This window comes from Corynebacterium sp. c8Ua_99, assembly GCF_039907185.1.
GTDB lineage: Bacteria > Actinomycetota > Actinomycetes > Mycobacteriales > Mycobacteriaceae > Corynebacterium > Corynebacterium jeikeium_D.
The window spans coordinates 1-43,679 of sequence record NZ_JASBOG010000020.1 but is presented as its reverse complement, the minus strand read 5'-3'; the positions used below and the strand labels follow the sequence as shown (position 1 = coordinate 43,679).

Below are 43,679 nucleotides of genomic sequence, written 5' to 3'. Positions count from 1 at the left end.
GGCTTGAAAGTGTCATAAACTCAGACAGTTTCACATTTGCAGCCCCTGAGTTTTCGGGTCGACAGTTTTGCCACGTAACCCCGGGCTGTGGTGCTGCCGCAGTTGGGGCCTGACTAGTCGCTACCTTGAGAACTGGACGCACTCTTTGGCTATCAACCCTGAACCGCGGCAAAAAGTAGGGTTCAGTAGCCAATGACAAAACCCTCCCTCACTTGGATAATTCCAGGTGAGAGAGGGTTTCTACTTGGTCGGGGTAGCGGGATTTGAACCCACGGCCTCTTCGTCCCGAACGAAGCGCGCTACCAAGCTGCGCCATACCCCGAGGCCACAGACACAAACTGGGAACATACGTCTCAGTGCTGTGCTTGCGAGGACTTACTTTAGCCCGACGCCGAGTCAGAATGCAAAACGCCTGCTTAACGGGCTGTGGGAACAAGCCGCGGTCTCCGCCGCACCCTTACAAACTACGAACTGCACCCCGACGGACTACGAACTACGAATCCCGCTCCACAACCTCAATCAAGGTCGCGGATGGGCGGCAGAACAAGCGCACCGGGGCGTAAGGGGAAGTGCCGAGGCCATTAGAAACGTGCAGCCACGTCTTCTCGGTCCAGCGCGACAACCCCGAGGCCCGCGAGCGGTCGATACCGCAGTTGGTCACAATGGCCTTCCCGCCGGGCAGGCACACCTGGCCACCGTGTGTGTGGCCAGAAAGCACCAGGTCGTAGCCGTCTTCCGCAAAAGAATCCAACACGTGTGGCTCCGGCGAGTGCGACAGGCCGATAGCGATGTCGGCATCCGCATTCGGGGCACCGGCAATCTGCGAATAGTCCTCCAACTCGTGATGAGGGTCATCCACACCGGACAGCGCCACCTTCACGCCACCCGCCACAAACTCCAGCCGGGCATGGGTGGCATCCTGCCAACCGTGTTCGATAAACGCAGCGCGCATGCCGCGCCACGGCAGTTCGACGCGTGAGGGCTTGCGCTTCTTGCCCGTCAGGTACTTCAGCGGATTGACAGGCCGTGGCGCGAAGTAGTCATTCGTACCGAACACGAAGGCGCCCGGACGGTTCAGTAGGGGGCCGAGCGCTGCGAGGACACTGGGAACGGCCTTGTCACTGCCCAGGTTGTCGCCGGTATTAATCACCAGGTCAGGGTTCAGAGCATCGAGGCTGGCAACCCACTTCTGCTTCAGCTTCTGGTCGGGGAGCATGTGGAAGTCGGAGACATGCAGAATCCGGAAAGGCTCACCCTCGCGCTTTCCCGCCCGGGCGAGCGTGCCGGGTGCCAGCACGGGAACTTGCACACGGTGGAGTTTAAATGCGCGCAATTCGACTTGGTTCGCGTAGATGAACGTCGTCAAGCCAAGCGTGGCGAGAGCTGCGGCAGACCGCAGAATTCGGTTGGGAAAAGCGCGCGATGTCATGACAGAGACACTATCAACTACAGCGGTAGTCTAGGGCGTATGAGTGAACTGAAGAACACAATTGTCTCCGATATGACCGCCGCAATGAAGGCCCGCGACAAGGAAACCGTTGCGGCGCTGCGCATGCTGAAGGCCGCCATCCAGACCGAGGAGGTCTCCGGCTCCAAGCACGAGCTCACCGATGACGAGGTGCTGCGTGTGATTGAGCGGGAAGTCAAGAAGCGTCGCGAGTCCGCTGAGATGTACGCCGAGAACGGCCGCCAGGAACTTGCCGACGCCGAACTCGCCGAAGCAGAGGTTTTCGCCCGCTACCAGCCGGAACAGCTTGACGACGACGCCGTGAAGAACCTCGTCGCGGAATCCGTGGCCGAGGTTGCTGGTGATGACGCGCCGAGCATGAAGATCATGGGCCAGGTTATGAAGGTGGCTAAGGAAAAGGCCGCTGGCCAGGTCGATGGCAAGCGGCTTTCCGAGGCCGTTAAGGCTGCCCTGCAGGGCTAGCGCGGCCTTTCGGCGTTTTTCCTTTTCGGTGATAAGCGTTGGAGCTGCCTTCTAGGGTGAACTAGAACGGCAGCAGTGGAATCAGATCCCGCAAGCTCGGCGCTGGCGGAGTGTTGGGACGAGGGAACTGCGGTAGCGGATCCGGCCGGGTCGTCGTCGAGTCCGGTCGCGGCGACGGCGCCGGTGGTGGGGTCGGACGGCGCGTGCCATCGGCCACGCGGATTGTGACGGTGCCACCCTTGAGAAGCAGCGGCGGCTGATCCAACCCGACCACGATTCCGCGCGACTCACCCGTGTGGGACACTGTACGTTCCTCTACCTTGTAGCCAGCCTTCTTAAGGGTCTCCCGAGCCTCGGCCTTCTGCATGCCCACCACATTCGGCATTTGGGTGATAGAGGTGCCCAGGCCGTAGTCCGAATCCAATGGGGGGAGGTTCTTTCCGCCGTAGTCCTCGATAATTGGGCCGACTGCGCCGAACCATGTCCGCGCGGGCTCGCGACCACCAAAGAGGTTGCCGCTTGGGCACTGGCGCAGCGGCGACGTGCACAGCTCCGTGACCGTCGGGGTGTCGTTGTAGGCGTACACCGATCCGGCCAGACCGCCGGTGAAGCCCAGGAATGCCGCGGACTGGTTCGACTCGGTGGTACCGGTCTTAGCCGCGACTGGGCCTTCCCAATTCAGCTCTTTCGCGGCATCCTTCGCGGTGCCATCGGTGGCGTCATTGCTGAGCGCATTAGCGATCGCGTGCGCGACACCCGGCTCCACTGCCTGCTCGCACGGTGGCACATTCAGCTTGACCGCATTGCCCTTGGAATCCGTGATCGACTCAATCGGAGAGGGTTCGCACCAGCGGCCATTGCTGGCCAGGGTGGCAGCGACATTGGACAGCTCAAGGTTATTCACCGCCGTCGGACCCAGCACGAATGAGCCGAGCTTATGCTCCGAGACATAGTCCGCCACCGAGGACTCACCATCAAAACTGCCCGGCTCCGTGTATGAGCGCATGCCCAGGCGTACCGCCATGTCCATCACGCCATCGACGCCGACCAGCTCCGAAATCTGAATAAAAGGAGTATTCGGCGACCGTGCGAGCGTCTCACGCAGCGACATCGACGGCGGGAAACTACCTACGTTCTCCACGCAGTACAGGCCCGGCGGGCAGCCCTCTGCGCCACCGGTGCCCAGCCCGGAGGCCTCATAACGACGCGGCACCGGGAAGTTGGTATCAATACCCAGCCCCTTTTCCACCGCCGACGTCGCCGCGAAAATCTTAAAAATCGAGCCCGCGCCATTGCCCACCGGCGTAAATGGCTGAGGCTGCACGGTCTGCATTTGTTCCGCATCGAGGCCGTATACGCGTGACGACGCCATCGCGAGCAACTTCCTGGAGTCATCCCCAGGCTCAAGCAAACTCATAACCTCGGCTGCGCCATCCGCAGTCGGTGACGCCTGCTGACGCAGAGACTCCTGCACGCTGTCCTGCACACGCGGGTCCAGCGTGGTCTTCACATGGAAGCCACCGCGCTTGAGCTTATCGGTCTCAATACCGTGGTTCTCCAAGTAGGAGACCACATAATCACAGAAGAAACCGCGATCGCCCGCCGCGATACAGCCCTGCGGCAGGCGCTGAGGCTCTGGGAGAATACCGAGATCAGCTGCCTTGGCGTCCTGAGCCTCCTGCGGGCCAATTGCTCCCGTGGATTCCATAGCCGCAAGCACGTCGTTACGCCGTGCATGCGCACCTTCCGGATTTGTATACGGATCGAGCCCGGAGGACTGCTGAACCATGCCCGCGAGCAGAGCGGCCTGCGGGACATTCAGATCGGACGCGGGAATGCCGAAGTAGGTCTGAGCTGCAGCTTCCACGCCGAAAGCGCCATTGCCGAAGGGGACCAAGTTCAGGTACTTAGTCAGAATCTCGTCTTTCGTCAGCTCATCTTCCAGGTCCAACGCGATGCGAATCTCGCGGATCTTGCGACCATAATCCGTGGCAGTAGCAGCGCGGCGCTCCGACTCCGACTCTGCGTCCACCAGCAGCGTGTGGTTCTTAATCAACTGCTGCTCGATTGTGGAGGCACCTTCCTGCACCGACTGAGACATGAAGTTCTTTACCGCCGCACGAGCAGTGCCCTTCCAGTCCACACCAGAGTGCTCATAAAAGCGCCTATCCTCCACGCTGACCAGCGCATCCTTCATAGCTGGCGAGATGCGTTCCGATGGCACATTAAACCGCCGCTGGTCATAGAGCCACGCAATTGGCTGATCATTCCGATCCGTAATAGTGGTGACCCCCGGTGCGTCCTTAGAAATCACCGACCGCGACGCCGACGCGAATTCATCAGCCGTGTGCGCGACGAGGTAGGCCGAGCCGCCCACAAGAGGAAAGAGGGCGCTGGCCACAATCAACGCTGCCAACACAGTGGCAACGGAGAGCTTGAACAGCGTCGAACCTTTATTCACAGCAATCACACTACAAGGTAGGGCGGATTGAGCCGAAGTGAGTTTTCGAAAATCCGCCTAGAGACATGCCCGGCGAGCCCAGAAAAACGCCTGGCGAGCGGGGGAGGATCGCTACGAGCGCCCTTACAATACCGGGCAACTCGTCGTGTGGTGGTTTCTGGAAAAAGATTTTCATAGTGACGCAAATCACCCCCGTGCTTTTGTTGGAAAAAGTTGCCCCACCTGCATTGTTGTATTTAGGGCTGCGCCACGTCCACCCTCCCAGTGTGACCCAATCGACATTATTTGGGTGGTGTGAATAGACTTACAACAAAATTTCAGCACTATTTAGTTGAAACTATTTCGAAATAACGAAAATCGCAGGCACGAGGAGGCTACAATGACCGCCACGATTCCCGATCGCAACCGCACTGCTACTACGCCAGACTACGAGCTCGGTGTAGAGAGCTTCCGCGATCGTCAGGAGTGGGTCCCGCGCGCTAAGTGCCGCGATATTGACCCGGATAAGTTGTTCGTTCGCGGCGCCGCACAGCGCGAAGCCGCAGTTATCTGCCGCCATTGCCCAGTGGTTCTGCAGTGCCGTGCCGACGCTCTGGATAACCGCGTCGAGTTCGGCGTCTGGGGTGGCCTGACCGAGCGTCAGCGCCGCGCAATGCTGCGCGAGCACCCGGAAATTACTTCGTGGGCCGACTTCTACGCTCAGCAGTACGCAGCTCAGCGCAAGGCAAAGCTGGCTAAGTAAAAACCGAACTTAAACCGAAGTAAAACTGAACCCCCAGCGCGCGAGGCTGGGGGACAGATAAAGTAGCTTCCATGACTACTAAATGGGAATACTTCACCGCACCGCTGCTCATTCACAACACCAAGGCCATCCTGGACAACTTTGGTGAGGACGGCTGGGAACTTGTCACTGTTCTCCCCGGCCCGACCGGCGAAAACCACGTCGGTTACTTCAAGCGCCCGAAGGCTGACTAATTACCTCGGTGTCTGGCACCTAACTAACAACGGCGGTTGTGCTTTCGATTGGCAGCTGACTAACAGTTGGCTGCCATCTTTCTTTGGCCGGCTTTATTCGCCCGGCCCCCAGTCGCCGTGGAAAGGCTTAACTTAAATGAGCAACTCTGAATCTCGCACTCCTTCCCAGACCCTCGAGGACCTGGGGCTTACCCTGCCTGCCGTTGCCGCGCCAGTTGCGGCCTACGTACCCGCAACGCGCACGGGCAACCTCGTTTTCACCTCCGGTCAGCTCCCATTCGTTAACGGCGAGCTCACCCACGTCGGCCACGTCGGCGCAGAAGTCACTGCTGAGGAGGCCAAGGAGGCAGCCCGCACCTGCGCCCTCAACGCTTTGGCCGCAGTCGATGCCGAGGTCGGTCTCGACAATGTCACCCGCATCGTGAAGGTCGTCGGCTTCGTCAACTCCGCCGCCGGATTCACTGGTCAGCCGGGCGTTATCAATGGAGCCTCGGAACTCTTCGGCGAGGTCTTTGGCGAACGCGGCCAGCACGCTCGCTCGGCAGTGGGTGTGAATCAGCTTCCGCTGGACGCTCCCGTGGAAGTCGAAATCATCGTTGAAGTAGCCCAGTAGCTGCTGTATTTGCTGCCGCGACCAGCGGGAATGTTGCGTTCTCCGGGTCGTCGTAAAGCGTGCTTACACCCAAATGAGCCGAATTGGACGACGTGGCGCGCTCCCCGGATTGCGCAACCACGTAGGATAGAGGACATGGAGCATCCTGCGTATAGCCAACTGCGTCAGATTTCTCAGTCTGTGGGCGTCGTTCTGTGCCCGAACCCCAGCTACTCTTCGCTGGAGGGTACGAACTCCTACGTTATTAAGGCTGAGGGGGATAGCCGCAGCATTGTCATCGATCCGGGTCCGGAGGACGAGGGACACCTGAACGTCCTGCAGCGTTATGCCGGCGACGTTGCGTTGATTCTGCTGACGCACCGTCATGGCGACCATGCTGATGGCGCCGCACGTTTCCGCCAGCTCACCGGTGCGCCGATTCGTGAGCTGGAGTCTCAGTACTGCGCGGGAGGTCAGGATCCGCTTGTCGACGGCGAACGTATCGTCCTCGACGGAGTGACTCCGCAGATTGAGGTCGTGGCAACCCCTGGTCATACCGCTGATTCCGTCTGCTTCTTCATCCACACTGGTGATGGAGAGGACGATGTTGAAGGCATCGTTACCGGTGACACAATCGCTGGCCGCCACACCACTATGATCTCGGAGACCGACGGCGACTTGGGTAAGTACATGGAAACCCTGAAAATGCTGGATTCGCGCGGCAAGGGTGTTCGTCTGCTGCCTGGTCATGGTGCTGACCTGCCGGACATCACTGTGATGACGCAGAAGTACATTGAGCGTCGTAAGCTGCGCCTTCAGCAGGTGAAAGATGCCGTTGCCAAGCTGGGCGACGAAGCTACGGTCGACCAGATTGTGGATGAGATTTACACCGATGTCGATCCGGTGCTGCGTCATGCTGCTGAGCAGTCGACTCGTGTGACCCTGCGCTACCTGCGCGATCACGGGGAGTAGTTGCTGGGCTTCGGCTTCGGCTTGGGCTTCGGCCGGTTGCTGGGCTGGTCTGGGCTGGGCGAAATTGAGGCTTGGCTGAAGCTGAGCTTGAGTGAAGCTGAGCTCGACTCACCGTATGAAAAGAGCGTGTGACCTGCAGTTTTGCGGGTTGCGCGCTTTTTGTTTGGGCTAGTGCCGGTTGGGGTGGGCTAGTGCCGGTTGGGTGGGTTGGCCTCGTCGGGGCCAGCCCAATCACTTATCGATGAGGTATCCACTTGTCGATGAGCTATAGCGCGCGCATAAGTGAACAGCGCATCGATAAGTGATTGATGCAAGGAGAAATCGGTGAATGGTGCATCGATAGGTGCCGGGAAAGCATCGATAAGTGGCAGAAAAGCATCGATAAGTGCGCCAAACTTGGCCGGCATGCCAGGTCAGCATGGCAGGCCGGCATACCAGGTCAGCATGCCAGGCCAGCGGGGGAAGACAACAAAAATCCCGCGAGCCTCATGCGTTTCATGTGCTCCTACGGGAACCGAGGATCCAAAAGCAGAGGCTGCGGGATGTGAGTCGTTTGGGCAGCGCCGCAAGCGCCACAAGCTAACGTGCGCCACAAGCTAACGTGCGCAACAAGCTAACGTGCGCGGCGGGCCAAACGCTCCGTATCGGAGATGAGCACGGACTTGCCCTCAAGGCGAATCCAGCCGCGGTGGGCGAACTCTGCCAGAGCCTTGTTAACGGTCTCTCGGGAGGCGCCGACGAGCTGTGCGATTTCCTCCTGAGTCAGGTCGTGGTTCACGCGGAGAGCAGAACCTTCTTGAACACCGAAGCGATTGGCCAGCTGAAGCAGGGACTTAGCAACGCGACCTGGGACGTCGGTGAAAATGAGGTCAGCCAGTGAATTGTTGGTGCGGCGCAGACGGCGGGCCAGCATGCGCAGCAGCTGAGCTGGAACATCAGGGTGTGAACCAACCCATTCCTGCAGCTGATCGGCACTCATGGACGCGGCGGAAACTTCGGTGACGCAGACCGCCGAAGAGGTGCGCGGGCCCGGGTCGAAGATGGAGAGCTCGCCGAACATGTCGGATGGGCCCATGATGGTCAACAGGTTTTCACGACCGTCGGCTGAGCGGCGAGCCAGCTTCACCTTGCCATCAATAATGATGTAGAGCCGATCGCCCGGCTCTCCCTCATTGAAGATGGTGGTTCCACGCGGGAAGCGAACCGTCTCGAGCTCGCCGAGCAAGGCCTGCACAGCCTCCTGGTCGACTCCCTGAAATACACCGGCCCGGGAGAGAATCTCCTTGACGTCATCCACGGTAAAATTCTCCTGTCTTGGGCCACTAACCACCGTAAATACAGGCCAGCAGCCGCCAAATTAGCACTCGACTACAGATTGCAGTGGCCAAACAGGAAGAGAAACTGCCCCGTCCCACTAGTCCCACTACTTTCGGTCTTTCCCGGTAACGCCGCTGCCAGCTTTCAAGGCAGGTTCATCCCTGGGCGAATTTCACGACAAAACGCCTCTACAGATGCATCCCAAAACTACGCCGTCACCAAGATGTGATAAACACCACTGTAGCAAAAGAGCCACTGCGCCTGTGGGGAATTCTGGTGAAAAGCCGCTGAACTGTGTATTTATAACTAATAATTCGCTAACGGTGTTCCAAGATGTGGTGGGGCATGACTTCTTTGGTTTTTGACCGAATATGCCCGAGCTGCTACCGGTCTTATCCGCATTCCGGACGAATCGAAGGATTCGGCCCGCGAAAGGTGCGCACGCGAATTGCAATCCGGGGTAGCCGATACACTACGACCATGGATACGACTGGCAAGGCATCGTCGTTAAGCACGCACCAGATAAGCAAACCCCAGCCCACGCACCCGCAGGGATCCCTGACGTCGAAGAAGCGTCGGGCGGTGGGGGCGCATCCGGCGGCGCGGGGGAAGGAGACGCACCTGGGTATGGTGCGGCGCGCGCGGCGGATTAACCGCACGCTGGCGGTGGCGTACCCGAATGCGCACTGTGAGCTGGACTTTCGTAATCCGTATGAGCTTGCGGTGGCGACGATTCTGTCGGCGCAGTGTACGGACGTGCGGGTGAATATGACCACGCCGGCGCTGTTCGCTAGGTACCCCAGCCCTGCCGATTTGGCGGTTGCGAATCAGGAGGAGGTCGAGGAGCTCGTTCGGCCGACGGGTTTCTATAGGAATAAGGCCGCGAACATCATCGGTTTTGCGCAGGGGGTGATGGAGCAGCACGGCGGCGAGGTCCCGGGCACGTTGGAGGAGCTGGTGAAGCTGCCGGGCGTGGGGCGAAAGACGGCAAACGTGGTGCTGGGGAATGCTTTTGGGGTGCCGGGTTTGACGGTCGATACGCATTTTGGGCGTCTGGTGCGGCGCATGGGTCTCACAGAGCAGGAAGATCCGGTGCGCGTTGAGCACGAGATGATGGAGGTGCTACCGCGCGCGGAGTGGACGTGGTTTTCGCATCGCCTGATTTTCCACGGTCGCCGGGTGTGCCATTCGCGCCGGGCGGCGTGCGGGGCGTGCTTCTTGGCGGCGGATTGCCCGTCGTATGGTGTCGCGGGTCCGGCGGAGCCGGAGACGGCGGAGAAGTTGATTAAGTCAGACGACAGGGAATGGCTTCTCTACCTGGCCGGTCTTAATGACGGCTACAGTGGGGAGGAACTTTCCGCGCTTGACGACGGGGATAGCGCGCGCAACACCACAGCGACACAGGACTAGTCGAGGAGCACTTTTCGTGAATGAGCAGGGCGGTCATAGTCACAATGGTGGCCACTATGAGGGTCGGCAGGTGGACGTTAACCGTTCGGCATCGCTGATTACGCTGCTCATCGCGGGAATTAGCATTGTGGGTCTGGTGATTTTCGCGATTGTGAATACCACTGGTGGCAATGACGAGGCCGACGGTGGTGGGACTGGATCTGGTGTGAGTGTCGGTGCGGATGGCGCTGGCAATGGTGATGGCCGTGATGGTGACGTGGATGGTGCACCGGCAGCGCCAGCGATGTCGAAGGATGAAATCGCGGCGGTAGCGGGTAGTGGCTCGCTGAGCGGTGTGCGCTTGCCGCTGTTGGCGGAGTCGGGAGACTCGGCAGGCCAGGACAACGAGGTTGGGCAAGCGGAGCTGGTGGACATGGGGCAGGTCGTCGAGGGCAAGCCGACAGTGCTTAATGTCTGGGCGTGGAACTGTGCGCCGTGTCGCCAAGAGCTACCGCTTATTGAGCAATGGGCCAAGGACAATCCGGACGTGCAGGTGGCGACGGTGCATGCGGCTCGCGAGGCGGGGCGTGGCCAGGCCTTCCTGCAGGAAATCGGAGTGAAGCTACCGACCTACTCGGACACGGTCGACGTGGTCGGACCAGCGTTGAATCTACCGCGAGTTGTGCCCATCACCGTGGTGTTTAAGGCAGATGGCACGGTGGCGACCATTCATCCTGGTGAATTCACCGATGCGCAGCAGATTACTGATCTCGTGCGAGGTGCATTGAAGTGACTCAGGGACAGTCGTGGAATCGTGACGCAAGCTCGGGGCTGTATCTGCCGAAGTGGTTGACCAATAGTTTGCCGCCGCACCTGGTCAGCGCTGATCACGACGCGGCAGGTCACGCCAGCAGCGCCAGCCACGCCACAACAGGCCACTCGGAGCAGCAGGTGGCCGGCCGCTCCGCTTCGTCGTCAAGCGTGAAGCGCGCGTTTGCGAAGTTGCGGCGAGACTCCTCGACGCAGGAGAAACCGTTGCGGAATCCGGCGCGGTCGGCGGTGTTGGTGCTGATCAGCGGTGATGCGGAGGCGCACCAGCGGCCGGAGGATGCCAGCGTGGTACTTACGCACAGAGCGACAACCCTGCGTAAGCATGCAGGCCAGATGGCTTTTCCGGGCGGTCGTGTCGATCCCGAGGATGTGGATGAAATCGATACCGCGCTGCGTGAAGCCGAGGAAGAAACCGGCCTGAACCGAGAGACGGTGACGCCGGTGCGGGTGCTGGACTCGATTGACATTTCGCGGACTGGCTTCGCGGTGAATCCGGTGTTGGCGTATTGGCATGCACCGCATCCGCTGCGTGTGGTCGACCCTGCAGAGACGGAATCGGTGCTCAATGTGCCAATTAGCCACCTGACGAATCCGGACAACCGCATGATGCTGGGCTATCACGGCTGGACAGGACCGGCATTTAAGGTTGGTGACTTCGTCGTTTGGGGCTTTACCGGCGGCGTGCTGTCCTACTTGCTAGACGTGGCCGGCTGGTCGGAACCGTGGGACGACACCAACGTGCAGAAACTTTTGCCGGTGCTCGCGCGTTCCGCTAATGGTGAAAAACTGTCCGTACTGAAGGGAGGCCGACGATGATGTCTGCAATCGCTGTGTTTGACGTTGCGCTGCTGGCGGTCTTCATTTTCGCGCTTATCGTCGGCTGGCAGCAGGGCGCCGTCTCGTCGATTATGGCCATTTTGGGCGTTGTCCTGGGCTTGGTCATTGGTGTGCCCTTGGCGCCGCTAGCTATGGCGCAGGTCGAGAACCAGTCGGGAAAGGTGCTTTTGGGCCTCGGCACGGTGATTCTGTTGGCGTTGATTGGTCATGCGGTGGGAACAGTGGCAGGGCAGTCGCTGCGGAATACCATTCGCTCGCCGCTGGCAGTCGGCCTGGATTCTAGCCTCGGTGCCATCGTGCAGTCCGTGACGGCGCTGGTAGTGACATGGATGATCGCCGTACCCCTGGCCACCGCCGTGCCTGGGCAGTTTGCCGACTGGGTGCGTGAGTCCAAGGGCATGAACCTCATTGACCAGGTCGCGCCCGACGAATGGAGCGACGGCTTCAGTGGCATCCTCCGTCAGCTCCGCGATGATGGAATGCCCGCCATCGCTCCGCCATTCGGCTACAAGCAGAACGTCCCCGATGAACCCGCCGACCCCAATGTGATTTCGCAAGGTGTCGTCGACAGTATTCGACCGTCCATCGTCCGCGTCTTGGGCGAGGCCCCGCAGTGCGAACGCTTGCTGCAGGGCACGGGTTTTGTCATCGCGCCGGATCTGATTCTGACCAACGCGCACGTGGTCGCTGGCGCCACCACTGTTCGGCTGGAAACCGTGGTCGGCATGGCTGACGCGAACGTCGTGCACTACGATCCGCTTGACGACGTCGCCCTGCTCAGAACCACCGACCTACCCCTGGAGCCCATGCAGTGGGCGAATCAGGAAGCTCGTCCGGGCGATGACGCGGTAGTGCTGGGCTTTCCCGAGTCCGGGCCCTTTAAGGCCACACCTGCGCGCGTGACGGAGAACATCATTATTCGAGGCCCGGATATTTATTCGTCGACCAGGCACGAGCGTCAGTCCTATGTTCTGAAGGCAGATGTGCGCCACGGCAACTCGGGCGGCCCACTGATTACGCCGCAGGGTCAGATTCTGGGCTTGGTCTTCGGTGCCGGTGTGAATAATGACCAGACTGGTTACGCGCTGACGCACGCCGAGGTTCAGCCACACATTGATGAGGCGATGAATAACTACGGGGCGATCAGCACGCAAGAGTGCGTGGCGGGGTAGGAGCCAGGGAGCCTATGTTTTTTCAAGCTTGAATCGGAATTTCTAAGTGAAACTCTTGGTGGCTAGTTCATTCACATCAGGGGGCGTTTTAATTGCTCTCAGGGGCCTGTCTAGGGGTGTTTCGCAGTTGTTCCTGTTGGGTTGCCTCTGGTTGTTGGGGTTTTCTTATGACTGAGGTGTCCTGGGGCTTTAGATGCAGGTTTCTGGTACCGGTATTCCGAAGAATCGGTACTTCCACCTTCCGCGTAGTTGGTACCGGCACAGGGGCCGGGCCGACTGCGGCAACCCGGCTGGATGCAATAACAGTTCGGAGTTAACGGGCGCTGGCCGCGCGCATGTTGAGGTCACCAATGTGGGTTCGGTTGTTCGGTGTCCGCTGTGTTGCAACCAGCTGTTCGACAGTAGTGTTGGCAATGGATCGGTAACGGTTTGGTTGGCCTCTTGGCAACTTAGGACGTGCGGGGCTCTCGGACTGCGCAACGAGATGTTGTCGGCCTGGTATCGCGACAGTGTTGTATCTCGTGGGCAGGGCTCCAGATGGATCGCTCGAAGCAGGAGCTGACGCAGACACAGACAGCATCAGACGACGGTACTTCCAACATCAACTATGAGAGAAAATCGTTTGCAGTTCCGGCTACACAGAAAAACAGGTACCAAATGCGCAGAATCGCGGTACCAACTATCCCGAATCGACATCCTGAGTTTAGTTCCGCATATTTTACGACCCTATGTTGATGGGCTGGGTGTGATAGTAATCGGTTTTTATTTCCTGTGGGGTGGCGTAGCCCAGTGCTTCTTGAAGCCGATTGGTGTCCCCCCAGTACACCCACCGCAAGGTGGCAAGCTCAGCTTCCCCGACCGTCGCCCACAATGCTAAGCGCGTGACATGGCAAAATTACGGCACCTATAGTGACTTCATAAAAACACAGCAGCCTATGCACTTGGCCCCATTTTCAATGATGACCGCTCAAGACGGTGGAAAAATACGACTCAAAGTGACAGCGAGTGCTTTTGAGGGGGCACAATGCATGGAATCACGATATCGTCATGGTTCAATTCAAAGAGGCGCTGCCTGAGCACATTCGAGGTGTCAATTACTCGCCCGTTTTCGTGTGCCGACTGACCCATTGCAAAATGCTTTTAAAGCTCGATGGTGCGATCCAGCGAAAGGTTCGAACAGAAGTATTCATCGTGGCTGACGACGAGTAACGCTCCGCGGTAGGCAGAGAGAACGTCGACAAGCCAGTCCACGGTGGGGATATCCAAGTTGTTAGTCGGCTCGTCAACCAGCAGGAACTGCGGTGCGGGGGACGCAAGCAGCACGCGCGCGCACTCGACGCGGAACCGCTCGCCTCCGGAAAGTTGCCTCACCGGTGCGTGGACACTGTCATTCTGGAACAACAGTTGCGCCAGCTTGTCGCGGATAAGCTGCAGGTCAGCCTGCGGATTGCTTTCCGCGACCAGCTCCCACACACTCTTTTCCGCCGGCAATGTGATGCGTTGGCGTAGGTAGCCGCAGGGCAGCGCATAGTCGACTTCGCCGCTGGCAATCCGATTGAGAAACGTAGTTTTTCCCGACCCATTGGCACCGGCGAGTCGAACACGTTCGGGGCCGACGATTGTCAACATCTCGCTGTCCAGAACGCGCGTGGCATTGGGAAGGCTGGTATCGGGAAGCTCGATGTGAACGTGAGTGTCCTCCCGCAACCTAAGCTGCGCCAAGTCATAACTTGCCCGAGCTTGTGACACCGAGGCTGCGGCATCACTGGCACGCTTGGCTGACGAGACCTGAGATCGGTTCTTATCGTTTCCCATGGCCATGCCGGGCTTGCGTTTGGAGGTAGCGAACTTTCTCCCACGGCGGGCGTCACGGGCGAGCCGTGTCTGCATCTCGGCACGTTGTCGAACTTCCTTGTGATAGGAGGCTCTGGCCTCACTTACTTCCGCCCGCACGGCTTCCTGTTCGTGGTCGATGGTTTGACGGTAGTGCTCAAAGTTTCCGCTAAACATACGTAATGAGCCGTGATAGAGCTCAGCGATCTCGTCAGCGTGGTTGAGCAGCTCCCGATCGTGCGAGATGACCACCATGGGCACCTGGGAAGCGTCAATCATATGTAGGAGGCGCTCCTTGGCGGCGGCGTCGAGATTGTTCGTGGGCTCATCAAGAACAATCATCTCTGGTTGGGAGAAAAACAACGCCGTCAGCGCCACAGCGACTGCCTCTCCTCCCGACAGGCTGCCGACGCTGCGAGTAAGAGAAAAATTCAATTCCGACGCGCTAAGGGCGGCCTGAATCCGTTCCTTTAGATCCCAGTTGTCAGCAACGATGTCCGCGAGTTCCTCGGAGTAGTTGCCCGCTTCGATCTCCGCTATGGCATCTAAGATCTCGCGGGCTTTAAATACATCTGCGATGGTGTCGGTCACTTTGAGCCCTAAATCTTGGTCAAGGTAACCGATTTTAGGGGCCTCCACCGTGCCAGAAGTGGGTTGATAGATGCCGGCCAATACCTTAGCGAGGGTCGATTTTCCTGAGCCATTAGCGCCCACAAGACCGGTGAAAGGCGCAGTGAATGTAGCGCTTAAGTCTGAAAAACAAGGAGTGCCGTCTGGCCAGGCAAAAGAGAGGTGGGAAAAAGAAATAGGCATGCCAAGTTCCGCCTTCGAGTCAACGATGAATAAGAGCGCGTCGAATTAGGAACGAATCTTCATAGGCCGAAACTGTACTTCAAACCAATCTGAGCGTCAAAGCTCACCAACTGTAAGAGCGCGCATGATGGTCTACTGGGGGTGGCCCTATGTTTTTGTCAAGCCCCAATCGGAGTTCTTAGGTGAAACTCTTGGGGATGGGTTCTAGGCACGGTTTATTGAGCCCATCAATTGGTGTTGGTGGGACTGATTGCTGCTCGACTTAAACTGCTACTGATTGTTTGGTAGGTGCGTTTCGGTAGAATTCCTTGTTTTGAGCATGGCGTAGATGACGTTACATCTACGTCTGGATAGGCACATGAGTGGGGCGCATTGTGGCGTTTGCCTTTTGCTCTTTTGCGCCCGTAGTAGGTTCGGGACGTTTCGTGGCTTCGCATGGCAGCAAACGCTTCAGTAGAACAGAGCATTTTTCAGTCGCTTGTTTCCTGTATTGGATGGGAACTCACCTCGCATTGATGAGCCTGATCTTCGTGTCACAGGCGCAATTCCTGCATAGGCGGTCAGATGACCAGAGAATGCGAAGTGGGATCCATCACCGATGGAAAGCGGCATCTGCGCTGCGGTCTTGATGCCGATTCCCGGCATGCTGGATCCAAGACCTCGGAGGCAGGAAAATCCTCCAGCATGTCCCCGACCTGGCTGGTGATAGTTTCGCGTTGGGCTTTTAGTGCTTTAATGTTGGCTGTCAGCGAGAACACGCTCCAGGCTGGGGTAGATTTGGGTGAGCACGCTGCGTAGCCGGTTGACGGTTCTGGTGCAGTCACGAGGTATGTCATCGTCAAAGCCGGATAGCATCTTGAGGGCTGAGAGTACTTCGCTGTTTCGACCAACCGACCGCAGGGTGTGCGGCATTGTTCGTGCAGTATCGGCGATGATGAAGGCGTCGCGATTGTCGGTTTTCGCCTGTACAGGGTAGGGATTCGTGGCTTTTCGCATGGCCAAGCCTGGTGAGTAGCCGACCTGGCAACCGCGTTGGCGGGCAACCGCAATGGGTAGCGCTCCGATGGTGTTGGGATTTGCCTACATCTAGGCCAAGGAAAATGTCGATGGGAGTATCCTGCGACATGGATGGTTCCTAGGGGGAAACGTGGTGGATTTGCCAGTCGCTGGTGTCATGGCATTCGTGGAGCACACCCACGTCTACATTGAGACCTGGAGATTCCGGCTGCGTCCCTATTAGCTGTCATCGAATGTCCTGGTGCCGGGTGGCACTACTCCCGGATTATTGAAACTACAGGGCGATTAAGTCATGCCCAGCCCAGCGACTATCCCCATTATCGGGGATGACTTCAAGGTAACGGGGCAGGTAGAGGGCTAAAAGGCCCGATCCTTAAGATCCCTCCGGCAACCAGTGCAGGTGATCCCTGATTGCCTGCACCACAGCCTGAGGTTTCTCTGCCGGCAGGAAGTGCCCACAATCCGGCACAACGCGCACGTGATTCGAGCTGAGCTCCACTAGCGCACGTGGGGTACGAGTGTCCTGCTCGCCGACGAGCAGCACCGTGTGCTCATCGCTTTTCGACGAGCCCTCCACCGCACTCAACCACTTGCGGAAAGCGGCCGGAGCCGGTCGCGTCCACCAATTCATGTGAGCCAGTGCAGGGCGGAGTGCACCACTGGCCAGGCTGTCAGCCATGAGTTCCGCGGTCTGTTTTCCCTCGGAGGTCTCGGCGAACCCCTGCCCGGTGGTGGACATGGACTCGCGCACGATGCGGTCAATAAGCCGCTGCTGGCGAGCCTCAGCCGCCTGCGTGCTGAACTTATTGCGACGCAACTGCGGTACCCGTGGCCGCGAGTCCCACCACGAACGGCGCAGCAGAGGAGCCAGGCTACTGCGGAAGTCCTCCGACCACGGGCTCTTCAACTGGTTCAGCCACACTTTCGGATGTGCAGCACCACAACCAATAATTCCGGAGACAAGATTGGGCTGCCGCGAAGCCAACGTCCACGCCACCCAGGTGCCGAACCCCTGACAGACCAGCAGCGCGGTCGAATGCCCCAACGAGCGAATCGATGAGGCGATGTCCTGGGCCGCCTCAAACGGATCGTAGCCTTGCGGTGTTCGGTCGGACTGACCGTAGCCACGCATAGAAATAGCCACAGCGTGCACGGGGAGGGGGTCTCCCGAGTCGTCGTTAAGCAGTGGCAAAACCTCGCGCCATTCAAACCAACCGCCAGTCGAGCCGTGAATAAACAACACGAGCGGATCGGAGGGGCGGCCGCACTCCGCGATGTGTAGGCGCTGGCCGCGGACGTGAATGAGACGATGACGCCAGGGGCCAGTGAGAGAATCGCGGAGGGAGGTCATGAGGGGAAAATACCTTATCCGAAGGGCTTAAACCGGGACTGAATAAGACAAAAGGGCGAGACCAACAAAGTCCCGCCCAATTTCTTTCAAGCCTTTAGGTGTACATACCGTTCGACTGCGAAGACTTCTTCGCCGACCCCGACGGCACGACCCCCTTCAGCTCCTGCATCGACTCGATGGTCTTCTCCGGCTTGCGGATCGACTTGACCTTCTTCAGACCCAGCAGTGCTGCCACACCAGCGATGACCAGCATCAGAACGAAAACGATGAGGAAGGCAGCCCAGGTTGGCAGCCAAACATCCAGCAGCCAGCCGAGGAAGAAGAAAAAGAAGAACGAGGAGTACAGCGCGACGACGCCGGCAACCGCGAAGAAGCCACCGCCAACTGCGCCCTTCTTAGCCTCGCCAGCAATTTCGGCCTTGGCCAGCTCAATTTCAGAGCGAACCAGAGCGGAAATCTGCGAAGAAGCATTAGACACGAGCTGGCCGACGCTAGCATCACCCGATGCGTTGCTATCCACATCACTCAGCGGGATAGCGGTAACACGCGGTTCGGTGCCGTCGGTAAAGAGACCCTTCGTATCGTCGTTGCTCACGTGTACTTCCTCCTACGCAGATGGTTGGAAAAGATGGTTTGAAACTTTAAAACTGCAGTTACAAACTGCCATACTACCTCTGATTGTGGGTAGGGCGCGCCATAAGGGCGAAAAAGCCAAGAACTCGTTGAAGTTTTTCTCATCTTTGACCATTTCTATATAAGTTTGTCACTTACTTAGCGGTGAAGAATTAGGGTGTGGGATATGAACAATCAGCCTGAGAACGTGCGTGGAGCCGATGGAGTTGGTGCCGGTGCTGGCAATGGTGACGGCAATGGCGCCGGTGTCGGAAAGGGTGGCCTAGCTGGCATGAGCCTGGGTGTGTCCTCCGTGTCGGCGAAGAAGCGCGCAGAGCGTGAGGCAGCGCAGGCGAAGGCATCTGAATCGGGTGCCGGTGGCGCTGACAGTGCTCCCGCCGCTGCTATTCCGCAGCTTGACCCCAAGGACCCCCTCGCGCCCCTGTGGCAACTCGACGGCGTTGCGCACGCGGCTGATGTTGCGGCCAAGGCCATCCAGTCCGTCCATAGGCACAAGGCCAACCTGCGCAAGCACAACGTCACCGGCTCCGAGTCGGTCCTGCGTGGCGCTCGGGCATCGGCGTGGCTAGAAGGCGGCGAGCCATCGCTTCCCGACGACGGCAATATCACCGACCCCGTGCTCGCAGCAGCCCTGCGGGTTGCCGACACCATTTCCCCGGAGTCAATTGGTGAGACCACTCGCGTGTGGCAGCGCGCTCCGCAGCAGGTGCTGGCCAAGTTTGCGCTGAACGCATCGCCCGCAGGTGAAACTGAAGACGGTTCCGAGCCGCGGATGAAGGCCGGCCGTCCGGTCGGTGACGACAAGCTCTCATCCGCGATGAAGGAGCAGCGTCTGCACGTGCTCGGTGACTTCATCACTGGCCGCAGCCAGATCCATGCTGGTGTGCTCTCGGCGATTGTGCACGGTGAGCTGCTGACTCTGCGCCCCTTCGAGTACCACAACGGCATCATCGCCCGCGCCGCCTCGCGACTGACGACTGTCGCAACCGGCCTGGATCCGCGTGGCTTGGCCGTGCCCGAGGTCTACTGGACCCGCCACCGCCAGGAGTATTTCGAGGCCGCAGAGGGGTTTGCGTCGGGAAGCGCTGATGGCCTGCGTGCGTGGATTCTCCTGCACCTGGAGGGGCTGAAGGCCGGTGCCGTGGAAGCACGCGGTATCGCCGAAGCGGTGTAGGCAGGCCGGCTGCTGGATGGTGAGTTAGTCGGCCTTTGACTCGTCGTCGTTTTTGCGCAGTGCCAACAGCGTCGCACCCGCGCCAAGCGCCAGTGTGACGCCGGCAAGAATTGCAGCATTGCGTTTCGACGGCGCGCGAAACAGCGGGACGGGATTCCGGAATTGGCGCACAGGCCACTCACGCTCCGTCGCAATCTTGCGCAGGGCGCGATCGGGATTGACCACGACGGGATGGCCGACTGCAGACAGCATGGGCTCATCAGTGATGGAATCCGAGTATGCGAAGCATTCGGCCAGGTCGAACTGGCGCTTTTCCGCTATCCGACGCATCTGCACGGCCTTGTTTTCGCCTCGGCAGAAGAACTCCGTTTCACCCGTGAAGAGCCCATCGCGGACCTCCAGCTCGGTGGCCACCACGTTGTAGACACCGAGCGCCTGCGCAATGGGCTCAACAATCTGTCGAGCCGATGCCGAGATAATGAACACCTGATGCCCCTGTGCGCGGTGTTCACGAATGAGCTCCAAGGCCTCGGCGTAGATGTACGGAGTGATGTTCTGCTCTAGGGTTTCGATGGCGACCTGGCGCAGCTCCCTTGCGCTGTGACCAGCGATAAGGGCGGAAAACTGCTCGCGGGTGGCCTCCATTTGCGCCTCATCGTGCCCCTGCGACATGTACAGGGCATGGCTGAGCGCCATTTGCAGCATGTCCGTCGGCGAAATGATGCCGCGCTCGAGGAATTGCTTGTTGAACGCATATGCCGAGCTCTTGGCAATAATGGTTTTATCCAGGTCAAAGAACGCAGCGACGCGAGAGCCAGCGGTGGCGTGGAGGCCTGCAGCGATTTGGGTATCTTTAGAGCTACTCGTGTCCGTAGAAGCGCGCGGCTGCGGCGTTGTTGAAGCCTTGTTCTCGCCGGTGTTCATAGACTCCGAGCTTACCCATGGATGTCGGACCCGGGGAGAGCATTATGAGTGTTTAACTGCTGGGTGGGGGACTGGGGCGATTGGGGCGTGGCAGTTTTGGGCGCGATTAATCGAGGAGACGTGACATCGAACATATTGGGCATTAAATCCTTTGAAAGGTATTTGCAGATTCCTCGGGATATGTAATACTTGGACGTGGCTGGCCCCTTCTTGTTCTTTTTAGAAACAGACTGCGAGGCCGCCCCGGCTCAATCCCCCCCCCCCGAGCCGGTTAAAGACGCCTCGCGCCAATCCCCCCCCCGGCGCGGGGCGTCGCCCCTTTTTGCCCAATGTTGAGGGTTATGTAGTAAAAATTGCGGGCTGCAAATGTGAAACTGAATGAGTTTATGACACTTTCAAGCCATTTTTCGTGCCATTTTTGTCATAAACGCAGTCACTAACTTGCATTGGCTAGGCCGCGCAGTAGTCATGCCACGCAGTGGCATAAGGCAAAGGCGACGTGGCGTTCTGCAGTTATCCACAGTCTGAAAATTATCCACAGACAGCGAGGTTTTGGCCCCTTGTGGGCATCATTGAATCCGCCCTGTAGTGCACGCTATGGCCATGGCGATCAAGAAACTGTCCATGGCTCAGCGAACCGAGGCTCCAACAAATCCAGTAGTCAACGCCGTCGATGATGAAGCGCTGCGTGAAGAGGTTGCGCTCATAGTCGCTGCTACCGGTCGTGACTGTGTGCAGGAGACCGTGCCACCTGTGGCTGCAGCGTCAGTGGCCGCACAAACATTTGCTTCGCCGCCAGCATCACTATCATCATCAGCCCCAGAGCCTTCCCCATCGTCAGTATCGACAGGAGCGGGAGTTTCATCGGCCCTGTGGCGTCGGGCACCAGCGGTGTTCGTCGATGCACCGGCAGCCCGAAGATTAGCCGGACGGCCTCATAGTGAGGGAGCGATCTTTCTGGTCCGCAGTGATACTGAGGCGGAAGATGCGCAGGTAGCGGAGGTTTTAGCTCCTGTTTACAGCGCCAGTTTGCCCGCGGACAACGTCGATATTGTCGAGCTGCTCGGCCGTGGCGACGTACGCCCGGATGCTCCGAAGCCCTCCGATTGCCAAAACCGCTCGAACCACCTGAACCACCATCAGAACCCAGCGTCACCTGCCTTCGCAGACGTGATTACAGCGCCAGGTACAGAACCCGTACCGAACGTGCCGGCAACTACAACCGATGCCACGGCAACGTGCCTGATGTTGGTTCCTGCGGTCGGCGGTGCCGGTGCTTCCATCGCGGCGGCAGCAAGTGCATTGGTTCTTTCCCGCGAAAGGCCCATCTGTTTGGTGGACGCGGACGTGCTCGCGGGAGGCATTGATCTGGTGCTCGGGATGGAAACGGAACCGGGACTGAGGTGGCAGGACTTCTCGGCTGCTGATGGCCGTCTCGACGGGGCGGCACTCTACGAAGCACTGCCATCCTGCCCACGATCACCCGCTCTGAAAGTGTTGACGTGGACTCGCAGTCGCACGCCCGAGACGACTTACAACCACGCCTCTGCGAACAACAAATTCGACAGCGCCGACAGAACCGACAGAATCGACAGGCCCGACGATGTCCGGCACATTGCCAGCACCATTAGTTGCCTTATTCATGCCGGAATTACGGTCATCGTGGACTGCCCGAAGCAGGTGGAGTACGTCACCACTCTCGGCGCGCTTGCCGATGACACCGTCATAGTCCTGCCCACCTCCGTTCGAGCCATCGCAGCCGCTGGCCCCTTGGCGAGCATCTGTGCACAAGCGGGGTTCACCCCAAATCTTGCAGTGAGGTACCAGCAGTACCGCGATATCAGTGTCGAAGAGGTGGAATACGCTCTCGACCTGCCTATTGTTGGTGAGATTGAGTACTGCAAGAAGGTAGCTCACGAGATAGATGTGGGCGGGCTCGCTGGGGCCGTCGGCAAGCTGACGCGGGGATTGGAAGCGATGTTTGCCCTTGTCGGCGGTGGTGGCGATGGATGACGTCAGGCTGTTGGCGGCGGTGCGGACGGCGCTTGCGGAGCGGCCTGGGGTGGCATCGCATAGCGAGGTCGCCGACATCATTCGCGCAGAGACCTCGGGGGTTGTCTCCGATGTGAAGGTGCTGGAGATTCTGCGCACGATTCGCGAGGAAACGGTGGGCGCGGGTGTGTTGGATGCGCTGTTGCGACGCCCGGGTGTCAGCGATGTGCTGGTCACCGCGCCGGGCGAGGTCTGGGTCGACGCCGGCAACGGACTGGAGCGCGCCGAGATTTCCTTCGCGGACGAGGGCGAGGTGCGCGCGTATGCGGTGCGGCTCGCTTCGCGGTGTGGACGAAGGCTTGACGACGCGCAACCCTGGGCCGACGGCCATATTCCTGGCGGTGTCGGCGGCTGTGGTGTGCGAGTTCATGCGGTGCTTTCACCACCGTCGGCGACCGGCACTCAGATTAGCCTGCGGGTGCTGCGTCCGGCTCGTCGCGGACTTGCGGAGCTATGCGATGTCGGGCTATTTCCACCAGAGATTCTGCCGGTGCTCCGGGGAATCGTGGCGGGACAGCTGTCATTTATTGTTGCCGGAGGCACGGGTGCGGGAAAGACCACGCTATTGGCGGCGATGCTCTCAGAAGTTAATCCTGACCAGCGCATTGTGTGTATCGAGGACACTCCGGAGTTGCAACCTCAGCATCCGCATGTGGTGAAGCTGGTGACCAGGGCCGCCAACCTGGAGGGTGCCGGTGCGATTGGGCAGCAGGAGTTGCTGAAGCAGGCGCTGCGCATGCGTCCCGACCGCATTGTCGTCGGGGAGATTCGAGGCGCCGAAGTGGTGGATCTGCTGGCAGCGTTGAACACGGGGCATCGCGGTGGGGCGGGAACAATTCACGCCAACCGCATCGGGGATGTCGTCGCGCGCTTTGAGGCCCTGGGGCTGATCGGTGGCCTTGGTCGCGCCGGGCTGCATGCGCAGTTGGTCTCGGCGGTGCAGGTGGTGTTGGTGGTCGAACGCGCTGATGTTCGCAGGCTGGCACAGATCGGGCTGCTACGCGGTAACCCACCGGAGGTGGTGGAGGTCTGGACTGCTCGGGATGGGCCTGGGCCGGGTTGGGAAGCGTTGCAGAAGTTGCTGGTCGGCGGGGAATAACCGGTGGAATACCCGATGGAATGACTAGAGGAAAAGTCAGGGGATTAGACGGGGAGATTAACAGCTATGGGGGAAGGGTTTAGCGCGGCGATGCTCATTGGGGGAGCGGCTGCGGCAGTCGCTATCTGGCCGGACAGCTCGGCGGCGGTGCGCTCGCGAGCACTGGCAGGCCGTGCCCGCGAGGTGTTCAGCGGGCTGAAGTGGTTGCAGCGCATGGTTGGACTTGGTGCTGGTTCCACGGGGTCGAGTGCAGTAAGCACTGGCAGTGCGAATAGAACTGCAGGACTATCAATCATCATCGCTGCAGGCCCGGCGCTCGTGTTGTTGTGGCTCGCCGGGATTCCAGGTGTTGTAGCCGGGCTATTGTTGGGCCGCACCGCAGGGGCAGTAGTGCGCGCTGTGAGGGAGAGGCGCTGTGAACGTCGGGAAGCGGACAGCGCTGCGGTAGCGCTGGAAACCTTGACCGCGCAGCTGCGCGCAGGAGCGGCGGCATCAAGAGCGCTCAACGCGGCAGCAGCGGAATTGCGCAGGTCAGGGGATGAGACTGTGTTGGCTGACCATCTCGCGCACGCGGCGCATCGCGCGAACTTCGCCGACCCGTGGGAGAGCGAAGAGTCTTCGGAGCAACTGCGTCGGATTGGGCGTATGTGGACGGTGGCGCAGCAACACGGTCTGAGTTTGGCTGGGTTGCTGGACTGCGCGCGGGGTGATTTGCAGGCTCGTCAGGCGCATCGATCACAGACGTCTGCCGCGCTGGCGGGACCACGCATGACGATTGCCATTTTGGCATCACTGCCGGTGTTCGGTTTGGTCATGGGGCAAGCGTTCGGGGCTTCCCCATTCGAGTTCCTCAGTCGCGGCATCGGAGGAATTGTGCTGGTCATCGGTGTCGGGCTGGTGTGCGCGGGCATCGAATGGGCGGTTGCCATCATCGATCGCGCGGAGGCCGGACAGTGATCGCCGCCGCACTTCTCATCGCCGTCTACCTCTGCTTGCCGACGTTCAATCCCGTCCGCAGCCGACTGCCCGAATTGGTAGCCGAGTCGGATGCTCGTGTGCGAGGAGGTCTACGTCGACAGGTGACCAATCGGGTGGCGCAGATTGCCGCACAGGTGCGGGAACGTGTGCGAACTGTCATTGGCGGTGAGCGCATCAGCCCGGCTGTGCTGCTCGATGCCGCAGCGGCACTGGACATCATTGGCGCTTGTTTGAGCTCCGGTATGCCGTTGTCGCAGGCCATGGCAGCAGCTGCCGATGGTGCAAACCCTGAGCTGGCCGAGCCACTTCGACAGTGCTCCGCCAGGTTGTCCGTGGGCGCGCACTCAGCTTGGGACAGCCTTGCTGCCACACCCGCGCTCGTGCCTCTGGCGACGGCTGGGCGCCGCGCAAGCGAATCCGGCACCGTTCTGGCGCAGGCGTTGGAGGACACCGCTGCCATGTACCGCAGTCAAGCGCACGATGCGGCGCAAGCCGTCGCCGAAAAGGCTGGTGTCCTCATTGCCGGGCCGCTGGCGTTGTGCTTTCTACCCGCGTTTGTGGTGCTGGGTTTGGTGCCCACCATCGCTGGGCTTGCCGACGAAATGTTTGCAGGACTGATGCCGTCATGAAGCGTGGACACTTCTGCGCCCAGCCTCGCGCGCTGGCACGCGCCGGATGCAGTGCTGGTTGCGCTCTCAGCTGTGGCTTCGGTTGTGCGCGTGGTCCGCCTGCCGCGCCGCAATCCAACATGCGTCAACGCGGATCGGCGCGCGCCAATGCGCACCACACCTCACAACTGACCTGTCACTCGACATCCACATAGGGGGAAACACTCATGACCACTCAAAACTCCAACCGTCCAACCAATCCGCTGACCGCTGCGCAGTCCCAGCTGCGCTCGTATTTGCACAAGCGTCTGCACGCTCTGGCAACTGAGGAAAACGGCATGTCAACCGTGGAATATGCTCTCGGAACGATCGCTGCCGCCGCTTTCGGAGCCCTGCTCTACACCGTCGTGACCGGCGGCGATATCACCCAGGCGCTCACCGACATCATCGAAAGGGCGCTCAACACCGATGTCTAGCCGCATCCGCTCTACGCTTCATCGCCTGTGCGTCGGCGACGAAGGCCAAACGACGGTAGAAACCGCTTTCGGTCTCGCGGCGCTGGTCACGGTCATGGTCACGGCTCTGTCCGGGCTGGTCACAATCGCAATGTACCTAGGGCTTACCGACGCGGCCGGAGCCATCGCACGGGCTGAGGCGCGGGGCGATGCGGAGACAGTAGCCGAGCTTCGCGCAGACGCGGATGGGCAGGTCGCGATATCGGAAACCTCCGGTACCGTGCGCGTGACCATTCGGCGCTCAGCGGGGCCATTTTCGCTGGAAGCACGCGCGGTCGCACTGCGGGAAAGAGCGGCATCGTCATGAGAAACGTGACAGCCCGCCTTCTCCGCGAAGAAGAAGGTTCCACCACAGTCGCAGCCGCACTGTTCATCGCCGCTTTCGTCGTTCTGACTTTGGTTGGAGTTACAGCCGGGATGAGGGTGGTGCAGGCTCGGCAGGCAGCGGTAGCAGCGGACCTGGCCGCGGTGGCCGGCGCCGTGGCAGCGCAAGAGAGCGACGACGCCTGCAAAGCTGCGGGGTCAATTGCAAAAGCTAACCACGCACGCCTTGTGACCTGCGAGATTGATGGGGAGGACGTGCAGGTCAGCGTCCAACGAAAGGAGAGAAAAGCCACGTCCAGAGCAGGGCCGGTAGCGGTGGAGGATGCTGCTACTGGCCGTCGTTAAGCGCGCGCGACACCCCACTGAGCACCTTGATTGCGCCGGCCTTGTCCAGCGGATCGTTGCCATTGCCGCACTTGGGCGACTGGATGCACGATGGGCAGCCGGATTCGCACTCGCAGGCGGCGACGGCATCGCGGGTTGCGCGAATCCACTGAGCGAAGGCCTCGTAGCCACGGTCGGCAAACCCCGCACCACCAGGGTGCCCGTCGTACACAAAAACGGTGGGCTGCTGGGTATCGGCGTGCATGACCGTGGAAACACCGCCGATGTCCCAGCGGTCGCAGGTGGCAATCAACGGCAGTATGCCGATAGCCGCGTGCTCGGCTGCGTGGAGAGCCCCCGGCGCGATGTCGGAGCCCACGCCCCACGAGCGCAGGGTGGACTCGGGCATTGTGTAGGCCACGGCGCGCGTGACCAAACGCTGCGGAGGGTAGTCAAGTTCAACACTGTCGAGAATCTCGCCGGTATCCAGGCGGCGAAGATAGGAGGTGACCTGGTGAAAGACCTCGACCTGGCAGGAGGCGACCTGTAAGCCCTGGTAGTGGCGCATATCGTCAACATCGAGGATGCGGATGGTGGTGTCCATGCGCGAGCTGGTGGAATAGCGTGGCTGCTCGGGGTGGACTAGGGCGACGAGGCTGTCGAAGTCCAGCTGGTCGACAAGGTAGGACTCACCGCGGTGCAAGTAGACGGCACCGTCGTGGACCTGCTGCATCGCACGGCCAAGATCGATGGTGCCAAGCAGGCGACCATCGGTCTGGTCGACGATAGCCACTTCCTGACCATCGCCGCCACGGACGTTCACGGCATCGTGGGCAGTGGCAATGCGCGGTCCCTCATCGCGGTCGGTCGGGTAGTAGACGGGCTCTTGTCCTTCCCAGGTGCGCTTGCGCAACCAGCCTGCGGACACCATGTCTTCGGCTACGGGCATGGTTCCCCACGCTTGAAGCTGACTGGTGGTTACGGGTTTCTCCACAGCCGCGCAGTAGAGATGTGACCACACCACATGTGGGTTGCGGGGATCGAAGACGGTCTTTTCCACCGGCCTGCCCAGCAGTGCGGACGGGTTGTGGACCAAGTACGTGTCCATGGGGTCATCGCGAGCCACCAACACCACCAGTGCGCCCTGACCACGACGACCCGCGCGGCCGGCCTGCTGCCAGAACGAAGCGACCGTGCCCGGGAAACCGGCCTGCACCACCGCGTCAAGGCCACCGACGTCAATGCCCAGCTCCAATGCATTGGTGGTGGCCACACCTAGCAGAGTGCCGTCATCGAGCATGCGCTCGATGTCGCGGCGTTCTTCGGCCAGGTAGCCGGCGCGGTAAGACTCGATGCGCTCAGCGATATCGCTGCGGCGGCGCTTCTCCAGGCGCTCACGCACGCCGAGCGCTACCTTCTCAGCACTGCTTCGCGAACGGGTGAAGGTCAGGGTGCGGGCGCCCTCGACAAGCAGGTCGGCCATGATATCCGCGGCCTCGGTCGGGGCGGGGCGGCGCACGGGGGCACCGTTCTCGCCTTGGAGGTCGGGGAGCAGGCCGGGTTCCCACAGGGCGATCGTTCGCTCGCCGACCGGGGCGCCGTCTTCGGTGATGGCCTCGACAGGCTCGCCGATGAGGCGACGAGCCTGGTCAGCGGGGTCGTTGGTCGTCGCAGAGGCAAAAATCACGGTCGGCGAGGCGCCGTACTCGCGGGATAGCCGCAGGAGGCGACGCAGAATCTGAGAGACGTTGGCGCCGAACACGCCTCGATAGGCATGGCATTCGTCGACGACGATATAGCGCAGGTTGCGCAGCATCCGCGTCCACCGAACATGGTTGCCGAGCACCGAAACATGCAGCATATCGGGGTTGGTAAACACCCAACGGGCGTGGTCGCGGATGGCGCGCCGGGCGTCTTGTGGGGTGTCGCCGTCGTAAAGCGAAATCAGCGAACTCAGTGACGCCGGTGCCATCGCGCGTGCAGTGTCCAGCTGATCGGCGCCCAGCGCCTTGGTCGGGGAGAGGTACAGCGCGGTGGCCGCGGGGGTGGCGGACAGTTCTGTGAGCACGGGCAGCAGGTAGCCGAGCGATTTACCCGACGCCGTGCCCGTCGCGACGACGCAGTGCACGCCCTCGCGGGCAAGGTTCGCGGTTGTCGCCTGATGAGTCCACAGGTTCTCAATTTCGCGATCTACCAGCACTTCTTTCAGCCAGCCCGGCACCCATTCGGGCCAAGGCGCGGTCACGCCAGCACGCGCAGGAAGATCCGCAATGTGCGTCACCGTCGCCCGCGGATGCGCACGAATAACCGGCCCCAGCAGCTCCCGCCCAAACGACTCCACCGACGCCACCCTTTCCTGTAAACGCGCACTTCATATGTTTGACGACGCTTCCTATCAGCCACATTCTCGCTATTCGACACCCCAGTTTCTCCGGACTCCGAACACGGGTTTACGGGGGTGGCAAGAAGCTGTTCCTAATCGGCGCTCGCGCCCCAAACGTGGCAGACTTTTTGAGTGTATCGCCCGCCAACGGGCACCCAGCAAAAACTCGCACGAGGCGAAAGGGTGCTTTGGCCGTGTTTACCCCATCGTGTGTGGCCGGATGTGCGTGGCGAATACTTGTTTTATCGAATCCTGAAGTTGGGAAGTTTTGTAATGGCACAGGGTACTGTGAAGTGGTTCAACTCGGAGAAGGGCTTCGGGTTTATCGCCCCAGCTGACGGTGGCAACGACGTGTTCGTTCACTACTCCGAGATCCAGGGCACTGGTTTCAAGACGCTGGAAGAGAACCAGGCAGTCGAGTTTGAGATTGGTGAGGGCCAGAAGGGTCCGCAGGCTCTGGACGTGAAGCCTCTGTAAGTCAACCGTTTCCGGGTTGAACTGGGCTATTGTCTGGTTTGGCGCGCGGAATTTTTGGCTTTTCAAGGTCCATGTTGTGTTCATGGGGTGAGCCTTGATTCTCCCACGCGGAAAGTAATTTCTGCGTGGGATTTTTGCATTTCTGGTGGCAGTGGGTCAATCCGAGTTACTGACTACGTTTATGACAAAAATGGCCCGAAAAATGGCTTGAAAGTGTCATAAACTCATACAGTTTCACATTTGCAGCCCGCGATCACGCGGCCGCTGCGGCGGCTGCGCCCGCTGCGGCCTGTCGTGGCCAGCCACTGACAGCCACTGGGATAATCATGGCCAGCCGCACAGCAGCCGTCGGGTCGGCAACTGCCGGCCACCGGGGATCCCCCACAACAGCCCCTTCAGTCACACCCAAAATCCGCCCGATACTTGAGGAATCCACGCGACAAACTAGATTGTGTGTACGGTATTCCTTATATTCTTCATATTCTTTCCAGATAATCTTCCGGGGAGAACGCGGCCGGGAACTGATTTGCACTGATCGGAACCGGTTGGAACCGATTGCGGGCCTCTCACAGCTGAAGCCCAGCCAGAGTCCGGCCAAGAACCCCAAGATTTAAACGAAAACAAGAATCTAAACAGTCAAAAACATTCAACGTTGCAGGATAGAAAAACTTCTATGGCGAATTCAGACGGCCTCAAGCGCCTTGTAATTGTCGAGTCGGCGACGAAAGCTCGCAAGATTCAGCCGTATCTCGGCGATGATTACATCGTGGAGGCGTCGGTGGGCCACATTCGCGACTTGCCCCGTGGCGCAGCCGACGTTCCGGCTCGTTACAAGAAGGAGCCCTGGGCTCGTCTGGGTGTGAATGTCGACAACGGATTCGCTCCGTTGTATGTCGTCAGCGCTGATAAGAAGAAGAAAGTCGCTGACCTGAAGGCCAAGCTCAAGGAAGTCGACGAACTCTATCTCGCAACTGACCCCGACCGTGAGGGCGAGGCTATTGCCTGGCACTTGCTGGAGGTTCTGAAGCCCAAGGTGCCGGTGCGCCGCATGGTGTTCCATGAGATCACCAAGCAGGCCATCTTGGAGGCCGCGGCCAACACTCGTGAGCTGGACCAGAACCTGGTTGATGCCCAGGAAGGTCGCCGTATCCTCGACCGCCTCTACGGCTACGAGGTCTCCCCGGTGCTGTGGAAGAAGGTCATGCCGCGCCTGTCGGCAGGCCGTGTGCAGTCGGTGGCAACGCGCGTCATCGTCGAGCGTGAGCGCGAGCGCATGGCGTTTATCTCCGCTGAGTACTGGGACGTCGCCGCAACTTTGGACACCGGTTCGGCTTCTGCTGATGCCAACCAGCCGAAGGAATTTGTCGCAACCCTGACCAGCGTTGATGGTCAGCGCGTAGCGCAGGGCCGGGACTTCGATGACCGTGGCCAGCTGAAGAAGTCTGAGGGCATTCGGGTCGTCGATAAGCAGCTCGCCGAAACTCTGGCGGCGGACCTCGCGGGCTCTGAGCTCAAGGTCGCGTCGGTGGAGGAGAAGCCGTACACCCGCCGGCCGTACCCGCCGTTTATGACGTCCACGCTGCAGCAGGAGGCCGGCCGCAAGCTGCATTACACCTCTGAGCGCACGATGCGTGTGGCGCAGCGTCTGTACGAAAACGGTCACATTACCTACATGCGTACCGACTCCACGACGCTGTCCAAGGCCGGCATTGATGCCGCGCGTAAGCAGGCGTTGGAGCTTTACGGCTCGGAATACGTCGCCGATGCGCCGCGCCAGTACTCGCGCAAGGTGAAGAACTCGCAGGAAGCGCACGAGGCGATTCGCCCGGCTGGTGAGACGTTCGCAACGCCAGGTCAGCTGGCTGGCTCGCTGGATGCCGAGGAGTTCAAACTCTACGAACTAATCTGGCAGCGCACCGTCGCCTCGCAGATGGCCGACGCACGCGGCACGTCCATGAAGGTCACCATCGCCGGTGCTACCGACACGCACGCCGTCGAGTTTGCCTCCACTGGACGCACGATTCGCTTCCCGGGCTTCCTCAAGGCATACGTCGAGGTCTCCGCGCTTTCCGACGGTCGCAAGGTCGCCGACAACGCCGAGAAGCGTCTGCCACAGTTGACGGAAGGCCAGGGCCTGACGGCCACGGACTTCAGTGCCGACAGTCACTCCACCAACCCGCCTGCGCGCTTCACCGAGGCCAGCTTGGTGAAGAAGATGGAGGACCTGGGAATTGGGCGTCCGTCGACCTACGCGTCGATTATCAAGACCATTCAGGATCGCGGCTACGTCTACTCCCGCGGCAACGCTCTGGTGCCTTCGTGGGTGGCCTTTGCCGTGGTGGGGCTGATGGAGGAAGCGTTCTCCGATTTGGTCAACTACGACTTCACCTCCGAGCTGGAGGATGAGCTCGACGGCATTGCTGCGGGCAATAAGGATCGCACGACCTGGCTGACCGGTTTCTACTTCGGCGATGACAAGGATCACCGCCACAAGGGAGCCGACGCTATTGCGACCCACGGTGGTCTGAAGAACATCATCGATGTGAACTTGGAATCGATTGATGCTCGGAAGGTCAATTCGCTCCACCTTTTCGACGATGCCGAGGGCAACCCGATCATCGTTCGCGTTGGCCGCTATGGGCCGTACCTGGAGCGTACGCGCCCGGGGGCCGGTGAAAACGGTGCCGACGAGGTGCAGCGTGCCAACATCCCGGAGGCCATGACTCCGGACGAGCTGGATCTGGCTGCCGCTGAGAAGCTGCTGGCCATGCCGCAGGGCGGTCGTGAACTGGGCATTAACCCGGCTAATGGTCGCATGATCGTTGCTCGCGATGGCCGCTACGGCCCCTACGTCACCGAGCTGGTCACCGATGAAGAACGCGAGAGTGTCGTAGCCAAGGCTGAGGAGATCATCGCAGCTGAGCGCGCCGAAGAGGACGCTCAGCGCGCTGCCGAGGGCAAGCGGAAGAAGAACTGGGAAACCAAGACCGCCGCCAAGCAGAAGGAAAAGCGCACCGCGGAAATCATCGAGGAAACTCTGAAGCCGAAGACGGCCTCGCTGTTTTCCTCCATGGAACCGTCGACCGTGACGCTGGAAGAGGCTCTGAAGCTGATGAGCCTGCCGCGCGAGGTCGGTGTCGATCCGGTCGATAACGAGGTTATTACTGCTCAGAATGGCCGTTACGGTCCGTACCTGAAGAAGGGCACGGACTCGCGTTCGTTGGCCAACGAAGAGCAGATTTTCACCGTGACTTTGGACGAGGCGCGTCGTATCTACGCTGAGCCGAAGCGCCGAGGTCGTGCTGCTGCGAAGCCGCCGCTGAAGCAGCTGGGCGACAACGATGTCTCCGGTCGTCCGATGTCGGTGAAGGATGGCCGTTTCGGCCCGTACGTCACCGATGGCGTCACCAATGCTTCGTTGCGCAAGGGGGATACCCCTGAGACGCTGACTGATGCCCGCGCCTGCGAACTGCTGTCTGAGCGTCGTGCGAAGGAAGCCGCCGATGGTGGCACAAAGAAGGCGGCGAAGAAGTCGACTCGCAAGACCACGAAGAAGGCTGCGAAGAAGACCACCAGGAAAGCAGTCAAGCGCACCACCAAGCGCGTGGTGAAGGCGACGCGCCGGGGCAAGTAGGGCAAGTAGGTCTTAAGCGCCCGCCGCGTCCGCCACACCTGGCGTGCCCGCCGCACCCGCCGCGCTCGGTGCACCCTGCGGAGCCGGCTTGGGGCCACCGACCCCGGCCAACTCCGCTCGCATCGTCGGCCCGTACGACAGCCGGCGATGTACCTTCTCAAACGGACCCTGCATGCCGCGACGCTCCATCGCCCACGCGGCGAACAATGTCACCAACCAGACGCTCACAGCAATGAGAGTTTGCACGAACGCGCCCATGTCGCGCGGGATGTCCAGCATAAACGGGTACACCAGCGCAAAGAAGATCACCGACTGCATCAGGTAGCCCGTCATCGAACGCTTGCCGAGCGCCACAATCGGCACCAGCCAACCAGGTACAGCGGCGCCCTCGTTCAGGCGTCGTTGGAGCGGCTGCAGTGCTAACGCCAGCCCGGCTAGGATGCCAGGACCGGCGAACACTCCGGCAAAGTTATTAATTACCAAGAAGGCCATGTGCTGTCCGGCTGGAAGAACACCAATCGCTGCCAACCCCATAGGGATGCCGATACCGAAAGCCACGACCACAGCCACCACGAGCCACCGAATAAGCAGGGGGCGGTGCGCGTCAACGTCGTCAAGCACGCCCTTGCGAGCCCACACGAAGCCAATCATCATCACCGGCAGGTAGAGGAACAGCTGCAGCGGCAGGGTAGTGATGCTCATTGTCAGGACCTGCAGATTCGCGGCGAGCATATCCAGGTAACTTGTTTCAATCGCACCGCCGTTGACGAACTGGCTCATGTCGGAGCCGACGAACTCGGCGTCGGGCATCGCAATTACGAATCCCAAAAACAGCAGGCTCAGTGCAGCGTTGATCGTCAGCGCAATCCACGCGAGAATCGTCAGCACCTTGTTGCTGAGGCCCATAAGTAGCCCGAGGATGATGCCGCAGATGCCATAGAGAAACATGATGTCGCCAAAGAACAGAAACAGCATGTGCGCAACGCCGAACAGCCCCAGGAACGCATAACGCTTTACGACGACCACCCGCGCCCGCGACCGTGGAAAGTTCCTCCTGGCCAAACTGCGGACGATGAGTCCCACACCGAAGCCGAGCAGCGTTGCGAACATCGGCAACCCGCGATTGTGTGCGGTCACGGCGGTAAACAGCACGGTGGCCTTGTCGGCGATGCTGTCGTTTATGACGCCGCCGAAGAATGCTGCGGGCAGTTCTGGATCTGCAACCAACCAGGCAGTGGCAATGTTCGCGATCGCGATGCCAAGGAGGGCGAATCCGCGCGCAGCATCGGGGACGAGCATGCGGGGTCTGGGGTCGGTGTTAGAACTGGGTCGGTTGTCAGTCATTCCTCCAACGTAAAGGATTGGCGGGAGGGTGCGCAGGTTCGCGGTGGACAGCGATTGTTGCAGGGGTCTTGCGGTATATCGAAAAACGATATAGTATCGAAAATCGATACATCGAATAACGATGTGTTGGTGTTGGGTGGCGGACCCAGTCTGCCCACAGAATAATCTCACTAACCGCGCCAATTACGGTGCAGTAAGGAAGTTAGCTATGGTATCTCCACAGACCAAGAAGCCAAATGACCCGTATGTCAATCAAACTAAGGAGCGCCGGGATGTAATCGTGAGCCTTTTTGCCGGAGTGTTTGCACTGGCTTACATTTTGCTCCAGCTCCGCCATCCGGTTCTTCATCAGCAGTTCCCCAGTGATCTGACCCTGCTTTTGCCCGAAGTGCTGGGAAGTGACAAAGGGGTTCCTATCGAGGTTATGAGTGGTGGAGTCCTCTCCTTGTTTATTGCTGCGACTGTTGTTCGATGCGCTATCGTCGCCGCGATTGCCGTGCTCTGCGTGTTGTTCTCACTCTCGTACCTGAAAGGCGAGTTTTTTACAGTTAAGACTGCGCGACGAGTTATGGCTATCTCCTGGCTGGTGGCGATGTATCCGGCAAGTAGTTTCCTGCAGCATATGGGCGAAAACTGGGTCGCAAGTAGCCTGAATCTGAGCACGTGGTACCAGCGTGATCATGCCGATTTCAATGAGTACCTGGGAATATGGTTTGTCCTTATGATAGTCATCTCCACTCTCGGAGTTATGTTGTTCCGAGCTGCTCGAATGCAGGAAGATCAGGAAGGACTCATTTAAATGGCGAAGGTTGTGTGCCACTTAGATGAGCTGCTTGAAAGCCGCGGAATGACGTTGGCAGCCCTTTCCGAACAGGTCGGGGTCACTCCGGTCAACCTCTCAGTGCTGAAAAACAACAGGGCGAAGGCCGTGCGATTCACGACGCTCACTATGTTGTGCGAAGCTTTGGACTGCCAGCCAGGAGATTTATTCTCGGTGGAGTAAGTGTGTTCGCCGTCTGAGAAGTCTAGGGGTACTGGGCGCCCAACGAGCCCTAAGCTTCGTCGGCAAGCGTCGGGCGCACCGGGCGCGCAAGCTGCGTCATGTGCGTACGACCGCGCAACTCCACGGACTTCAGGGTGGTCCAGCGAGCCTGCTCGTCCTCGTTGGCCAGGCGAATAGTGGAAGCCGTGGCCAGCACGCGGCCCGGGGTGTCCTTGGCCAGCTCGGTCAGACGGGCAGCCTGGTTAACCGCGTCACCAATGACCGTGTACTCAAAGCGGTCGCGGGCACCGATGTGGCCGGCGACGACGTGCCCGGCGGAGACGCCGATACCTGCGGTGAGTTGGAGGTCGAGCAGTTCCTCGCGCAGTTCACGGGCGGCTGTGAGGGCGTGTCCAGCAGTGTCATCGAGGGGCAGAGGAGCACCGAAGACGGCCAGAGCCGCGTCACCCTGGAACTTGTTGATAATGCCCTTATTGCGGTGCACACAGTCAACAACGTGGTCGAAAAACGCATTGAGCTCACGGACAACGACTTCTGGTGAGTTCTTCTCCGCGAAGTTGGTCGAACCAATCACGTCCACAAACAGCACCGCGACGAGGCGATTCTCGCCGCCCAAAGTCGGCTTTTCTTCCAGAGCCTTACGGGCGACCTCAGACCCGACATAGCGGCCGAAGAGGTCACGGACCCGCTGACGCTCCTGCAGGCCACGCATCATTTCATTGAAACCCGCCTGGAGAACGCCCATCTCGGAGCCGTCGTAAATAGGCACGCGCGTATCCACCTGGCCCTGGCGGACCTTGTTAATCGCACCCGTGAGATCACGAATCGGGTCGACGATGGACATAGTGGCCAACATCGTGCCGAAATAGCCGGTAATCAGAGCCAGAATTGCCAGCGCGGTGATGGTGGGCAGCAAATCTGCCGCGTCATCTGTGAATAGACCACGGCGCTGACCTATCAGCACAAGCAGGATTGCTACCACTGGAACACCGCTGGTCAACACCCACGTCTGGCGCAGGCGGTGGCCAATCGGTGGCTCCAGCGAAGAATCCGGGGCCCTACGCGCCAGCGCCTCCACAGCAACCGGACGCACCATGCGCTCCGCAATTAGATAGGTCAACAGTGCCACCATGGCGCCACCGAGCACCGAGGTGAGCAGCACCATCATGCCAATCTTGCTGTCATAGGCGAACGCGACTCCACTGAAGACAATCACGCCCAGAGACCAGATGACGGTACCCAAGAGTGCCTGATAGACAGGCACGCGCATGACCAGATATCGTACCCGCCGCGGATCGTGCATATCCGGATGGCGCTGCCATTTCAACAACGGCTTGAACAGGATCCAAGTAGTGCCGATTCCCGCAATAATTGCCAGAACCAGGTAACCAGCCAGGGCATAGATGACCCCATTAGCCAACCGCGGCAGGTGAGTTTCTTGGTTCAGTGGCAACAGCATGCCGAGGAACAAGCCGACAATCATGGCTCCGACAAGGTTGCAGACGAAGATAAATGAGGCATAAGCAGGCCACATTGTCCCGCTTAGCCATTTCAGATTTCGCCAGAGCCGTTGCATGATTACTACCTTAGTGGCAACCCCGGATTGCAGGGAGTAGTTACCTCACAAGAGTCTCGTGGGGCGCGCTAGAGTTGTGGCCATGACAGAGCGCAGCGTGTTTTCTCGTATGCCCGAAACCGGTGGGGTTCGCCAGCGGCTGCAGGCTGCTGTGCGCGCTGCGCATTATCGCTTTGCCAACGGTCAACCGCTGGCAGGCGATGGGGTGGAGGTTTCGCCGGAAGGTGGGGACGCGGGGTCGTCGTTAAGCGATGTGCCACGCGACTCGGACATGACGCACGCCTGGCTGTTCACGGGACCTGCGGGGTCGGGGCGGTCGGTGACGGCGACGGCGTTTGCGGCGGCGCTGCTGTGCACGCGGCATGACAACCCCGGATGTGGCGAGTGCGAGGGCTGCCGGACGGCGCTGGCGGGAACGCATGGCGATATCAAGATTGTGCGCCCGGAGGGCACCATCATTTCCGTGGCGACGGTGAGGGACGAGCTGCGGCCCTGGGCCTACAAGATGCCCACAACGGCGGATTGTCGCGTGCTGATCATCGAAGACGCCGACCGCCTCAACGAATCCGCCTCAAATGCGCTGCTCAAGGTGGTGGAAGAGCCGCCGCTGCGCACCGTCATTATCATGTGCGCACCTACGACGAACGCGGAGGATTTCTCCGTTACGCTCCGTTCGCGCTGCCGCCACGTCTATGTGCCGACGCCGCATATCGACGACGTTACAAACCTCCTGCGTGCAGAGCGACCAGAGCTTACCGACGAGCAAGCGGTCTGGGCCGCGACGGTATCCAATGGTCACATCGGGCGTGCGCGTGGCTTTGTCTCCGATGAGGGCTCGCGTGCCTGGCGGGGTAAGGCCCTGGATTTCGTGGAGGCCGTGTTCGACCCGGCGAAGTCGTATTTGGCGGCGCGAGAGTTAGCCAACGAAGTGGCTGGCGAGGTGAAGCGGCGGATGGAGCCGCTAGAGGCTGAGGAGCTGGAGAATCTCGAGCGCTCGTTGGGTGTAGGTGCGTCTGGCAAGGGTGCGCAGGCGGCGCTGCGCGGCTCTAAGGGGGTGATCAAGGAGCTGGAGGATAATCAGAAGCGGCGGCGCAGGCGCGCGGAGTCAGATCTGATTGACCTGTCGTTGACCGACATTATGGGGCTTTACCGTGACGCCCTGGTGCTGGCGTTTGGGGCGGAACGTGCTGGGTCTGCTATTGACGCTTCTGTTTCAGATTCCGGCGCTGATTCCGAGTTTGGGGATGGCTCCGTCTATCTCATTAATCCGGACCGTCGTCGGACAGCCGCAGAGCTAGCCCGACGTCTTCCGCCGGAGGCGATATTGGCCTCCATCGATGCTGTCACCGAGGTGCGCGGCATGCTGGTGACCGCGGTGAAGTTGACGGTCCTGATGGATGAATTGATGGCTAAATTGCAGATCGCAGGGCAGGTTGGTCGCAGGTAAGCCAGCAGCTATGCCCAATTCAGCGGACTGAAGACCCCATTTTGGTCACGATGGGGCAGTGCAGTAGTATTACCGCTTGTACATTTTGTGCAGAGTTATTTCTGCTTGCTTGAAAGCTCAGCGCGATGTGCGTGCCGCCTTAGCTCAGTCGGTAGAGCGTCTCACTCGTAATGAGAAGGTCGCGAGTTCGATTCTCGCAGGCGGCTCGGTTTGAAACGGGATCCTTGGAAAAGGGTCCCGTTTTTTATTTTTTGGATCGGTCAAACATGATGAGAGCGAATCCGGCGGCAAGCCGACGTGCGGTGATTCCCCGAAACGAATGGGGGCGGAAATCTCGGAGCCGGGGACTCTCAATCGAGTGTTTGCTACTGTTACTCAGCACATGGCAGGTACGCGGATACTAGGAGAACGCACGATGCGACAGCCCGGACACCAGCGATTAGTAGTGCGACCATCAGCGGGACGACTAGCTGTGGTTTTGGCGGCCGCGGCAATCATGCCTGCCGGTCTTGTGGCCTGCACCATCGACACGGAGGCTTCCAGAGCAGGAAGCGCTCAGCAAGCTGCCTCGGCGGAAACTCAAACGTCCTTGGCAGCTGAAGAAGAGGCCATGCAGATGCCGAACCCCACTCCGCCGAATGAGGAGTTTGCAATGCCTGATTCTGCTAACCCTGACGCAGTCGCCCCGAGCGACGCACCACAACAGCAAGCTAATCGTGCTACTTCGCGTGCCGACGGCTCCAGCGCTGTAGCCGGTAAGGTCATCTACCTCGATCCGGGACACGCCGGCACCCCGCCACCAGCGGACATGATGGTCACTGACGGCCGTGGCGGTCAGAAGCCGTGTAATACCTCCGGCACCGCTTCCAACGACGGCTTCCCGGAGCACGAGTTCAACTGGCTGATGGCACAGGAAATCAAGCAACTGCTCGAACAGCGCGGTGCTCAGGTGCTACTCAGCCGCGAGGATGATGCCGGTCGTGCAGATTGCATCGATGCCCGCGCAGAGAAGGAAAATGCTTCCAACGCCGATGCCGTGGTGAGCCTCCACGCTGACGGTGCTGGAGAGGGCAACCGCGGATTCCATGTGTCGGCGATTTCTCAGCCACTCGCCAATAATGACGAGCAGGGCTCTACCGCGCTGGCAACCGCCCTGCGCGATGCCTTTGTTGCCGCAGGTTTTGCGCCGTCTAACTATCTCGGCAGCGAGGGGCTGAATCCGCGCGCAGACCTCACCGGACTCAACCTATCGACGAAGCCAAAGGCACTGGTCGAATACGGCAACATGCGCGATAGCAGCGACATTGCCCTCTTGACTTCCAGCGAAGGCCGTCAGCGCTTGGCAGAGGCCACTGTGGCTGGGCTGGAAGGTTTCCTGGCGCAGTAGCCAACCTGCTAACTAGCCGGGTTGGCCTTAGCCTTCGGCGTCATCGCTTCGTAAGGCTCCATCATGGGGATATCCAGCATGGTGCTGGGGACACCAAAGGCATCGACAAGTACCTCAGACCAGGGACCAAGGGAATCAACCAGATCGGCCAAGCCCGCTCGCGCGCTCTTGGTGCGAGTACCGGTGAGCAGTGACTGCTCCAAGAACCAGCCGGCGTTATCGCAGACAACCGACAGGAAGAACACATCACGAACCTGCTCGAGCACTTCTTGAGAGCGCTCGTCTGTGATCGTGGATTCGGCTTCGAAGAACGCTTCCAGGATCATGCGATCGATATGCGCCCACGCGCAGGAAATCATGTGGTCCTGGACCTTGTCCACCAGCTTCGCGGCCTTTTCAACAGGCAGTTTCCGCGCCGGGCGCAGCCTGCGAGCAAGGGACTTGAGAAGTCGGTTCTCGCGCTCGATAAGTAGCTGCATCTGGCTGGCGGGGTCAAAGAGCGAGGACTCATCAGCGTCAGTCAGCGCATCCAAGAGGTTCTGGACGACGGCATCTGCACCGGTGCGACGGCGCAATATGCCACTGAAATTGTCGAGGCCGAAGCGCACCATCTCCAGGTTGGAAAAACTCTGCACCTCCCGGGCAAAACCGCCCAAGAGTTCCTTGGTGACCAGCTGCAACATCACCACGTTGTCGCCCTCAAAAGTGGTGAATACGTCAGAGTCTTCTTTGAGAATGGTCAACAGGTTCTCTGCCATGTAGCCGGCTCCACCGGTGGCCTCACGCATCTCCTGGATGGCGTCGGTGGCATGTGCGGTGTTGGCGACCTTCAATGCGGCGGCATGCGCCTCCACTTCACGCAAATCGCGAGCCTGCTCCGGGGTTAGATTCGCACGGTCCAGCCCCTCCGCTTCGAGGTCGTGAATCCGCTTGATTAGCAGGTTGGTCGCAAATTGCAGACCGTACGAACGCGCAATGCGGGGGAGTAGTCGGATTCGGTGTTGGCGGTGCTCAATGAGCTTCTTTTCCGGCAGCGAATCGTCGGGAGCAAATTGGCGCCGCAAGTGTGCGTACTTAGTGCCGATGGTCAATGCGGTGCGGGTTGCCGCACCAGCGGCCGCACCGACTGTCACGCGGCCGCGCACGAGGGCACCGAGCATCGTGAAAAACCGTGCATTGGGGCTGTCAATATCGCTGCTGTACTCGCCAGTGGCCGAGACATCTGCAAAACGGTTAAGCAGGTTCTCCCGCGGTACGCGGTAATGATCGAACATGAGAGTGCCGTTGTCCACGCCCAAGAGGCCACCCTTGGTGCCGTGGTCGCCGATAGCAACCCCATCGACAGGCGAACCATCATCATTGCGGATTCGAGCGACAATGCAGTGCACGCCATGGGATTCTTCCTGCCCTGGTGTGCAGAGCTGGCAAAAGACCGCAGCCCAGCGCCCATCGCGCGCGGCATTGCCCAAAAACCATTTCTCGGAGGAAGCCGTAGGGGAATTGAGGATGAATTCTTCCGTCTCGGGGTCGTAGTGCGCCGTGGTTTCGAGTGATTGGACGTCCGAGCCGTGGCCGCGCTCGGTCATCGCAAAGCAGCCGAGAGCCCGCAGCTCAATGAGGTCACGCACCAACTCGCCGTGACGCTCAGTTCCCAGGTTGCTGACAGCGCCGCCGAAAAGGCCCCACTGCACTCCGGACTTCACCATCAATGACAAGTCGGTGTGGCCGAGCATTTCAATCCCGGAGAGAGTGCTACCGGTATCTCCCGTGCCGCCCTGGTCAGTGCGGAAAGCGCCATAGGGCATGCCGGTCTTAAGCACCTTGGAAAGCGCGTCGGTGGTGTGCTGCCTGGCCTCCTCCACGGTCAGCCCAGAGGTGGGCCGCAGGGAGGGGTCTTCTAGAAGGACACGGACATCAGCGCGTGCCTCGGGGAAATAGCCGTCCAGGGCCTTTTGCAGTGCGCCTGCCACTTCCGGTTCAGGACGGGAGGGGAGCGTCTTCGGAGCGTCGGTCGAGCGACGGCGGGGGATTCGCGTGGAGGTGGAAGAAGTCTGTGCCATAACCCAACGTTAATGGGATATCTGGGGCTTGTCAGCCGCTTTCGACTGAGAAACTCGTGAGGAAATCGGGGCCGCGGGTCGGAAACAAGCTACCGGGATAGAACGAAGGTGGAAACGCAAAAGCCGTCGTCAAGCAAATGCTGCGTTGTGCAGTGCTTGACGACGGCTCGCGTAATCAGACCCTCGGTCGGTCAGACCCCTAGCTGTGGGAACTAGACGCGCGACTTAACTTCGTCGAGGTTAGTCTCCGGGTGCTCGATGAGGTCACGGTCTTCAAGACCCTTCGGCAGCAGGAACAGGGCAATCAGTGCCGGGATAGCCATGGCCATCAGGTAGATGGAGATGTAGAACGGGTTACCGGTGGCGTCCATGATCATCTGGGCAATCATCGGTGCGAATGCACCACCCAGGACAGCGCCGATGGCGTAAGCGATGGAAGCGCCGGAGTAGCGAACCTCAGCCGGGAACATCTCGGAGTACATGGCAGGCTGCGGGCCGAAGGTCAGTGCCAGCGGCAGGGTGAGGACTGCGACGGTCATGACGTAGAGGAACGGGCCCTTATCCAGGAGGCTCCACATGACGGCTTCCCAAATCATGATTAGGACGTAGCCGATGATGAAGGTCTTTGCGCGGCCGATACGGTCGGACCAAGCGCCGGCCATGAACATGAAGATGGTCCAGCAGATACCGGCGACGAGAGTGCCTGTCCAAGCGACGGTTGCGGGGTAACCCAGTGTCTTCTGTGCGTAAGCGCCGAAGAATGCGATCACGAGGTAACCGGTGGCCTGCTGAGCAGCGAAGATCAGGGCGCCCTGGATAACCTTGCCCCAGTGGTTGCGGAAGAGCTCCGGCAGCGGAGCGGAGCGCTCAGCAGACTCAGCCTGCATAGCCTGGAAGACCGGGGACTCATCGACGGTGCGACGAATCATGTAACCAACCAGAACCAGGATGAAGGACAGCAGGAATGGCACACGCCAACCCCAGTCCATGTAGGCTTCCTCGCCGATGATAGCCATAACAATCAGCATGGTGCCGGTAGCCAGGGTCAGCCCCAGCGGAACACCGGCCTGCGGGAATGCGCCGTAGATACCGCGCTTTTCCTTCGGTGCGTACTCCACGGACATCAGGGCCGCACCGCCCCATTCGCCACCCGCGGAAAGGCCCTGGAAGATACGGAGCAGAACCAGCAGGATAGGTGCAGCGATGCCGATTGACTCATAAGTCGGCAGCAGACCGATACAGAAAGTAGCTGCACCCATGCCGATGAGGGTGAAGACCAGAATCATCTTGCGGCCGTAGCGGTCACCGATATGGCCGGCGACGATAGCGCCAAGCGGGCGGAAGAGGAAGGAAATACCCAGGGTTGCCCAGGCGAGCACCTGAGCGACCTGTGGGTTCGACTTCGCAGCCGGCTCGATGAAGTGCGGAGCGAGCACGATAGCTGCGGCCTGAGCGTAAATCAGGAAGTCATAAAACTCGATGGTCGTACCCACGAGAGTTCCCGTGAGCACCTTGCGGCGCTGCTTGGGATCATTCGCGATGATCGAAGTAGTCATAAAACAACAAGACTTTCTTTACATACCCGTCCGCACGGCCATCGAGGACCTTGGTGATTTCAGCGGTCGTGCAGAAATCGCCCCAGGTTTTTCTCAGCCAGCGTTTGGGGAATGGACAGATTGTTTGACGGTGTCGAATTCTTACACAGCCAGACCGGTAGCGACCAGCGTTTGAACTTCAGCGAGCGACGACAAAAAGTGAACAACGGGGGTAATGGGGGTTGGTGAATGGCGGTAGATTTCCTTTGTTTGTGACCGAATTCATTTTCTAGATGTCTGAAAAAGGTGGAATCGGGGGTATGTAAAGGGTGTGGAATGGATGCTGCTTAACGACGGGCCGTTTCCGGCCTGAAGTGCGCGAGCTGATGGCCGTTTGTGCGTGAGACTGTCTTAAATAGGGGAAATCTGCGTTTTATGGCTGTTCGGCTACCCCCACATTGAACTAATTTGTAATTATATAATCAGAAGTTGTGTGAATAGTGTGGCGAAAGTGGCGCAAGATACGAAAGAAGTAACGGAACAATAACGATGTAGTGTCGAAAAGGTCATTGCCCCCGGATGGGGCGGGGATGCAAGGTCGGCAACATGCCACCCCGAGACGGGGGTGTGAGCCCCAGGTTTCAGGGGCATTTGTGCCGAGACCAACCCGAGGTGACCAAACTGGGCACGCCACCGCATTAGCCACCACTCC

The 43,679-nt window shown here is 59.8% G+C and carries 41 protein-coding genes, 2 tRNA genes and 1 pseudogene; 26 read left to right on the top strand and 18 right to left on the bottom strand.

Going from position 1 to position 43,679, the window contains the following annotated elements; all coding sequences use genetic code 11:
- Positions 1-245: 245 nt before the first annotated feature.
- Positions 246-322 (bottom strand) — tRNA-Pro (locus QKE19_RS10415).
- Positions 323-493: 171 nt separating this feature from the next.
- Entirely contained in the window at positions 494-1,429 is a 936-nt protein-coding gene (locus QKE19_RS10410; RefSeq protein ID WP_347890991.1) for a metallophosphoesterase, read from the bottom strand.
- A 39-nt stretch (positions 1,430-1,468) separates the two neighbouring features.
- Here QKE19_RS10410 and QKE19_RS10405 point away from each other — a divergent pair, with 39 nt between their 5' ends.
- Positions 1,469-1,930: a GatB/YqeY domain-containing protein gene (locus QKE19_RS10405; RefSeq protein ID WP_049189436.1), complete on the top strand. Its 462-nt coding sequence runs from the start codon at positions 1,469-1,471 to the stop codon at positions 1,928-1,930.
- 61 nt (positions 1,931-1,991) lie between these two features.
- On the opposite strand, the gene QKE19_RS10400 is transcribed toward QKE19_RS10405, so the two are convergent.
- Complete coding sequence (locus tag QKE19_RS10400; protein WP_347890990.1) at positions 1,992-4,391, bottom strand: transglycosylase domain-containing protein; 2,400 nt, start codon at positions 4,389-4,391, stop codon at positions 1,992-1,994.
- 379 nt (positions 4,392-4,770) lie between these two features.
- On the opposite strand from QKE19_RS10400, the gene QKE19_RS10395 reads away from it, so the two are divergent.
- From QKE19_RS10395 to QKE19_RS10380, 4 genes are all read left to right on the top strand, one after another.
- Positions 4,771-5,133 carry a WhiB family transcriptional regulator gene (locus QKE19_RS10395; protein WP_347890989.1) on the top strand — a complete coding sequence of 121 codons (363 nt, stop codon included), beginning with the start codon at positions 4,771-4,773 and terminating at the stop codon, positions 5,131-5,133.
- Positions 5,134-5,204: 71 nt separating this feature from the next.
- Positions 5,205-5,366 carry a hypothetical protein gene (locus tag QKE19_RS10390; protein WP_005511670.1) on the top strand — a complete coding sequence of 54 codons (162 nt, stop codon included), beginning with the start codon at positions 5,205-5,207 and terminating at the stop codon, positions 5,364-5,366.
- A 136-nt stretch (positions 5,367-5,502) separates the two neighbouring features.
- On the top strand, positions 5,503-5,979 hold the full coding sequence (locus tag QKE19_RS10385) for a RidA family protein (RefSeq protein WP_070856814.1): 477 nt from the start codon (positions 5,503-5,505) through the stop codon (positions 5,977-5,979).
- Positions 5,980-6,114: 135 nt separating this feature from the next.
- Complete coding sequence (locus tag QKE19_RS10380; RefSeq protein ID WP_005511689.1) at positions 6,115-6,930, top strand: MBL fold metallo-hydrolase; 816 nt, start codon at positions 6,115-6,117, stop codon at positions 6,928-6,930.
- 188 nt (positions 6,931-7,118) lie between these two features.
- Here the strand turns inward: QKE19_RS10380 and QKE19_RS10375 are convergent, their stop codons facing one another.
- Positions 7,119-7,337 carry a hypothetical protein gene (locus QKE19_RS10375; protein WP_284847135.1) on the bottom strand — a complete coding sequence of 73 codons (219 nt, stop codon included), beginning with the start codon at positions 7,335-7,337 and terminating at the stop codon, positions 7,119-7,121.
- A gap of 206 nt (positions 7,338-7,543) precedes the next feature.
- Positions 7,544-8,227: a CRP-like cAMP-activated global transcriptional regulator GlxR gene (glxR, locus tag QKE19_RS10370; RefSeq protein ID WP_005511668.1), complete on the bottom strand. Its 684-nt coding sequence runs from the start codon at positions 8,225-8,227 to the stop codon at positions 7,544-7,546.
- 500 nt (positions 8,228-8,727) lie between these two features.
- Here glxR and nth point away from each other — a divergent pair, with 500 nt between their 5' ends.
- Genes nth through QKE19_RS10350 form a run of 4 tightly spaced genes read left to right on the top strand, consistent with a single transcriptional unit; the run spans position 8,728 to position 12,476 of the window.
- Positions 8,728-9,657 carry an endonuclease III gene (gene nth / locus QKE19_RS10365; protein WP_347890985.1) on the top strand — a complete coding sequence of 310 codons (930 nt, stop codon included), beginning with the start codon at positions 8,728-8,730 and terminating at the stop codon, positions 9,655-9,657.
- Between the two features lie 16 nt (positions 9,658-9,673).
- The gene (locus QKE19_RS10360) at positions 9,674-10,429 is read left to right on the top strand and encodes a TlpA disulfide reductase family protein (protein ID WP_347890984.1); all 756 of its coding nucleotides are present in this window, start codon (positions 9,674-9,676) and stop codon (positions 10,427-10,429) included.
- A complete protein-coding gene (locus QKE19_RS10355; RefSeq protein WP_016421925.1) occupies positions 10,426-11,283 on the top strand; it encodes a CoA pyrophosphatase in 858 nt (285 codons plus the stop codon). Before QKE19_RS10360 ends, QKE19_RS10355 begins: the two co-directional genes overlap by 4 nt.
- Complete coding sequence (locus QKE19_RS10350; protein WP_347890983.1) at positions 11,280-12,476, top strand: MarP family serine protease; 1,197 nt, start codon at positions 11,280-11,282, stop codon at positions 12,474-12,476. Before QKE19_RS10355 ends, QKE19_RS10350 begins: the two co-directional genes overlap by 4 nt.
- 718 nt (positions 12,477-13,194) lie before the next feature.
- On the opposite strand, the pseudogene QKE19_RS10345 reads toward QKE19_RS10350, so the two are convergent.
- The 3 genes and pseudogenes from QKE19_RS10345 to QKE19_RS10335 form a co-directional block, all read right to left on the bottom strand.
- Positions 13,195-13,344, bottom strand: a pseudogene (locus QKE19_RS10345) (IS3 family transposase); the annotation flags it as partial.
- 272 nt (positions 13,345-13,616) lie between these two features.
- Positions 13,617-15,122: an ATP-binding cassette domain-containing protein gene (locus QKE19_RS10340; protein ID WP_005511339.1), complete on the bottom strand. Its 1,506-nt coding sequence runs from the start codon at positions 15,120-15,122 to the stop codon at positions 13,617-13,619.
- A gap of 450 nt (positions 15,123-15,572) precedes the next feature.
- The gene (locus QKE19_RS10335) at positions 15,573-15,734 is read right to left on the bottom strand and encodes a transposase (protein ID WP_244262039.1); all 162 of its coding nucleotides are present in this window, start codon (positions 15,732-15,734) and stop codon (positions 15,573-15,575) included.
- On the opposite strand from QKE19_RS10335, the gene QKE19_RS10330 reads away from it, so the two are divergent.
- Positions 15,687-15,920 carry a hypothetical protein gene (locus tag QKE19_RS10330; RefSeq protein ID WP_244262040.1) on the top strand — a complete coding sequence of 78 codons (234 nt, stop codon included), beginning with the start codon at positions 15,687-15,689 and terminating at the stop codon, positions 15,918-15,920. The genes QKE19_RS10335 and QKE19_RS10330 overlap by 48 nt on opposite strands.
- On the opposite strand, the gene QKE19_RS10325 is transcribed toward QKE19_RS10330, so the two are convergent.
- The 3 genes from QKE19_RS10325 to QKE19_RS10315 all read right to left on the bottom strand — a co-directional run bounded on the left by QKE19_RS10325 (position 15,855) and on the right by QKE19_RS10315 (position 18,085).
- Positions 15,855-16,172 (bottom strand): IS110 family transposase, encoded by a 318-nt coding sequence (locus QKE19_RS10325; RefSeq protein WP_244262038.1) that lies wholly within the window; start codon positions 16,170-16,172, stop codon positions 15,855-15,857. The genes QKE19_RS10330 and QKE19_RS10325 overlap by 66 nt on opposite strands.
- Positions 16,173-16,512: 340 nt before the next feature.
- Positions 16,513-17,490, bottom strand: coding sequence for an alpha/beta hydrolase (locus QKE19_RS10320; protein WP_347890982.1), 978 nt, complete (start codon positions 17,488-17,490; stop codon positions 16,513-16,515).
- A gap of 94 nt (positions 17,491-17,584) precedes the next feature.
- Positions 17,585-18,085: a phage holin family protein gene (locus QKE19_RS10315; protein ID WP_016421928.1), complete on the bottom strand. Its 501-nt coding sequence runs from the start codon at positions 18,083-18,085 to the stop codon at positions 17,585-17,587.
- Positions 18,086-18,289: 204 nt separating this feature from the next.
- Between QKE19_RS10315 and QKE19_RS10310 the strand changes: the two genes are divergently transcribed.
- Positions 18,290-19,297, top strand: a complete 1,008-nt coding sequence (locus tag QKE19_RS10310) for a hypothetical protein (protein ID WP_083326641.1) — start codon at positions 18,290-18,292, stop codon at positions 19,295-19,297.
- Between the two features lie 24 nt (positions 19,298-19,321).
- On the opposite strand, the gene QKE19_RS10305 is transcribed toward QKE19_RS10310, so the two are convergent.
- Positions 19,322-20,221: an HAD family hydrolase gene (locus QKE19_RS10305; protein WP_347890981.1), complete on the bottom strand. Its 900-nt coding sequence runs from the start codon at positions 20,219-20,221 to the stop codon at positions 19,322-19,324.
- Positions 20,222-20,824: 603 nt separating this feature from the next.
- Here QKE19_RS10305 and QKE19_RS10300 point away from each other — a divergent pair.
- The 8 genes from QKE19_RS10300 (at position 20,825) to QKE19_RS10265 (ending at position 26,142) form a co-directional block, all read left to right on the top strand.
- Positions 20,825-22,234, top strand: coding sequence for a hypothetical protein (locus QKE19_RS10300; protein WP_347890980.1), 1,410 nt, complete (start codon positions 20,825-20,827; stop codon positions 22,232-22,234).
- Entirely contained in the window at positions 22,227-23,372 is a 1,146-nt protein-coding gene (locus tag QKE19_RS10295; RefSeq protein WP_070642808.1) for a TadA family conjugal transfer-associated ATPase, read from the top strand. Before QKE19_RS10300 ends, QKE19_RS10295 begins: the two co-directional genes overlap by 8 nt.
- A gap of 66 nt (positions 23,373-23,438) precedes the next feature.
- On the top strand, positions 23,439-24,329 hold the full coding sequence (locus QKE19_RS10290; protein ID WP_347890978.1) for a type II secretion system F family protein: 891 nt from the start codon (positions 23,439-23,441) through the stop codon (positions 24,327-24,329).
- Positions 24,326-24,979, top strand: coding sequence for a type II secretion system F family protein (locus QKE19_RS10285; protein WP_347890976.1), 654 nt, complete (start codon positions 24,326-24,328; stop codon positions 24,977-24,979). Before QKE19_RS10290 ends, QKE19_RS10285 begins: the two co-directional genes overlap by 4 nt.
- Positions 24,980-24,982: 3 nt before the next feature.
- Entirely contained in the window at positions 24,983-25,150 is a 168-nt protein-coding gene (locus QKE19_RS10280; RefSeq protein WP_347890974.1) for a hypothetical protein, read from the top strand.
- Positions 25,151-25,185: 35 nt separating this feature from the next.
- Positions 25,186-25,434, top strand: a complete 249-nt coding sequence (locus tag QKE19_RS10275; RefSeq protein WP_049189400.1) for a DUF4244 domain-containing protein — start codon at positions 25,186-25,188, stop codon at positions 25,432-25,434.
- Positions 25,427-25,780, top strand: a complete 354-nt coding sequence (locus tag QKE19_RS10270) for a TadE family type IV pilus minor pilin (RefSeq protein WP_053092999.1) — start codon at positions 25,427-25,429, stop codon at positions 25,778-25,780. The genes QKE19_RS10275 and QKE19_RS10270 overlap by 8 nt, the downstream gene beginning before the upstream one ends.
- Complete coding sequence (locus QKE19_RS10265; protein ID WP_347890972.1) at positions 25,777-26,142, top strand: Rv3654c family TadE-like protein; 366 nt, start codon at positions 25,777-25,779, stop codon at positions 26,140-26,142. Before QKE19_RS10270 ends, QKE19_RS10265 begins: the two co-directional genes overlap by 4 nt.
- On the opposite strand, the gene QKE19_RS10260 is transcribed toward QKE19_RS10265, so the two are convergent.
- The gene (locus QKE19_RS10260) at positions 26,126-28,462 is read right to left on the bottom strand and encodes a DEAD/DEAH box helicase (RefSeq protein WP_347890970.1); all 2,337 of its coding nucleotides are present in this window, start codon (positions 28,460-28,462) and stop codon (positions 26,126-26,128) included. The two genes, QKE19_RS10265 and QKE19_RS10260, sit on opposite strands and share 17 nt — an antisense overlap.
- Before the next feature lie 315 nt (positions 28,463-28,777).
- Between QKE19_RS10260 and QKE19_RS10255 the strand changes: the two genes are divergently transcribed.
- On the top strand, positions 28,778-28,981 hold the full coding sequence (locus QKE19_RS10255) for a cold-shock protein (protein WP_005511370.1): 204 nt from the start codon (positions 28,778-28,780) through the stop codon (positions 28,979-28,981).
- A gap of 253 nt (positions 28,982-29,234) precedes the next feature.
- Here the strand turns inward: QKE19_RS10255 and QKE19_RS10250 are convergent, their stop codons facing one another.
- A complete protein-coding gene (locus QKE19_RS10250; protein WP_255468755.1) occupies positions 29,235-29,366 on the bottom strand; it encodes a hypothetical protein in 132 nt (43 codons plus the stop codon).
- A gap of 288 nt (positions 29,367-29,654) precedes the next feature.
- On the opposite strand from QKE19_RS10250, the gene topA reads away from it, so the two are divergent.
- Positions 29,655-32,615: a type I DNA topoisomerase gene (gene topA / locus QKE19_RS10245; protein ID WP_069359061.1), complete on the top strand. Its 2,961-nt coding sequence runs from the start codon at positions 29,655-29,657 to the stop codon at positions 32,613-32,615.
- Positions 32,616-32,627: 12 nt separating this feature from the next.
- On the opposite strand, the gene QKE19_RS10240 is transcribed toward topA, so the two are convergent.
- Complete coding sequence (locus QKE19_RS10240; protein ID WP_347890967.1) at positions 32,628-33,959, bottom strand: DUF418 domain-containing protein; 1,332 nt, start codon at positions 33,957-33,959, stop codon at positions 32,628-32,630.
- A gap of 208 nt (positions 33,960-34,167) precedes the next feature.
- Between QKE19_RS10240 and QKE19_RS10235 the strand changes: the two genes are divergently transcribed.
- On the top strand, positions 34,168-34,758 hold the full coding sequence (locus QKE19_RS10235) for a hypothetical protein (RefSeq protein WP_347890965.1): 591 nt from the start codon (positions 34,168-34,170) through the stop codon (positions 34,756-34,758).
- Positions 34,759-34,962: a helix-turn-helix domain-containing protein gene (locus QKE19_RS10230; protein ID WP_005511351.1), complete on the top strand. Its 204-nt coding sequence runs from the start codon at positions 34,759-34,761 to the stop codon at positions 34,960-34,962.
- Between the two features lie 49 nt (positions 34,963-35,011).
- Here the strand turns inward: QKE19_RS10230 and QKE19_RS10225 are convergent, their stop codons facing one another.
- The gene (locus tag QKE19_RS10225; RefSeq protein ID WP_347890963.1) at positions 35,012-36,538 is read right to left on the bottom strand and encodes an adenylate/guanylate cyclase domain-containing protein; all 1,527 of its coding nucleotides are present in this window, start codon (positions 36,536-36,538) and stop codon (positions 35,012-35,014) included.
- A gap of 82 nt (positions 36,539-36,620) precedes the next feature.
- Here QKE19_RS10225 and QKE19_RS10220 point away from each other — a divergent pair, with 82 nt between their 5' ends.
- The 3 genes from QKE19_RS10220 to QKE19_RS10210 all read left to right on the top strand — a co-directional run bounded on the left by QKE19_RS10220 (position 36,621) and on the right by QKE19_RS10210 (position 39,372).
- A complete protein-coding gene (locus tag QKE19_RS10220) occupies positions 36,621-37,985 on the top strand; it encodes a DNA polymerase III subunit delta' (protein ID WP_347890962.1) in 1,365 nt (454 codons plus the stop codon).
- Between the two features lie 133 nt (positions 37,986-38,118).
- Positions 38,119-38,191: transfer RNA gene (locus QKE19_RS10215), tRNA-Thr, on the top strand.
- A 209-nt stretch (positions 38,192-38,400) separates the two neighbouring features.
- Positions 38,401-39,372 carry an N-acetylmuramoyl-L-alanine amidase gene (locus QKE19_RS10210; protein ID WP_347890960.1) on the top strand — a complete coding sequence of 324 codons (972 nt, stop codon included), beginning with the start codon at positions 38,401-38,403 and terminating at the stop codon, positions 39,370-39,372.
- A gap of 8 nt (positions 39,373-39,380) precedes the next feature.
- On the opposite strand, the gene QKE19_RS10205 is transcribed toward QKE19_RS10210, so the two are convergent.
- Both QKE19_RS10205 and QKE19_RS10200 read right to left on the bottom strand, forming a co-directional pair.
- Positions 39,381-41,432, bottom strand: coding sequence for an acyl-CoA dehydrogenase (locus QKE19_RS10205; RefSeq protein WP_347890958.1), 2,052 nt, complete (start codon positions 41,430-41,432; stop codon positions 39,381-39,383).
- A gap of 212 nt (positions 41,433-41,644) precedes the next feature.
- Entirely contained in the window at positions 41,645-42,988 is a 1,344-nt protein-coding gene (locus QKE19_RS10200; RefSeq protein WP_347890956.1) for an MFS transporter, read from the bottom strand.
- Positions 42,989-43,679 lie beyond the last annotated feature (691 nt).

What these genes read in the sequence shown, in the direction of transcription:
- QKE19_RS10405 (WP_049189436.1), top strand. Translation starts at nt 1,469, where the DNA reads ATGAGTGAACTGAAGAACACAATTGTCTCCGATATGACCGCCGCAATG.
- QKE19_RS10385 (WP_070856814.1), top strand. Translation starts at nt 5,503, where the DNA reads ATGAGCAACTCTGAATCTCGCACTCCTTCCCAGACCCTCGAGGACCTG.
- QKE19_RS10300 (WP_347890980.1), top strand. Translation starts at nt 20,825, where the DNA reads ATGGCGATCAAGAAACTGTCCATGGCTCAGCGAACCGAGGCTCCAACA.
- QKE19_RS10410 (WP_347890991.1), bottom strand. Translation starts at nt 1,429, where the DNA reads ATGACATCGCGCGCTTTTCCCAACCGAATTCTGCGGTCTGCCGCAGCT.
- QKE19_RS10350 (WP_347890983.1), top strand. Translation starts at nt 11,280, where the DNA reads ATGATGTCTGCAATCGCTGTGTTTGACGTTGCGCTGCTGGCGGTCTTC.
- QKE19_RS10305 (WP_347890981.1), bottom strand. Translation starts at nt 20,221, where the DNA reads ATGAACACCGGCGAGAACAAGGCTTCAACAACGCCGCAGCCGCGCGCT.
- QKE19_RS10380 (WP_005511689.1), top strand. Translation starts at nt 6,115, where the DNA reads ATGGAGCATCCTGCGTATAGCCAACTGCGTCAGATTTCTCAGTCTGTG.
- QKE19_RS10270 (WP_053092999.1), top strand. Translation starts at nt 25,427, where the DNA reads ATGTCTAGCCGCATCCGCTCTACGCTTCATCGCCTGTGCGTCGGCGAC.
- QKE19_RS10255 (WP_005511370.1), top strand. Translation starts at nt 28,778, where the DNA reads ATGGCACAGGGTACTGTGAAGTGGTTCAACTCGGAGAAGGGCTTCGGG.
- QKE19_RS10390 (WP_005511670.1), top strand. Translation starts at nt 5,205, where the DNA reads ATGACTACTAAATGGGAATACTTCACCGCACCGCTGCTCATTCACAAC.
- QKE19_RS10220 (WP_347890962.1), top strand. Translation starts at nt 36,621, where the DNA reads ATGACAGAGCGCAGCGTGTTTTCTCGTATGCCCGAAACCGGTGGGGTT.
- QKE19_RS10205 (WP_347890958.1), bottom strand. Translation starts at nt 41,432, where the DNA reads ATGGCACAGACTTCTTCCACCTCCACGCGAATCCCCCGCCGTCGCTCG.
- QKE19_RS10210 (WP_347890960.1), top strand. Translation starts at nt 38,401, where the DNA reads ATGCGACAGCCCGGACACCAGCGATTAGTAGTGCGACCATCAGCGGGA.
- QKE19_RS10330 (WP_244262040.1), top strand. Translation starts at nt 15,687, where the DNA reads ATGACCAGAGAATGCGAAGTGGGATCCATCACCGATGGAAAGCGGCAT.
- QKE19_RS10265 (WP_347890972.1), top strand. Translation starts at nt 25,777, where the DNA reads ATGAGAAACGTGACAGCCCGCCTTCTCCGCGAAGAAGAAGGTTCCACC.
- QKE19_RS10225 (WP_347890963.1), bottom strand. Translation starts at nt 36,538, where the DNA reads ATGCAACGGCTCTGGCGAAATCTGAAATGGCTAAGCGGGACAATGTGG.
- QKE19_RS10320 (WP_347890982.1), bottom strand. Translation starts at nt 17,490, where the DNA reads ATGACCTCCCTCCGCGATTCTCTCACTGGCCCCTGGCGTCATCGTCTC.
- QKE19_RS10290 (WP_347890978.1), top strand. Translation starts at nt 23,439, where the DNA reads ATGGGGGAAGGGTTTAGCGCGGCGATGCTCATTGGGGGAGCGGCTGCG.
- QKE19_RS10230 (WP_005511351.1), top strand. Translation starts at nt 34,759, where the DNA reads ATGGCGAAGGTTGTGTGCCACTTAGATGAGCTGCTTGAAAGCCGCGGA.
- nth (WP_347890985.1), top strand. Translation starts at nt 8,728, where the DNA reads ATGGATACGACTGGCAAGGCATCGTCGTTAAGCACGCACCAGATAAGC.
- QKE19_RS10200 (WP_347890956.1), bottom strand. Translation starts at nt 42,988, where the DNA reads ATGACTACTTCGATCATCGCGAATGATCCCAAGCAGCGCCGCAAGGTG.
- QKE19_RS10310 (WP_083326641.1), top strand. Translation starts at nt 18,290, where the DNA reads ATGAACAATCAGCCTGAGAACGTGCGTGGAGCCGATGGAGTTGGTGCC.
- QKE19_RS10295 (WP_070642808.1), top strand. Translation starts at nt 22,227, where the DNA reads ATGGATGACGTCAGGCTGTTGGCGGCGGTGCGGACGGCGCTTGCGGAG.
- QKE19_RS10375 (WP_284847135.1), bottom strand. Translation starts at nt 7,337, where the DNA reads ATGCCGGCCAAGTTTGGCGCACTTATCGATGCTTTTCTGCCACTTATC.
- QKE19_RS10235 (WP_347890965.1), top strand. Translation starts at nt 34,168, where the DNA reads ATGGTATCTCCACAGACCAAGAAGCCAAATGACCCGTATGTCAATCAA.
- QKE19_RS10240 (WP_347890967.1), bottom strand. Translation starts at nt 33,959, where the DNA reads ATGACTGACAACCGACCCAGTTCTAACACCGACCCCAGACCCCGCATG.
- QKE19_RS10395 (WP_347890989.1), top strand. Translation starts at nt 4,771, where the DNA reads ATGACCGCCACGATTCCCGATCGCAACCGCACTGCTACTACGCCAGAC.
- topA (WP_069359061.1), top strand. Translation starts at nt 29,655, where the DNA reads ATGGCGAATTCAGACGGCCTCAAGCGCCTTGTAATTGTCGAGTCGGCG.
- QKE19_RS10335 (WP_244262039.1), bottom strand. Translation starts at nt 15,734, where the DNA reads ATGCCGCTTTCCATCGGTGATGGATCCCACTTCGCATTCTCTGGTCAT.
- QKE19_RS10340 (WP_005511339.1), bottom strand. Translation starts at nt 15,122, where the DNA reads ATGCCTATTTCTTTTTCCCACCTCTCTTTTGCCTGGCCAGACGGCACT.
- QKE19_RS10275 (WP_049189400.1), top strand. Translation starts at nt 25,186, where the DNA reads ATGACCACTCAAAACTCCAACCGTCCAACCAATCCGCTGACCGCTGCG.